The 57,671-nt window shown below is 29.7% G+C and carries 57 protein-coding genes and 1 rRNA gene (1 of these 58 running past the window's edge); 56 read left to right on the top strand and 2 right to left on the bottom strand.

The window, feature by feature from the left end:
• Positions 1–836: the 3' portion of a M20/M25/M40 family metallo-hydrolase gene (locus I4U66_RS11600; RefSeq protein WP_092921473.1), read on the top strand. 280 nt of this gene lie to the left of the window's left edge; only the last 836 of its 1,116 coding nucleotides appear in the window; its start codon lies off the left edge, out of view; the stop codon is at positions 834–836.
• A gap of 230 nt (positions 837–1,066) precedes the next feature.
• Complete coding sequence (locus I4U66_RS11595) at positions 1,067–1,867, top strand: hypothetical protein (RefSeq protein ID WP_092921471.1); 801 nt, start codon at positions 1,067–1,069, stop codon at positions 1,865–1,867.
• Positions 1,868–1,918: 51 nt separating this feature from the next.
• On the opposite strand, the gene murC is transcribed toward I4U66_RS11595, so the two are convergent.
• Entirely contained in the window at positions 1,919–3,271 is a 1,353-nt protein-coding gene (gene murC, locus I4U66_RS11590) for a UDP-N-acetylmuramate--L-alanine ligase (RefSeq protein ID WP_195929001.1), read from the bottom strand.
• A gap of 221 nt (positions 3,272–3,492) precedes the next feature.
• Between murC and purR the strand changes: the two genes are divergently transcribed.
• The 52 genes from purR to I4U66_RS11330 all read left to right on the top strand — a co-directional run bounded on the left by purR (position 3,493) and on the right by I4U66_RS11330 (position 54,250).
• Positions 3,493–4,362, top strand: coding sequence for a pur operon repressor (purR, locus tag I4U66_RS11585; protein ID WP_092921467.1), 870 nt, complete (start codon positions 3,493–3,495; stop codon positions 4,360–4,362).
• Positions 4,363–4,510: 148 nt separating this feature from the next.
• Positions 4,511–4,789, top strand: coding sequence for a septation regulator SpoVG (gene spoVG, locus I4U66_RS11580; protein ID WP_092921465.1), 279 nt, complete (start codon positions 4,511–4,513; stop codon positions 4,787–4,789).
• A 201-nt stretch (positions 4,790–4,990) separates the two neighbouring features.
• Positions 4,991–6,364 carry a bifunctional UDP-N-acetylglucosamine diphosphorylase/glucosamine-1-phosphate N-acetyltransferase GlmU gene (glmU, locus tag I4U66_RS11575; protein WP_092921463.1) on the top strand — a complete coding sequence of 458 codons (1,374 nt, stop codon included), beginning with the start codon at positions 4,991–4,993 and terminating at the stop codon, positions 6,362–6,364.
• Between the two features lie 86 nt (positions 6,365–6,450).
• Entirely contained in the window at positions 6,451–7,401 is a 951-nt protein-coding gene (locus tag I4U66_RS11570) for a ribose-phosphate diphosphokinase (RefSeq protein ID WP_092921462.1), read from the top strand.
• A 541-nt stretch (positions 7,402–7,942) separates the two neighbouring features.
• Positions 7,943–9,007, top strand: coding sequence for a type IV pilus twitching motility protein PilT (locus I4U66_RS11565; RefSeq protein WP_092921460.1), 1,065 nt, complete (start codon positions 7,943–7,945; stop codon positions 9,005–9,007).
• A gap of 181 nt (positions 9,008–9,188) precedes the next feature.
• Positions 9,189–9,965, top strand: coding sequence for a prepilin peptidase (locus I4U66_RS11560; protein WP_092921458.1), 777 nt, complete (start codon positions 9,189–9,191; stop codon positions 9,963–9,965).
• Between the two features lie 56 nt (positions 9,966–10,021).
• Positions 10,022–10,651, top strand: a complete 630-nt coding sequence (locus I4U66_RS11555) for a prepilin peptidase (RefSeq protein WP_092921456.1) — start codon at positions 10,022–10,024, stop codon at positions 10,649–10,651.
• A 13-nt stretch (positions 10,652–10,664) separates the two neighbouring features.
• Positions 10,665–11,225 carry an aminoacyl-tRNA hydrolase gene (pth, locus tag I4U66_RS11550; RefSeq protein ID WP_092921454.1) on the top strand — a complete coding sequence of 187 codons (561 nt, stop codon included), beginning with the start codon at positions 10,665–10,667 and terminating at the stop codon, positions 11,223–11,225.
• Between the two features lie 15 nt (positions 11,226–11,240).
• Positions 11,241–14,627 (top strand): transcription-repair coupling factor, encoded by a 3,387-nt coding sequence (gene mfd / locus I4U66_RS11545; RefSeq protein ID WP_092921452.1) that lies wholly within the window; start codon positions 11,241–11,243, stop codon positions 14,625–14,627.
• A 19-nt stretch (positions 14,628–14,646) separates the two neighbouring features.
• Complete coding sequence (locus I4U66_RS11540) at positions 14,647–15,651, top strand: peptidylprolyl isomerase (protein ID WP_195928999.1); 1,005 nt, start codon at positions 14,647–14,649, stop codon at positions 15,649–15,651.
• Between the two features lie 99 nt (positions 15,652–15,750).
• Entirely contained in the window at positions 15,751–16,290 is a 540-nt protein-coding gene (locus tag I4U66_RS11535) for a stage V sporulation T C-terminal domain-containing protein (protein ID WP_092921448.1), read from the top strand.
• A gap of 260 nt (positions 16,291–16,550) precedes the next feature.
• Complete coding sequence (locus I4U66_RS11530; protein ID WP_092921446.1) at positions 16,551–18,164, top strand: putative polysaccharide biosynthesis protein; 1,614 nt, start codon at positions 16,551–16,553, stop codon at positions 18,162–18,164.
• A gap of 209 nt (positions 18,165–18,373) precedes the next feature.
• The gene (gene mazG / locus I4U66_RS11525) at positions 18,374–19,828 is read left to right on the top strand and encodes a nucleoside triphosphate pyrophosphohydrolase (protein ID WP_092921444.1); all 1,455 of its coding nucleotides are present in this window, start codon (positions 18,374–18,376) and stop codon (positions 19,826–19,828) included.
• 70 nt (positions 19,829–19,898) lie between these two features.
• Positions 19,899–20,177 (top strand): HU family DNA-binding protein, encoded by a 279-nt coding sequence (locus I4U66_RS11520; RefSeq protein ID WP_092921443.1) that lies wholly within the window; start codon positions 19,899–19,901, stop codon positions 20,175–20,177.
• Positions 20,178–20,265: 88 nt separating this feature from the next.
• Positions 20,266–20,508 (top strand): RNA-binding S4 domain-containing protein, encoded by a 243-nt coding sequence (locus I4U66_RS11515; protein ID WP_092921441.1) that lies wholly within the window; start codon positions 20,266–20,268, stop codon positions 20,506–20,508.
• A gap of 61 nt (positions 20,509–20,569) precedes the next feature.
• A complete protein-coding gene (locus I4U66_RS11510) occupies positions 20,570–20,824 on the top strand; it encodes a YabP/YqfC family sporulation protein (protein WP_092921439.1) in 255 nt (84 codons plus the stop codon).
• Positions 20,825–21,319, top strand: coding sequence for a spore cortex biosynthesis protein YabQ (yabQ, locus tag I4U66_RS11505; protein WP_092921437.1), 495 nt, complete (start codon positions 20,825–20,827; stop codon positions 21,317–21,319). It begins immediately after the preceding gene.
• A gap of 6 nt (positions 21,320–21,325) precedes the next feature.
• The gene (locus I4U66_RS11500) at positions 21,326–21,610 is read left to right on the top strand and encodes an FtsB family cell division protein (RefSeq protein WP_092921435.1); all 285 of its coding nucleotides are present in this window, start codon (positions 21,326–21,328) and stop codon (positions 21,608–21,610) included.
• Between the two features lie 129 nt (positions 21,611–21,739).
• The gene (locus I4U66_RS11495; RefSeq protein WP_092921433.1) at positions 21,740–22,660 is read left to right on the top strand and encodes a Ppx/GppA phosphatase family protein; all 921 of its coding nucleotides are present in this window, start codon (positions 21,740–21,742) and stop codon (positions 22,658–22,660) included.
• 89 nt (positions 22,661–22,749) lie between these two features.
• Positions 22,750–25,119 carry a stage II sporulation protein E gene (spoIIE, locus tag I4U66_RS11490; protein ID WP_092921431.1) on the top strand — a complete coding sequence of 790 codons (2,370 nt, stop codon included), beginning with the start codon at positions 22,750–22,752 and terminating at the stop codon, positions 25,117–25,119.
• A gap of 616 nt (positions 25,120–25,735) precedes the next feature.
• Complete coding sequence (pepF, locus tag I4U66_RS11485; RefSeq protein ID WP_442970812.1) at positions 25,736–27,454, top strand: oligoendopeptidase F; 1,719 nt, start codon at positions 25,736–25,738, stop codon at positions 27,452–27,454.
• A 707-nt stretch (positions 27,455–28,161) separates the two neighbouring features.
• Positions 28,162–29,163, top strand: a complete 1,002-nt coding sequence (glpX, locus tag I4U66_RS11480) for a class II fructose-bisphosphatase (RefSeq protein WP_195928997.1) — start codon at positions 28,162–28,164, stop codon at positions 29,161–29,163.
• A 259-nt stretch (positions 29,164–29,422) separates the two neighbouring features.
• A complete protein-coding gene (gene rho, locus I4U66_RS11475; RefSeq protein ID WP_092921427.1) occupies positions 29,423–30,928 on the top strand; it encodes a transcription termination factor Rho in 1,506 nt (501 codons plus the stop codon).
• 116 nt (positions 30,929–31,044) lie between these two features.
• Positions 31,045–31,245, top strand: a complete 201-nt coding sequence (gene rpmE, locus I4U66_RS11470) for a 50S ribosomal protein L31 (RefSeq protein WP_092727659.1) — start codon at positions 31,045–31,047, stop codon at positions 31,243–31,245.
• 72 nt (positions 31,246–31,317) lie between these two features.
• Positions 31,318–31,902 (top strand): thymidine kinase, encoded by a 585-nt coding sequence (locus I4U66_RS11465; protein ID WP_092921425.1) that lies wholly within the window; start codon positions 31,318–31,320, stop codon positions 31,900–31,902.
• A gap of 139 nt (positions 31,903–32,041) precedes the next feature.
• The gene (locus I4U66_RS11460) at positions 32,042–32,941 is read left to right on the top strand and encodes a DUF1385 domain-containing protein (RefSeq protein ID WP_092921423.1); all 900 of its coding nucleotides are present in this window, start codon (positions 32,042–32,044) and stop codon (positions 32,939–32,941) included.
• A 10-nt stretch (positions 32,942–32,951) separates the two neighbouring features.
• Positions 32,952–33,800 carry a peptide chain release factor N(5)-glutamine methyltransferase gene (gene prmC / locus I4U66_RS11455; protein WP_195928995.1) on the top strand — a complete coding sequence of 283 codons (849 nt, stop codon included), beginning with the start codon at positions 32,952–32,954 and terminating at the stop codon, positions 33,798–33,800.
• A 44-nt stretch (positions 33,801–33,844) separates the two neighbouring features.
• Positions 33,845–34,909, top strand: coding sequence for a peptide chain release factor 1 (gene prfA / locus I4U66_RS11450; protein WP_092921419.1), 1,065 nt, complete (start codon positions 33,845–33,847; stop codon positions 34,907–34,909).
• 118 nt (positions 34,910–35,027) lie between these two features.
• Entirely contained in the window at positions 35,028–35,708 is a 681-nt protein-coding gene (locus tag I4U66_RS11445; RefSeq protein WP_092921417.1) for a ZIP family metal transporter, read from the top strand.
• A gap of 28 nt (positions 35,709–35,736) precedes the next feature.
• Positions 35,737–36,777 carry an L-threonylcarbamoyladenylate synthase gene (locus I4U66_RS11440; RefSeq protein ID WP_166504673.1) on the top strand — a complete coding sequence of 347 codons (1,041 nt, stop codon included), beginning with the start codon at positions 35,737–35,739 and terminating at the stop codon, positions 36,775–36,777.
• A gap of 59 nt (positions 36,778–36,836) precedes the next feature.
• The gene (rpiB, locus tag I4U66_RS11435) at positions 36,837–37,289 is read left to right on the top strand and encodes a ribose 5-phosphate isomerase B (protein ID WP_166504674.1); all 453 of its coding nucleotides are present in this window, start codon (positions 36,837–36,839) and stop codon (positions 37,287–37,289) included.
• Positions 37,290–37,301: 12 nt separating this feature from the next.
• Positions 37,302–37,931, top strand: coding sequence for a uracil phosphoribosyltransferase (gene upp, locus I4U66_RS11430; protein WP_166504675.1), 630 nt, complete (start codon positions 37,302–37,304; stop codon positions 37,929–37,931).
• 544 nt (positions 37,932–38,475) lie between these two features.
• Complete coding sequence (locus I4U66_RS11425) at positions 38,476–38,703, top strand: AtpZ/AtpI family protein (RefSeq protein ID WP_092921409.1); 228 nt, start codon at positions 38,476–38,478, stop codon at positions 38,701–38,703.
• A gap of 4 nt (positions 38,704–38,707) precedes the next feature.
• Positions 38,708–39,097, top strand: coding sequence for an ATP synthase subunit I (locus I4U66_RS11420; RefSeq protein ID WP_092921407.1), 390 nt, complete (start codon positions 38,708–38,710; stop codon positions 39,095–39,097).
• Between the two features lie 2 nt (positions 39,098–39,099).
• Entirely contained in the window at positions 39,100–39,804 is a 705-nt protein-coding gene (atpB, locus tag I4U66_RS11415) for a F0F1 ATP synthase subunit A (RefSeq protein ID WP_166504676.1), read from the top strand.
• A 57-nt stretch (positions 39,805–39,861) separates the two neighbouring features.
• On the top strand, positions 39,862–40,107 hold the full coding sequence (gene atpE, locus I4U66_RS11410; protein WP_092921403.1) for an ATP synthase F0 subunit C: 246 nt from the start codon (positions 39,862–39,864) through the stop codon (positions 40,105–40,107).
• A 97-nt stretch (positions 40,108–40,204) separates the two neighbouring features.
• Positions 40,205–40,705 (top strand): F0F1 ATP synthase subunit B, encoded by a 501-nt coding sequence (gene atpF, locus I4U66_RS11405; protein WP_092921401.1) that lies wholly within the window; start codon positions 40,205–40,207, stop codon positions 40,703–40,705.
• On the top strand, positions 40,702–41,244 hold the full coding sequence (locus tag I4U66_RS11400; protein WP_166504677.1) for a F0F1 ATP synthase subunit delta: 543 nt from the start codon (positions 40,702–40,704) through the stop codon (positions 41,242–41,244). Before atpF ends, I4U66_RS11400 begins: the two co-directional genes overlap by 4 nt.
• Positions 41,245–41,259: 15 nt before the next feature.
• Positions 41,260–42,762: a F0F1 ATP synthase subunit alpha gene (gene atpA, locus I4U66_RS11395; RefSeq protein ID WP_166504678.1), complete on the top strand. Its 1,503-nt coding sequence runs from the start codon at positions 41,260–41,262 to the stop codon at positions 42,760–42,762.
• A 27-nt stretch (positions 42,763–42,789) separates the two neighbouring features.
• A complete protein-coding gene (gene atpG / locus I4U66_RS11390) occupies positions 42,790–43,647 on the top strand; it encodes an ATP synthase F1 subunit gamma (RefSeq protein WP_092921398.1) in 858 nt (285 codons plus the stop codon).
• Positions 43,648–43,662: 15 nt separating this feature from the next.
• Positions 43,663–45,057, top strand: a complete 1,395-nt coding sequence (gene atpD, locus I4U66_RS11385) for a F0F1 ATP synthase subunit beta (RefSeq protein ID WP_092921397.1) — start codon at positions 43,663–43,665, stop codon at positions 45,055–45,057.
• A gap of 2 nt (positions 45,058–45,059) precedes the next feature.
• On the top strand, positions 45,060–45,320 hold the full coding sequence (gene atpC, locus I4U66_RS11380; protein ID WP_092921396.1) for an ATP synthase F1 subunit epsilon: 261 nt from the start codon (positions 45,060–45,062) through the stop codon (positions 45,318–45,320).
• Positions 45,321–45,513: 193 nt separating this feature from the next.
• Positions 45,514–45,894 carry a holo-ACP synthase gene (gene acpS, locus I4U66_RS11375; protein ID WP_092921394.1) on the top strand — a complete coding sequence of 127 codons (381 nt, stop codon included), beginning with the start codon at positions 45,514–45,516 and terminating at the stop codon, positions 45,892–45,894.
• A 4-nt stretch (positions 45,895–45,898) separates the two neighbouring features.
• Positions 45,899–46,360, top strand: a complete 462-nt coding sequence (locus I4U66_RS11370; RefSeq protein ID WP_092921392.1) for a CBS domain-containing protein — start codon at positions 45,899–45,901, stop codon at positions 46,358–46,360.
• 21 nt (positions 46,361–46,381) lie between these two features.
• Positions 46,382–46,972, top strand: a complete 591-nt coding sequence (gene gerS, locus I4U66_RS11365; RefSeq protein WP_195928993.1) for a germination lipoprotein GerS — start codon at positions 46,382–46,384, stop codon at positions 46,970–46,972.
• Between the two features lie 15 nt (positions 46,973–46,987).
• Positions 46,988–48,145, top strand: a complete 1,158-nt coding sequence (gene alr / locus I4U66_RS11360) for an alanine racemase (protein WP_166504680.1) — start codon at positions 46,988–46,990, stop codon at positions 48,143–48,145.
• 30 nt (positions 48,146–48,175) lie between these two features.
• Positions 48,176–48,460, top strand: coding sequence for a ribbon-helix-helix protein, CopG family (locus I4U66_RS11355; RefSeq protein ID WP_092921386.1), 285 nt, complete (start codon positions 48,176–48,178; stop codon positions 48,458–48,460).
• Entirely contained in the window at positions 48,450–48,812 is a 363-nt protein-coding gene (locus tag I4U66_RS11350; RefSeq protein WP_092921385.1) for a type II toxin-antitoxin system PemK/MazF family toxin, read from the top strand. Before I4U66_RS11355 ends, I4U66_RS11350 begins: the two co-directional genes overlap by 11 nt.
• A 286-nt stretch (positions 48,813–49,098) precedes the next feature.
• Positions 49,099–49,926: a transketolase gene (locus I4U66_RS11345; protein ID WP_195928991.1), complete on the top strand. Its 828-nt coding sequence runs from the start codon at positions 49,099–49,101 to the stop codon at positions 49,924–49,926.
• Complete coding sequence (locus I4U66_RS11340; RefSeq protein ID WP_092921381.1) at positions 49,919–50,854, top strand: transketolase family protein; 936 nt, start codon at positions 49,919–49,921, stop codon at positions 50,852–50,854. The genes I4U66_RS11345 and I4U66_RS11340 overlap by 8 nt, the downstream gene beginning before the upstream one ends.
• Positions 50,855–51,194: 340 nt before the next feature.
• On the top strand, positions 51,195–51,617 hold the full coding sequence (locus tag I4U66_RS11335; RefSeq protein ID WP_092921379.1) for a hypothetical protein: 423 nt from the start codon (positions 51,195–51,197) through the stop codon (positions 51,615–51,617).
• Positions 51,618–51,856: 239 nt separating this feature from the next.
• Complete coding sequence (locus I4U66_RS11330; RefSeq protein ID WP_092921377.1) at positions 51,857–54,250, top strand: Lon protease family protein; 2,394 nt, start codon at positions 51,857–51,859, stop codon at positions 54,248–54,250.
• Positions 54,251–54,312: 62 nt separating this feature from the next.
• Here the strand turns inward: I4U66_RS11330 and I4U66_RS11325 are convergent, their stop codons facing one another.
• The gene (locus tag I4U66_RS11325) at positions 54,313–54,888 is read right to left on the bottom strand and encodes a 5-formyltetrahydrofolate cyclo-ligase (RefSeq protein WP_166504681.1); all 576 of its coding nucleotides are present in this window, start codon (positions 54,886–54,888) and stop codon (positions 54,313–54,315) included.
• 155 nt (positions 54,889–55,043) lie between these two features.
• Here I4U66_RS11325 and I4U66_RS11320 point away from each other — a divergent pair, with 155 nt between their 5' ends.
• A complete protein-coding gene (locus I4U66_RS11320; protein WP_195928989.1) occupies positions 55,044–56,195 on the top strand; it encodes a S41 family peptidase in 1,152 nt (383 codons plus the stop codon).
• Between the two features lie 1,072 nt (positions 56,196–57,267).
• Positions 57,268–57,671, top strand: a 16S ribosomal RNA gene (locus I4U66_RS11310); the annotation flags it as partial.

The following is a 57,671-nucleotide window of genomic DNA, read 5'->3' as shown; positions in this document are numbered from 1 at the left end:
ATGGTATAATAAAAAGTGATGGAACAACAGTACTAGGGTCTGATGATAAAGCTGGTATAGCTGCTATATTAGAAGCATTAAGAACAGTTAAGGAAAATGATATCCAACATGCGGATATACAAGTTGTATTCTCAATATGGGAAGAAGGCGGATTATATGGTGCTAAGTACTTAGATTATTCTAAAGTAAATGCAGATTATGCATTTGTTTTAGATAGTGGTGGAGCTCCAGGAGAAATAATAATTCAAGCGCCAGCACAAGATGCTATAAAGGTCAAAATAATAGGAAAACCAGCTCATGCAGGTCTTGAACCAGAAAATGGAGTAAGTTCAGTAATGGTTGCAGCAAGAGCTATAGAAAATATGAATTTATTAAGAATAGATGAAGAAACTACTGCTAATATAGGTATAATAAATGGTGGAATAGCAACAAATATAGTTATGCCAGAATTAGAAATAGCAGCAGAAGCTAGAAGCTTAAGCGAAGAAAAGTTAGATGCTCAAACAAACCATATGGTAGATGTATTTAAAAAAGCAGCTAAAGAATTTGGAGCTAAAATAGAAATAGAAACTACAAGAGCTTATGCACCATTTAATATATCTGAAGATGATGAAATAGTAGTGCTAGCTAAAAAAGCTTTTGCTAATATGAATGTAGAAGGTCACACAACATCTACAGGTGGAGGTAGTGACACTAATATATTAAATAAAAATGGAATAAAAGCAGTTAACCTAGGTATAGGTATGAAAAATGCTCATACATTAGAAGAATATATAGCTATAAAGGATATAGAAAATTCTGCTAAAATGGTAACTGAGTTAATAAAAGAAGCATAAATTAAAAATTAAAAACTAATTAGAAAATAGTATCTAAATTGCTTTTAGATACTATTTTTATGTTAAAAGATAAGAGAAAAATGTATAAAATTTAAAAAATGTACAAGTATTTGTGTAGAAGGGTGTAGTAATTTCCCTGGAAATAAGTATAATAAGTAATTATGTCTTACAAAAACTACATAAAAGTAATATAATTATCTTATGATTATATGGATAAAGGAGGCGTGAAGATGGCTAAGAAGAAAAAAATCAAAAAAAAGGTTTTAGTAGCTCTTACTGTAGTGTTATTCTTTGTATGCTATTTCTTAGGATTTACCTTGTTCAAAGATACAAAAGACAAAGAACCAGGACAACAAACGACAGAGGCATTAGAAGATGACACAAGATCATTAATAAAACAATTGAGCTCTAAAAGTAAAATATACTTATCAGATTCAAAAGTAGAAAGTGTTAGAATAGAAAAGGATTATTGGGATAATATAACTGTGTTATTTACAGAATTTACAAAAATAAGAAAGCCACAATCATACACTCCTATATACAATGGTAACTCAGATGATGGAATTAGATTTTCAACAGACTTGAATTACTTTAGGGTATACACTGTCAGCAAAGAAGAGTACTATAAAGTTCCGGTTGCTACAAAAAAAGAACTTAGTAAGCTTTTAAGTGAGAGTATATATTTGTCATTTGACTTTATAAAGCAGTATAAGAGTTGGGATACTGTAAAAATAACTTATAAAGATGAAACTAAGAAAATATTTGGCTGGAATTTTAAAGACCTAGCACTTAAAATGGTTCAAAAGAGAATGGTTGGCAAAGTTCAGCCAGAAAAGAGTAAAGAAAGAAGTAAGTACAACTTTACTATAAACATTCAAGGCGAGAACTATGATGCGAAAGTAGAAACAATGGGTAAAGATTATGTAAAAATAACACAGGGTGAAGGAAAGAATAAAATTCAAGCATATTATGAAGTCCACACTGGATTATATGATTATCTTGTAAAAGACATATTTAAATTAGAGGAATAAGTATTTTAATAAACAAAAAGGATATACTAGCTAGTATATCCTTTTTGTTTATTAATTTTCAACTAATTCTTCAGCTACCTTGTATATAGGTCCTGCACCAGCAGTTATTACTAAATCATTAGAAGAGACATTATCACGAAGATAGTCAACTATATCTTCAAACTTACTTATATAAGCAACATCAACATGGTTTTGATATAACTTTTCAACTAAATCTTTAGAATGAATATCTCCTGGATCATTTTCTCTGGCAGCGTATATGTCAGTTATAATAACTTTATCAGCAGAATAAAATGCTTCAGCAAATTCATTTAAAAGAGACTTAGTTCTAGTGTAAGTATGAGGTTGGAATATACACCATAACTTAGACTTCTTCATCTTTTTAGCAGCAGATAAAGTAGCCTTTAATTCAGTAGGGTGATGAGCATAATCATCAATTATTAATGCATCATTATATTTACCCTTAACCTCAAATCTTCTTCCAACACCAGAATAAGATTTTATATTTTCTCTTATAAGCTCTAATTCTATATTAGAAACATAAGCAACTAATATAGCAGCAGTAGCATTGTAGATGTTATGAAGTCCTGGAACAGAAAGTTCAAATACACCTAAATTTTTACCATTCAATTCTATCTCGAATATACCATGACCTTTTTCATTGAAGCTTATATTTTTAATTAAAGCATCATTATCTAAATTTGTACCGTATTTTATAACAGTAGCTTTTACGTCGTGTAATATATCATTTGTATTTTCGTCATCTCCATTTATTATGAAATAACCATCTTTAGGAAGTAATTTACCAAATTTATTAAAAGATGCTTTTATTTCATCTAAGCCTGAGAAGTAATCTAAATGGTCTTCCTCTATATTTAAAACTGTTGATATCTTAGGGTTAAAGTTTAGGAAACTATCAACATATTCACATGCCTCTGTTATGAAATGATCAGAGTTACCTATTTTAACATTACCACCTATACTACTTAAATTTCCACCAACTAATATAGTTGGATCTAAATCCGCATATTGGAATATAGTAGATAACATAGAAGTAGTTGAAGTTTTACCATGAGTACCAGAAATTGCTATAGAATTTTTGTACTCTCTCATTATTTGACCTAAGAAAGTAGCTCTGTTTACAACAAGTTTATTCTTTTCTCTAGCTGCAATAAGCTCAGCATTATCATCATGAACTGCCGCAGTGTAAACAACCATATCTACATCATCTGTCAAATGTTCTTTTTCATGTCCTATAAATATATTAGCGCCTTGAGATCTAAGTTTATCTAATAAGTAAGATTCGTTTGAATCTGAACCAGAAACTTTATATCCTTTATTAAGGCATATTTCAGCTAAAGCACTCATGCTTATGCCACCGATTCCAATGAAATGTATCTTCATAAGAAAACCACCTTTCTTTTAATTAAGCCCTACAATATGAACTATGTTTGTGGTATAATAGTATAATGTTCAATATTTAATGATTAATATACATATACTATATTACATATACAATATATTAAAAAATTGCTTAAAACATAACCATTATTATATCATAATAAACATGGTTATGCATTATTTAGTTTATATAGAAGAAGCTGCAATCGTAGGAGGTTAAATGCATGAAATTTAAAAGAACGGAAAGAATTGGTGCCATAGTAAAGATATTATCGGACAATCCAAATAAGATATTTACATTAGGCTATTTTACAAATAAATTTAATGCTGCTAAATCTACAATAAGTGAAGATTTAATAGTAGTAAAAAATGTCTTTGAAAAATTAGAACTAGGGAAAGTAATAACAATATCAGGAGCAGCTGGTGGAGTAAAATATATACCAAAGACATCAAAAGCAGAAAATGAAGAATTTTTAATGGAATTATGTCAAAAAATAAGTGACGAATCTAGAGTATTATCAGGAGGATTTTTATATTTAATAGACTTAATATATGATCCTACTATAGCATCAAAAATAGGTAAAATATTTGCATCAAATATAGATTATGCAGAAGCTGATTGCGTAGTGACAATGGAAACTAAAGGAATTCCAATGGCTCTTATGACAGCTAAAGCAATGAATTTACCACTTGTTATAATAAGAAAAGATATAAAAGTATCAGAAGGACCTACACTAAGTATGACTTATGTTAGTGGAAATACTTCTAAAGTGGAAAGTATGAGTTTACCAAGAAGAGCAGTTAAGCCGAATAGCAAAGTTATATTAATAGATGACTTCATGAGAGGTGGAGGTACAATCAAAGGTATGACAGATCTTATGAGGGAGTTTGGAGCGGAAGTTATAGGAACGGGAGTATTTATATCTACAATGAAGCCAGAAGACAAAATGGTAAAAGATTATATATCTTTAATTCAATTAGATGTAAATGGAGATAATATAATAGTAGAACCAAATTTAAAGACATTTAAAGATGAATATCAGAAAGAATTTGTCGAAGGGGATTGTGACATAGAAGAAATAATAGAAGATTAGGTAAAAAATAAATTTACAAAAACCATAAATTTTCAAAAAATAAAAAAGGATATTCAAATATTTAATAGAATACTAAACTATAAGTAAATATATATATAAAATTTATAAATACATTAATTTGTCAAATTCAAAAGGGGGATATAAAAGGATGAAGATAACTGACGTAAGAATAAGAAAAATAACTGACGAAGGAAAAATGAAGTGTATAGTGTCTATAACTTTTAACAACTTATTTGTTGTACATGATATAAAGGTTATAGAAGGACATAATGGTTTATTCATCGCTATGCCAAGTAGAAAAATAGGGGAAGGTAATTTTAGAGATATAGCTCATCCAATAAACGCAGAGATGAGACAAGTATTAGAAGATGCAGTACTAAATGCATATCATGAAGCAGTTGCTCAATTAGAAGTTGCAGCTGAATAATTAAATAGAATTTTTTTATTGTTTATTATAAAGAGTCGAACTATTCGACTCTTTTTTATATTTAAAATTTTTGTTTAAATGTATACTTTTTTGACAAAAGGTGTTATATTAATTAGTAGTAACAAAGTATTGTATACAAACTATATTATATACATAATATAATAACATAGATAAAATAGTTATAAAGAATGGAGTGGAGAAATGAACTTTAAATCTATAATCCTTGCAGCAGGAAAAGGAACGAGAATGAAGTCTAAATTCCCAAAAGTAATTCATAAAGTATGTGGAAAAGAAATGGTTAACCACGTAATAGATGTATGTAAAAATTCAGGGGTTAACGATATAGTAGCAATATTAGGCCACGAAAGTGAAGTAGTAAAATCAAAACTACCAGAACATACAATGATAGCAATGCAAACGGAGCAATTAGGTACTGGTCATGCTGTCATGATGGCTAAAGAATACATAAATGATGAAGATATAATCGTAGTATTATGCGGAGACACACCTTTAGTAAAAGAAGAAACACTTAAAAAACTATTCGATTATCACATAGAAAATGAGTATCACACAACAGTGCTTACAACAGTAGTAGACAATCCAACGGGGTATGGAAGAATAATCAGAGATGAAAATTCAGATTTACTAAAAATAGTAGAGCAAAAAGATGCTTCAGAAGAAGAAAAGTTAGCTAAAGAGATAAACTCAGGAATATACTGCTTCAATGGAAAGAGTTTAAGAGAATCTTTAGATTTATTAGATAACAACAATGCACAAGGAGAGTACTACCTAACAGATACTATACAAATAATGAGAAATAAGGGTCTTAAAGTAGGAGCTTTCAACGGTTCTACAATAGAAGAACTAATGGGTGTAAACTCAAGAGTAGAGTTATCTAGAGCAGAACAAATAATGAGACAAAGAATAAATGAATCTCACATGGTAAATGGAGTAACAATCATAGATACTAATTCAACATATATAGAAGCTGGAGTTGAAATAGGAAATGATACAGTAATATATCCAGGAACTATGTTAATGGGAAGTACAAAAATAGGTTCAAGTTGTATAATTGGAATGAATTGTAGTATAACAAATTCAGAAATTGGCGATTATACAGAGGTGAAAAATTCAACTATAGTTGATAGTGTAGTAGGAGAAAACACTACAGTAGGACCATATGCATATTTAAGACCTAAGAGTAACATAGGGAACAATGTAAAGATAGGAGACTTCGTAGAAGTTAAGAATGCTACAATAGAAGATAATTCTAAAGCATCTCACCTAGCATATATTGGAGACGCTTATGTTGGAAAAGGTGTAAACATAGGATGTGGAGTAGTATTTGTAAACTATGATGGTAAAAATAAAGCAAAATCTATAGTAAAAGATGGAGCATTCATAGGTTCTAACTCTAATCTAGTAGCACCAGTAACTGTAGAAGAAAAAGGGTATATAGCAACAGGTTCAACTATAACAGACAATGTTCCACAAGGGGCGCTTGCAGTAGCGAGACAAAGACAAGTGAACAAAGAAGGTTGGGTAGAGAAGAAAGATCAAAAGGATAAAAAATAGCAACTAAACAGCTTATTATTTTTTTAGGCAAAAGCCTAGATTTTAAATAAATTAAACAAAGTTTCAAAAATTTTGGGAGGATTTACATGAACACTAGCGGAAGCGAAATAAAAATAATAGCAGGAAATGCATCTAATGAATTAGCTAAGAAAATAGCAGATCATATAGGTGTAGAATTATGTGACTGCCAAGTAAGTACATTCAGTGATGGTGAAATAAGCGTAAACATAAATGAAACAGTAAGAGGTTGTGATGTTTTCGTAGTTCAATCAACTAATAGTCCAGTTAATGACAACTTAATGGAATTATTAATAATAATAGATGCATTAAGAAGAGCATCAGCAGGAAGAATAACTGCAGTTATACCTTACTATGGATATGCAAGACAAGACAGAAAAGCTAAGGCAAGAGATCCAATCACAGCTAAATTAGTTGCAAACTTAATAACAGCAGCAGGTGCAGACAGAGTATTAACTATGGACTTACATGCTGCACAAATACAAGGTTACTTCGATATACCACTAGATCATTTACAAGGAGGAAGCATATTAGCTGATTACTTCAACAAAAAGAATATAGAAGATTTAGTAGTAGTTTCACCTGATTTAGGAAGTGTAACAAGATCAAGAAACTTTGCTAACAATTTAAACGGAGATGTTCCAATAGCTATAATAGACAAGAGAAGACCTAAAGCTAACGTATGTGAAGTAATGAACATAATAGGTGATGTGCAAGGTAAGAATGTTATATTATTAGATGATATGATAGATACAGCGGGAACTATAACAAATGCAGCAAATGCTTTAAAAGAATTTGGTGTTAAAGATGTATATGCTTGCTGTACTCATGGAGTATTATCAGGACCAGCTATGGAAAGAATAGAAAACTCTGCAATAAAAGAATTAATAGTTTTAGATACTATACAACTTCCAGAAGAAAAGAAAATAGATAAAGTACAAATAGAAACAGTTGCTCCATTATTTGGAGATGCTATAAAGAAAATATTTGCTAACGAGTCAGTTAGTAAGTTATTCTAGTCAAATAGATAAAGGATACCTATATAGGTATCCTTTTATTTTGTCGCAATTAAAATGGATAAAAGAATATTTGATAAAGTTTAATATGGAATTTAAGGTAAAATAAGTGATTCAGGTAAAATTAAGCTAAAAAAAGATTTAGGACATTGACTATATATATTAGCTTAAATAATTTCTGAAGTAATGAGAGAAGTTGAAGATCAAGGTCAGGAGTTACTAGACCTTGTATTAACAGATACAGAAATAACGAAGTTAAAGAAGCCTTAAAAGTTTTTGAAGAATTTAATCTAAAGCTAGAGGAGATATTTCAGCTAATATCCAATTTATAGTCTATAGATCAGAAAAAGATATCCTTAGGTTAGACACAGATAACCCTCAATACTAAAAAGCCAGAAAAGTATAATCTATTTCAAGATACACTAAAATTAAAAATTTAATATACAACATTCAAATTGCATCTTAAATTTTATAAGATGCAATTTAATTATATAAGTTTACTATAGCAGTATATTTAAAAACTATAATATATGAGGAGAAAATTATGAATATATTTAATTTATTAGAAATGGCAGTAGAGTTAGGAGCATCAGATGTACATATAACAGTAGATACTCCTCCGATAGCTAGGATAAAAGGAAGCTTCGTAAAGTTAAATGAAGAAAGTTTAACTGAAAAAGACACTGAAATTATGGCCAGGGAAATAGCAGGAAATAAAAAATTTAAAATTCTAGAAGAACACGGAGAAGTGGATCTATCCGTATCTTTTAAAAGTGGGGATAGATTTAGAATAAATGCATATAAGCAAAAAGGTAAATATGCAATAGCTGTAAGGACTATAACATCTAAAATACCGTCATTTAAAACCTTAGGATTACCTGATATTATAGCTAGTTTTACAGAAAAGAGTAAAGGGTTAGTACTCGTAACGGGACCAACAGGAAGCGGTAAAAGCACAACTTTAGCTAGTTTAATAGACACAATAAACTCAACTCAAGAGAGACATATAATAACGCTAGAAGATCCTATAGAATATGTTCATCATCATAAAAAAGGAATAGTAAATCAAAGAGAAATAGGTAGCGATACAGAAAACTTTAATTCAGCACTTAGATCAGCGCTTAGACAAGACCCAGATGTTATTTTAGTGGGAGAAATGAGAGATCCTGAAACTGTTTCAATAGCTTTAACTGCTGCAGAAACAGGACATCTAGTTTTCTCAACTTTACATACAGTAGGCTCGGCTAAGACAATAGATAGAATAGTTGATATGTTCCCACCGGAACAGCAACAGCAAATTAGAACTCAATTATCAACAGTATGTGAAGGGATTATATCACAGCAATTAATAAAAACTATAGATGGAACAAATAGAGTCGCAGCATTAGAAGTTATGGTAGCCACACCAGCAATAAGAAACTTAGTAAGAGAAAATAAAACATATCAAATACAAAATATTATACAAACAAGCTCTAAGTTAGGTATGCAATCTATGGATCAAGGGTTGGTGAATTTATACAGAGAAGGAAAAATATCAAGAGATAGTGTATTAAGTAAGTGCTCTGACTACGAATACACATCTAGATTAGTTGGAGGGATTAATTATTAATCAAGCAACTAAATATAAACAGTTTAATACAAAAATATATAGATAAAATTGGAAAATATAATGAGAAAAAGTAAAATTTTTTATAGATGATATAAACTTGATACTAAAATTTAAATGTGACTCAGGATATGTAAACTATTTATAATATGATAAAAAATTAAACAAGGAGATAAATTGACAGATGGGAATGTATTATATATATTTTTTTATATTTGGAATAATATTTGGCAGCTTCTTTAACGTATGTATATACAGAATACCAAATAAACAATCAATATCAAATCCCCCATCACATTGCTACAATTGCAAAACACGACTAAGGCCATTAGATTTAGTCCCTGTACTTAGCTGGACTTTTCTAGGAGGAAAATGCAGATACTGCAAACAAAAGATACCGCCAAGATATGCATTAGTAGAACTTCTAACAGGTATATTGTTTGTATTAGTATATAAAGTATACGGACTAAACACTATAACACTATACTACTTGTTATTAGTATCACTATTAGTAATAATAACCTTCATAGATATAGATCACTATATAATACCCGATGGATTAATAATTTTCGGTAGTATAGGAGCTCTAGCTTTTAATATCCTAGGACAAGGAATCGGGTTAAAAGAAAGTTTACTAGGAGGGCTAATCTGTGGAGGAGGTACACTAGTACTAATATACCTGATAGAGCTATTAGTAAAAAAAGAAGTAATGGGTGGGGGAGACATCAAACTTTTTGGTATGGTAGGACTATTTTTAGGAATGAAATATGGACTACTAACAGTATTATTAAGTGTATATGTAGGAGCAATTTACGGAGTTTGTACTATAATATATAGCAAGATAAAAAACAAAGAATATAATTCAATGATACCTTATGGACCATTTATATCCATAGGAACATTAATTAATGTTCTATGTGGAACATCTATAATAGATTGGTATATGAGTTTGTTTTTATGATTAGATAATATAAATAGGGTCAATAATTAAATTGACCCTATTACTATGTTTAGATTATGATATATATAGTATTAATTTCAATAATAACATCATATATATGCAATAAAAAAATATATAAAATATGTGATGAACTTAATCAAAATAAGCTAAATACAATAATAATTTACACATTAAATCTGTTATCAATGTCTTTAATCTACTACAAATATGGAGTAAACGCAGAGTCAATAAAGTACTTATCGCTAATACCATTTATAATAGTTATATCAATAATAGATTATCATACTACATATATATATGATATAACTGTACTTAGTGGTATAATAATTCAAGGTGGAATTTTTCTAATTACAATAAAGTATGATGTTAACACAATGAGCCATATCATTGCACTATTAATAGGACTTATTGTACCATATATATTAGCCACAACAACAAAATCATTAGGACAAGGAGACATAGGCGTATACTGCTTATGTTGTTTTGTATTAGGGCATAACTATTCAATGTATTTAATCGCCTTATCATTTATTTTAGCTTGTCCGTATTCGATATATATACTTTTGTATAAAAGTAATAAGGAGAGGAAAATACCATTTGCACCATTTATATCTTTAGCAACAATAACAATAATAATAACAAATTATGATATATTAAATTTATATTTTGGCATAATAAGTAAATAGAGGAGGACAAAATATGTACGTAGTAGTAGGGTTAGGTAATCCAGGCAAGAAATATGAAAAAACTAGACACAATGTTGGTTTTGATGTTATAGATATTCTTGCAAAGGAATATAACATATCAGTGACGAAAATAAAGCATAAGGCCTTAATAGGAGAAGGAAGAATAGGTTCTGAAAAAGTTCTATTAGTTAAGCCACAAACATACATGAATTTAAGTGGTGAAACTTTAATAGATATATATAAATACTATAAGGTAGATTTGAGCAATATAATAGTAATATATGATGATATTGACTTAGATGTGGGTAAACTAAGAATAAGAAAAAAAGGTAGTGGTGGAACTCATAATGGTATGAGATCGATCGTTAAGTGTTTAGGTTCAACAGAATTTCCAAGGGTTAGAGTTGGAGTATCTAAGCCTATGCCAGGCCAAGATTTAGCAGATTTCGTTCTTTCAAGATTTAGAAAAGAAGAAGTTGATGATTTAGAAAGAGGTCTTGAAAAAGCATATCATGCTGTTGAGACTATAATAAAGGAAGATATAGATTTATCTATGAACAAATATAATGGATAGTGAGGGGGAATTAATATGAATGATGTATTTGTATACCCTTTGCAAAATTCCAAAGAATATAAAGAAGTTATAAACTCTATACAGAAAAACAAAGGCTCATTACTTATTAATGGGCTTTTACCTGTACAAAAACCTCATATTGCATATTCACTATACAAGGACTTATCTAGACAAATGATAATTATAACAAGTAGTGATTTAGAGGCTAAAAAAGTATATGATGATTTAAACTTTTATATTAAGGATAAGGTGGAGTATTTAGGTTTTCAAGATATTTACTTCTACCATTTAGATGCAAAGGATAGAAATGAAGAAGCTAGAAAATTAAAGGTGTTGCTAAAATTGGCTAAAGGTGAGGAAATAATTTTGGTAACATCTATTGAAGCTGCTTTAAAAAAATATATACCTAAAGATGTTCTTTTAGAGAATATATCAACGCATAAGATAGGTGATACTCTAAATGTAGAATTACTAAGTGAGAGATTAGTTGAGTTAGGATATGAAAGAGTTTCTAAGATAGAAGGTTTTGGTCAGTTTAGTATAAGGGGAGGAATAATAGATATATTCTCTCTAGAATACACAAATCCAATTCGTATTGAACTATTTGATGATGAAATAGAATCTATACGAACTTTTGATGTTTTTACGCAAAAATCTATTGAAAAGATACAAGAATTTTCTATAACTCCGTCTAGAGAGTTTATATACCCTAAAAATATAGATGAATCTGTGGCTAGAATGAAAAAAGACGTTAGTAAGCATACAGATGATGATGTTTTACAGAATATAGATAAGATATTTAATAAGACTTACTTTGAAGGAATAGAAAATTATATAGATTATATATATACAGATGAAAATAAGAGTATTTTTAATTATTTAAGTGAAGATGCAATAGTATTTATAAGTGATATAAGCAGACTTAAGGAAAGATGTGAAAATTATATACATACTTTCAAAGAAAATTATAAGGTAAATCTTGAAAGAGGATTGGCACTTAAAAATCAAGGGAAACTTTTATATCATTATTCAGATTTAGAATTTATTGCATCTAATAAAAAGTTTGTAATAAACACTTTACTACCAAGGCCTATAAATGATTTTAATATAAAATCAATTGTAAACTTTGAGGCTAGGGAAATACCAACTTTTAATGCTAAGGTAGATATATTAGTAGAAGAATTAAATAGATTAAAATACAATGGATATAAAATAATTTTAGCTACGAATACTCTTGATAGAGCTAAGAAATTAAATTCAGATTTATTGGATTTAGGGCTTGAATCAACTATCTCAGAAAGTAGGGATATAGAGATAAAATCGTCTCAAATAATAATAATACCAGCTCGTATAAGTAGTGGATTTGAGTATAAATCTATAAAGTATGCAGTTATAACTGATAATGAAATGATAGGTGTACATAAAAGAACATCGTCATCTAAGTCTAAAAAATCTAAAAAAGGTAAAAAAATAGAATCTTTCTTAGAGTTAAGTGTAGGAGATTATGTTGTACACGAGAATAATGGAGTTGGTAGATACACAGGAATAGAGCAAATAACTGTGAATGCCGTAAAAAAAGACTATATGAAGATAGTCTATCAAGGTGGAGACAATTTATATGTACCAATAGACCAAATGGACAAAGTCCAAAAGTATATTGGGGTAGAGGAAGAGAAGGTAAAGCTTAATAAATTAGGAACAAATGAGTGGACTAAGGCAAAAGCTAAGGTTAAAAAAGAAATAGAGGATATGACAAAAGACCTTATAGAGCTATATGCTAAACGTGAAAAAGTAAAAGGTTACAAATTCTCTGAAGACACTCCTTGGCAGCTAGAGTTTGAATCATTATTCCCACATCAAGAAACAGATGACCAACTAAAAGCCATAGAAGATACTAAAAAAGATATGGAATCAGATAAAGTTATGGATAGACTTGTTTGTGGAGACGTTGGGTATGGTAAAACTGAGGTAGCTATAAGAGCTATTTTTAAAGCTTGTATGGAGCAAAAGCAGGTTGCAGTATTAGTTCCAACGACAATACTAGCTCAACAGCATTATAATACTTTTAGGGAGCGTTTTGATAATTACCCAATAAGAGTAGAAGTATTAAGTAGATTTAAAACTCCTAAGCAACAAAAACAAATAATTGAAGATGCTAAAAAAGGTTTGGTGGATGTACTTATAGGTACTCATAGAATAGTTTCTAAGGACATAAACTTACCTAACTTAGGATTAGTTGTTATAGATGAAGAGCAGAGATTTGGAGTAAGACATAAAGAGGCTCTTAAAAAGATAAAATCAACAGTGGATGTATTAACTTTATCAGCAACACCTATACCTAGAACACTACACATGTCGCTAAGTGGAATAAGAGATATGAGTGTTATAGAAGAGCCTCCTCAAGAAAGACATCCTGTAATAACTTATGTTACAGAAGCAAAAGAAAGTGTTATACAAGATGAAATAGAGAGAGAACTAGCAAGAGGAGGTCAAGTATTCTTTGTATATAATAGAGTAGAAAGAATTGAAGAAATGGCTAGTATGATACAACGTTTAGTACCAGATGCTCAAGTAGCCGTAGCTCATGGTAGAATGACTTCTAAAGCTTTAGAAGATATAATATTAGGTTTCTTAAATAAAGATTATAATGTATTGGTTTGTACAACTATAATAGAAACTGGTATGGACATATCTAATGCTAACACTATGATAGTATATGATGCAGATAAGATGGGCCTTGCACAACTTTATCAGTTAAGAGGTAGGGTAGGAAGAAGTTCAAGACAAGGCTATGCTTATCTAATGTATGAAAAGGATAAAGTATTAAGTGAAGTAGCAGAGAAAAGACTTAAAGCTATAAGGGAGTTTACAGAATTTGGTTCTGGGTTTAAAATAGCTATGAGGGACCTTGAAATAAGAGGTGCAGGAAATATACTTGGATCTCAGCAACATGGGCATATGGCTGTAATAGGATATGATTTATACGTCAAGATGTTAAATGAAGCTATTAAAAAGGTTAAAGGTGAGGCTATTATCGAAGAAATAGATGTAGAAATAGATTTAAGTGTAAATGCTTATATACCAGATAGTTATATAAGTGATGAGTTAATGAAAATAGAAATGTATAAAAAAATTGCATCTATAGAAGATAAAGAAGATATGAAGGAAGTAGAAGAGGAATTAGAGGATCGATTCTCTGATATACCTAAATCTGTTAAATGTTTATTAAGAATAGCATATATAAAAACATTGTGTAAAAAGCTAAAGATAGAAAAAGTTAGACAGTTAAAAGATGAAATAATACTTGCTCCAATAACAAGATACAAAACAAGTGAAAAAATAGGGTATAATATAGTGATTGAGTTGGAAGAACTATTAGAAAAGATGTGTAGTATAAAATAAAATTAAATGAGGTGTTCAAATGAAAAAACTAATGTCAGTTGCAGTAGCTATGATGGTAGGGTTATCTGTCACAGCTTGCTCAAACTCGCCTAAAGGTGATGGTACGGTAGCTACAGTTAATGGTCAAAAGATAACTGTTAGTGAATACGAAACAACTCTAGCGTTATACAAGCAATCAGTAGAGGCTATGTATGGAAAAAATGTATGGGACACAGAAGTTGAAAAAGGCGTTAAATATAGAGATAAGTTTAAAGAAAATATCTTAGACCAAATGATAAATGTAGAAGTAGTATATGAACAAGCAAAAAAAGATAATTTACTACCTACTAAAGAAGAAGTAGACAAAAAATATAATGAATTAAAGAAAAATATAGATTCAGATAAAGAGTACAAGAAAGATATGGAAAAAATAGGAGCTAATGATGAGTTCCTAAGAACTCAACAAGAACAAGATTTAGCTGTTCAAAATTATAAAGAACATTTTGATAAGACTATTAAAATATCTGATGAAGAAATGAAAAAGTATTATGAAGACCATAAAAAAGACTACTACAAAGATGAAGTTAAAGCATCACATATATTAGTTTCAACACAAGATAAAAATGGAAAGCCACTTTCTGATGAAAAGAAAAAAGAAGCTAAGAAAAAAGCAGAAGATCTACTTAAGAGAGCTAAATTAGGAGAAGAGTTCTCAGAACTTGCAAAAGAAAATTCTGACGATCCAGGTTCAGCAGCACAAGGTGGAGATTTAGGGTACTTTAGCAAAGGAATGATGGTTCCTGAATTTGAAAAAGCAGCATTTAATCTTAAGCAAGGTGAAATATCAGACATAGTAGAAAGTAGCTTTGGGTACCATATAATAAAAGTTACAGATAAAGTAAATGAACAAACTCCATATAATGATGTAAAAGATTCAATAAAAACTATATTACTTAATGAAAAATTCACTGAACAAGTAACTAAACTTACAAAAGAAGCTAAAATAGAGAAAAATAAAGATGTATTAGACAAAATAAAAATATAAATATAAAGGCTATGCAAATTATGCATAGTCTTTTTTGTATATTTTTCTTATCATTGGTAAAAATAAGCTTAAAGTAATTTATGGAGGGATAAACTAAACATGAGAGCGACAGGAATTGTTAGAAGAATAGATGATTTAGGAAGGGTTGTTATTCCTAAAGAAATAAGAAAAACTTTAAGAATAAGAGAAGGAGATCCTCTAGAAATATTCACAGCTAAAGATGGAGAAGTAATCCTAAAAAAATACTCACCAATTGGAGAGTTAAATGAATTTTCTCAAGAATACACAGAAACTTTAGGAGAAACACTTGGTTTAGGTGTTGTTGTTACAGACTTAGATTCTATAATAGCTGTTTCTAAATTACCTAAAAAAGAATATAAAGAAAAAAGTATAAGTGATGAATTAGAACAATTAATAGAAAATAGAGAAACAAAAACTAGTAAGGATACTAAGCTGATACCTTTACATAAAGATGACAGCATGGATTATAAAAAACAAATTATAATACCTATAATAAGCTCATCAGGTGACTGTATAGGATCAATAGCACTAGTAGCAAAAGAATCAGATGATATGTCAGAAGCTGAAGAAAAAATATTAAAAATAGCAGCAAACTTCTTAGGAAAGCAAGTACAGTAAAAGATATAAAGTCAAAGACCCAAATAAATTTGGGTCTTTTTTATAGGGAATATTAAATTAAATTTTTAAAATGTTGAAAAACTGTAAGTATAAGTAATATCAATTGATTTACATATATAAAAAAGTGATTTAGATTAAGATACAAAGTCGTTTGGTTCATCAATAAAGCTAATTATTTAAAGTTATAGTAATATATTGAACATACTATTGAATATATGATATATTAAAGTTTGTTATACAAAAAATATGGAGGTCGTGTTATGAGTAATAACAAGAACAAAGACTCGTTCTTAAAAGGTGCCCTTATACTTGGATTAGCAGGTATAATTGTAAAGATAATGGGGGCATTCTTCAGAATACCTCTTGGAAACCTAATTGGGGCAGAGGGGATGGGATATTATCAAGCTGCATATCCTGTTTACACTTTATTTTTAACACTAGCAACAGCAGGATTTCCAACTGCACTTGCAAAGTTAGTATCAGAAAAGAACGCAATTGGAGACCATAAGGGTGCTCATAAAATATTTAAAGTGTCATATACAGTTTTATTTATAACTGGTTTAGTGGCATTCTGTATATTCTTCTTTGGAGCAGATTACATAGTAAATGACATAATGGAAAACCCAGGCGCATACTACGCTATGATGGCTATATCACCAGCGCTTTTATTCGTACCAATGATGTCATCTTATAGAGGATATTTCCAAGGTAAAAGAGAAATGACAAAGATAGCTATATCTCAAATCCTTGAGCAGTTCTTCAGAGTTATATTAGGGTTAGGATTAGCTTACTATCTAATGAATAATTACGGTCCAAAACTAGGAGCTGCAGGGGCTATAATGGGGGCTACAATAGGTGCAGTAGCATCTATAGGTTATTTAATACTAGTTTATTTAGGACAAAGAAAACAACGTAAATATGAGAATGAAGCTAGCGCTCATTTCAAAGACGAATCAGTAGCTAGGATAATGAAAAATCTTCTAGTAGTAGCTATACCTATAACAATAGGTGCATCTGTTATGCCTTTAGTAAATATGATAGATAATGTAATAGTTATTAGAAGACTTACAGAAGCAGGATATACTCCTGGTCAAGCATTAGCGTTATTTGGGCAATTAACAGGATTAGCTATGTCTATAATCAACTTACCATCAGTTGTTACGATATCTATGAGTATGAGTTTAGTTCCATCTATATCAGAATCATATGCTGTTAACAACAAAATTAAGGCAAGAAAAGATACAAAGACAGCTATAAAAGTAACTTTACTAATAGTTTTACCAGCAGCATTTGGTATTGCATCATTAGCAGGTCCAATAATGCATTTATTATATCCTAAAGAGCCAGCATATGTAGGAACTATATTATTAGTACTTACACCATGTATAATATTCTTAGGATTAATACAAACAATGAATGGTATACTTCAAGGTATGGGTAAACCAATGGTACCTGTAATAGCTTTATTAATGGGTATGCTATTTAAGGTAGTAATAAGTTATACATTAACAGGTATATATGAAATAAATGTATTAGGTTCAGCTCTAGGTACAGTTACTGCATATCTAGTAGCAGCGCTAATCGAAATCATTTACATAAGAAAAGTGATGAAAGTAAAATTCTCACCAAGTGAATTTATTATAAAACCACTAATAACAGTTATAAGTATGTTTATAGTTGTTAAGTTAAGTTATGGATTCTTATTTGGAATATTAGGTAATACATTATCTACTGTAATCTCAATATGTATAGGTGCTGTCATCTATGGATTAGTACTTATATTTATAGGTGGAATTAAGAAAGAAGAATTATTAACTATTCCAAAAGGTGATAAACTTTATAGAATACTTAAAAAATTTAATCTTATGAAATAGAAAAACACTACTATAGAACATCATATGTTAAAATAATTATAGTTGTTGTTAAATATAGTCAAAAAATTATGCCTAATACTAATAAGAATTAGGCATAATTTCCTTAAAATTAAATAAAAAGGCAGATTCATGAACATAATATTTATGAATTAGATAGTACATATTTATAAGATAACTAACAATTGAAATAAATTAAGAGGAGTGGTATTATGGGTAAGATAAGTATTGTAGGACTTGGCCCTGGAGATTATTCTTTAATTAGTCAGGGAGCATTAGAAGCCTTACAGTCAGCTCAAAAGATATTCTTACGAACAGAGAAACATCCAACAGTGGACAAGCTAAAAGAATCTATAAAATATACTTCTCTAGATTATTTTTATGAAAAAGAAGAAAACTTTGAAGACGTATATACAAAGATTTCAGAATTTATAATAGAAACATCTAAAGAAGGGGACTTAGTATATGCTGTCCCAGGGCATCCAAGAGTTGCAGAAAAGTCTGTAGGTATAATAGAATCTATGGCAAGAGAAAAGGGCATAGAAGTAGAAACAATTGCATCTATGAGTTTTGTAGACGCTATGTTTAACTACTTAGCAGTAGACCCTGCAGATGGATTTAAGTTGATAGATGCATTTGAGATACAAAATTCCTATATAGATACAAATACTGCAATGATAATAACTCAAATATATGATAGCTTTATAGCTTCAAATATTAAGTTACAATTAATGGAGTATTATGATTATGATCAAGAAGTATGTATAGTAAGTGGTGCAGGTGTCAAAAATCTAGAAAGTAAGAAATATGTACCTTTATTCGAGCTAGATAGAATGGAAAATAAATTCGATTATTTAACGAGTTTATATATACCAAAAAGCTCTAAAAAAGTGTATAATACAGTAAATGACTTATATCAAATAATGGAAACTTTAAGAGGTCCAGGTGGTTGTGACTGGGATAAAAAGCAGACTCATGAATCATTAAAAAAATATGTCATAGAAGAAGCGTACGAGCTTTGTCAAGCTATAGATAACGATGATATAGATGAAATGATAGAAGAGCTAGGAGATATCCTTTTACAAGTTATATTCCACTGTCAAATAGGACAAGAAGAAGGATTATTTGATTTAAAAGAAGTTGTAGCTGGTATATGCGAAAAACTTATACATAGACATCCTCATGTTTTCAAAAATGAAGATATTGATATGAATACATTTGATAAAACATGGGAAGAGTTAAAAAAAGAAGAAAAAGGTGAAGACACCGTAACAGAAGGATTAAAAAGAATACCTAAATATTTACCTGCTCTTACAAAGGCTGAAAAAATACAATATAAAGCAGCTTTAGTAGGATTTGACTGGGATAATATTGATGATGTATTAAAAAAAGTTGAGGAAGAATATAAAGAATTACTTGACGAACACAAACAAGGAAATATAAAATACATAAAGGAAGAACTAGGAGATTTATTATTCTCAATAGTAAATTTATCCAGATTTTTAGGTATAAATCCAGAAGAAGCATTAAACCTTACAAGTCAAAAATTTATAAATAGATTTGAATTTGTTGAGGAAGGCTCAAGAAAATTAAACAAAAAATTAGAAGATATGAGCCTTGAAGAAATGGACAACCTTTGGAATGAAGCAAAAGCTAATAAGTTATAATTTTAGCTAAAAACTAGAATTTAAAAATAAGAATTCTATTATTATATAAATTTTTTAGGAGGTAAGTATCGTGAATAAAGCTGAATTAGTTGCAAAAATGGCAGAAAAGAGTGAATTAACTAAGAAGGAAGCAGAAGCAGCATTAAACGCTTTTATGAAATCAGTAGAAGAAGCATTAGTAGGTGGAGAAAAAGTTCAATTAGTAGGATTTGGAACATTCGAAACTAGAGAGAGAGCTGCTAGACAAGGAAGAAACCCAAGAAACCCAGAAGAAGTTATAGAAATACCAGCTTCTAAAGCTCCAGTATTCAAGGCTGGAAAAGGTCTTAAAGATATAATAAATGGATAATTATTAAATTAAAAAGTGTGGAATTTTATACCACACTTTTTCTATATACTAATATAAATATAATTTTTTAAGGAAGTGAACTTAGATAATGAGATTAGATAAATTTTTAAAAGTGTCTAGAATAATAAAGAGAAGAACAGTAGCTAAAGAGGCTTGTGATAAGGGGATAGTTACTATAAATGGGAAAGTTGCAAAATCTTCATCAGAAGTAAATGTAGGGGATTTATTAGAAATAACTTTTGGAGAAAAAGTTATGAAGGTAAAGATAAATGAAATAAGAGAGCATGTATTAAAAAATGATGCAAAAGAAATGTATGAAATAGTAGAATAAAAATAGGATATCCTCAGTATATTTATAGTAGTATTAATTGAAAATTTACTGGGGGGATACTATGGAACATAATATAACCTTAAAGGATAGGAGCAATTTAATTGTTTCTGGTGTAGAGCACATCTACTCCTTTAGCGATAAAAAGGTAGAAGTTAAAACAAGCGCAGGTGAAATGGTAATAGAAGGTGAAAACCTAGATATGAGTAAGCTGAGCATAGACGAGAAAGTTATAAATGTAGATGGAACCATAAATGCTATAATTTACTCCAAGGAAAGAAAAACACAAGAAAGCTTTTTTAAGAAGGTGTTTAAGTAGATGACTCCGTTTACTCAAGATGCTAGTTATTTTTTTGCAACTATTTACGGTGGGATAGTTGTAGGCGTATTATTTGATATTTATAGAGTTATAAAATCAAATTTTAAATTTATAAAATACTGCTCTTTAGTTTTTGATGCATTATTTTGGATTTTAACTACAATAACAGTTTTTATAACCGTAAATGCAATAGAATCTTTTGAACTGAGATATTATCATTTTTTAGCCTTATTTATTGGTTTTATTTTATATTACAACACCATAAGCAAATTTGTTTTAGCAATAATGAATAAAGTATTATATATTTTAACAGCATTAATCAAAAATACCACAAAGTACATAGTCAGTATTTTGAAGAATTTGTATTACGTTATGATATACACACTACACTTTTTATTTGATATGATATTTTATATACCTAATATGATTGTACTTATAAATAGGGGAGTAAAGAGAAAAACATTAGGTAAGATAAAAATAAGAAAAAAGGTGTAGGTTAATATGAACTTAAGAAAAAAATTTTCGAGCCAGTTTATAGTATTAACATTATTTTTAGGTGTCATAATAGTAGGCATGATGAGTGGATTTATATTTCAACTAAAAAAGTATAATGAATATAAAGAAGAAATTTATAGTCTCAATGAGCAAATAAAAGAGACTAGGCTAGAAATAAAAGAGGCTGAAAAAGCAAAGAGTAATAACGACCTAGAGACTATGGCTAGAGAACGCTTAAATATGGTTAAGCCAGGGGAAATCATATATATTGATATAAAAGAAGGTAACTAAGTTACCTTCTTTTTAGATGATAAATATTTAAGGTATATGAATGCATGTAAATATGAGATAATTAACATATATAGTTAAAAAATTAGTTGTACCTTATTATTGAACAAAAAAGAAAAAGGAGATATACCAATGAAGATAGGAGCAATTGATATTGGAACAAACTCAATGAGACTTTTAGTGGCTGATTATATAAATGGCAAGATAGAAAATAGAAAAAAATTTATAAATACTACACGAATAGGACAAGGTGTAGATAAAGAAGGATATATAAATAAAGAAGCGATAGATAGAAATATAAAAGCACTAGAAACATTCTCTGATATATGTAAAGAAGAAGGTTGTGAAAAAATATATGCAATGGGAACTTCTGCATTAAGAGATAGCAAGAATAAAAATGAATTTATAGACTTAGCCAAAGAAAAAACAGGCATAGATATAGAAATAATAAGTGGCGTAGAAGAGTCAAATTTAGGATTTAAGGGTGTGTTAGAAGGTCTAAATGAAAAAGATAATATATTAGTAATAGATATTGGTGGAGGATCAACAGAGTTTATAATTGGAAACCGAAAAGGAATAAGTTTTGCTAAAAGTGAAAATGTAGGAGCCTTAAGGATGACAGAAAAATTTTTAAAAAAAGATCCAATAGATAACAAAGAATTTGAAGATATGGAATTTTTCATAGAAAATACATTAAAAGATACATTAGAGTATATAAAAAGTTGCAATATAAGTTATCTTGTAGGCATAGGCGGAACTATAACATCTTTATCAGCAATTAACCAGGAATTAGAAGTCTATTCTATGGAAAAAATACACAATAGTGAAATATGCAAAAAAGATATAGATATAGTTCTACAAAGTTTAAAGAATATGACACTAAATGATAAAAAAAGATTAAAAGGATTACAGCCTAAAAGAGCAGATATTATAACTGCTGGTGTAAAAATACTAGATAAAATAATGGAAAAACTAGAAAGTCAAAAAATAATTGTAAGTGAATACGATAATTTGGAAGGATTAATCTGTCAAAAATCAAAAAATATGTCTTAATGTTTTTATTATAGAGAACTCATTATGACAAAAACATTACCCCCCTCTTTGTTACAATCTCATTATAAACAAAAGAGGGGGATTTTTTTATGGAGAAGAGTTCAGTAAAATTAAAAGATAAAACTATTAAAATTAATTATAGAAAATTTAATAGATATATGGAATTAAATACAATTGTATTTATATCAATGGCATTTTTGCTAAGTAGGACTATTTTGATGGATACTATAGCACCTCTGGGATTAGCATTTTTCATATATGTATCTAAGATAGAAAAATATAGACTTCCTGCTTTTATGGCAACGTTGTTGGGAATAATCTTATCCGGAAACACTATGCCTTATATTTTGAAGTATATCCTATGCTTAATTATATATATGTCAATAAACAAGAAAATTAAAGGTGTTAATTCAACCTGGAAGATAGCTCTTTTGGGAACTTTTATTATATTACCTATATCTATTGGACAAGCTCTTTTATCTAATAGATATGTATATGATATTTTTATAGCAATTATGGAATCGTCTATAGTATTTATCGGAATATATATATTTTCTTATGGTATTGATTTGCTGAGTAACTCTAATAAGAAAATAACTATGAATGTAGAAGAAATTATATCTTTAAGTATAATAGTTACTTTAAGTATTATGGGAATAGGAGATATGTATATCTTAGGGGTGTCTTTAAAAACAGTCTTGTCTACAATACTTATTCTTATGGCATCTATTATTGGAGGTGCAGCTATGGGAGCTACTTCTGGGGTTATAGTTGGAATAGCATTTATGATAAGTGATATAACTAGTGCTATATATATGGGAGTGTTCTCTGTATCGGGACTAATAAGTGGGGCTTTTAACAAATTAAACAAATATATTTGTATAATAGGGTATATATTATCTTGGTTTATGATATATGGCTATAGTCTAGGTGTTGGATTGGATATTCAACAAATGAGGGATATGTTAATAGGGTGCTTAATAGTATTATTATTACCAAAGAAAGCTTTTGATAGAATAGAAAATAGGATAAGAGTTAATGTGAACTCTAATGAAGTAGTTAATGACTATATAGATAGAATGAAAAGCTTAACTAATAATAGACTATTAAATATGAGCAAAGCTTATGATAGTATAGCAGATACTTTTGATAAGATTAGAGAAAAAGAAAAAGTTGTAGATCAAAAGGACATAGCAAGTATAATAGATATGATTTATATTGATCAGTGTAAAAACTGTGGAATGAAAAGAAGATGCTGGGACTTAAAATTTAATTATACATATACTCTTATGAATGAAATATTACAAAGCATAGAGGAAGAAGGAGAACTTAAAATAGACAGTGTACCAGAGGATTTTATAAAAGAATGTATAACTCCAGAGGGAGTAATTAAAACAATAAATAATTATTATAAGTTATTTTTAGTAGATTATAATTGGACAGTAAGATTTTCAGAAAGTAGAAAATTAATAGCAAACCAAATAAGAAGTATATCAAAATCTATGAAGTCTATATCCTATGATTTAGAAAATAATATTGTGCTAGACTTAGAGAAAGAAAATGATTTAAAAGATGAATTAGAAAGAAACTGCATTTCAGTAAACAAGATAAATTATATAACAAAGAGTGATGATGACTTTGAAATAGTAATAAATAAAGATAACTGCATAGATGGATGTCTATGCGATAAAAAGCTAACAAATATTATATCTGATTATATGGGAACTAGTGTATCTGCTCAAAAGGTTGGATGTAGATCTTTAGGTCAAGAATGTAAAATAACTTTTAGTAGAAGTCAAAAATATAAAGCTATAACTGAAGTGATATCAATGTCAAAAGATGGACATATATTATGTGGGGATAATTATACACATATGGAGATAAGAGATAGTAAATATATGATGGCCATAAGCGATGGAATGGGTAAAGGTCGAAAAGCATATGAAGAATCATCTATAACTATAGATATATTAGAAAAAATGATGGATGCGAAAATTGAAGATGAAATAGTTATCAACACAATTAATAACATGTTATTATTAAAATCGTCAGATGAGATGTTCTCTACATTAGATTTAGGAATAGTTGATTTAAAAAGAGGAATACTAGAAACTATAAAGATGGGGGCATGCCCTACATATATAATGAGAGATAATAAAGATATAGATTTAATATCCTCATCATCATTACCAGTGGGGATTTTATGTGATATAAACTTAGATAGAAAGACAACAAAGGTTAAAGATGGTGATTATATAATTATGGTATCTGATGGAATATTAGATGCTGGTAAGAATAACAATATGGGTGATAACTGGTTAATATACTTCATAAAAGATATGCAAACTACCAATCCAAAAGAGATAGCTAATTTAATACTAGACAAATCTCTTGAAATGCAAGGTGAAACTATAGAGGATGATATGACAGTATTAGTTACTAAGATATATAAAAATTAACTTATCAACATATTGTTAATAACATGTTATTAAAATGTGGATAAGTTTAGAGTTGAGTAATATTAGCCTATATATATTGAAAACACAAAGTTCGACAAAGTAAAACAATAAATAAAAAAATATTTTTTTGATGCAATGAAATTGTATACAAATAAACTAAAAGTATTTATTAACAATATAAGTGAATAACCTACAAAAACTTGTTGATAAGTATTAAATAATTGTTAATAAGTATGTTAAAAGTCAAAATTAAAAAAATTCCAATAGAATAAGAATATTGGAAAAACTAAATATTTGTCGTAATATAGATTGTTAATATGTTGATAAGTATGTGGATAAAGTGTTTATGTATAAATATTTAAAATGGTAATAGTTGAATAATAAGGAACAAAAAAGCCATCCTATAAGTAAGTAGATTTTATTGAAAGGATGGCTTTTTATGAGCAATAAAATATATTATAAAGCAATTATGATTTTGTCTATATCTGTTTTTTGTATAGGAGCTATGCCAGAAATATCTTATGGTAATGATTTTTTGCATAATAAAAGTATTATAGCAATAGACAATCAAGAAGAGACTAAACAAGAAAATAAGAAACCTATTGACTATAATAAGATGTGTTGGAATCTACAAGCATTATATAAAAATGATGCTGAATGGGAAAAAGATTTAAAAAAATTTACAAAAGATATAAAGGAATTAAAAAATTATACAGGTAAAATTACCAAGTCTAAGACTCATTTGGATTTTGCACTAGAAATAAAAGAAAGATTAGATATAAAATTAAATAAGCTTGGAGGATATGTAAAATTAAAAAAGGATATAAGTAAAAATTCGTATAAATACTTAGCAATGGATGAAAAATTAGATAATGTATATAGAGACTATAGAATGGTATGTTCAGGTTTAGAATTAGAGGTTCTGAAATTATCAGATAAAGAATTTAAAGAAATCTCATCTAGTAAGAAAATAAAAAGTAAATATAATAGATATTTGTCAAGCATAAGAAGTTCTAAAGATTATTATCTAGATCAAACTTCAGAAAACATACTTGCAGATGTATCGAAAATAACATCATTACCAGGATATATATATGAACTCTTTAGAAATATGGATAAAAAAACAAATTTAAATCCATCTGAGTATAGTCAAGCTTTAGAATCTTTTGATAGAAATGAAAGAAAATCAGCTTACCAAAATGAATTTGTATCTTATAATGACAATATAAATACTTTAGCAGGGCTATTAGTAGGACAAGTAAATAAGAATATATTTTATTCCACTCAAAGAGGATATGAGTCTTCTTTAGATATGTACTTAAAAAGTGATGGGGTAAACACCAAAGTATATGATAGATTAATCGAAACTGTGAGTGATAATACATCTAGCTTGCATAAATATATATCCTTAAGAAAAAAGGCTCTTAATTTAGATAAAGTATATTATTATGATATGTTTGTTCCGATAGTAGATAGTGTTGATAATAGTATAGGATATGAAAAAGCACAAGGAATTATATATTCAGCATTAGCACCTTTAGGTAAAGAATATAGTGATATAGTATATAAAGCTTTTAATGAAAGATGGATTGATGTATATTCGAAAGATGAAAAAGTAAGTGGTGCATATTGTTTATCTGTTTATGATGCTCATCCATATATATTATTAAATTATGGAAGCAATTTAAGTTCAGTATCTACATTAGCTCATGAACTTGGGCATGGAGTATACTCTTATATGAGTGCCAAAAATCAAAATTATTATAATTCAAATCCATCTATATTCACTCATGAGGTAGCATCAACAACTAATGAAGCTTTATTGTATGAAGTGTTAATAAAGAATGCTACAAATGATAAAGAAAAGGCATATTATATAACTCAATACTTAGACTTAATAAAAGATACAGTATTTATTCAGACTATGTATGCTGAGTTTGAAAAAATTATACATGAGATGATGGAAAATGGAGAAGTTGTAAATACACTAGTATTAGATGATACTTGGGGAAAATTACTTCAAAAATATTATGGTAAAGATTATGAATTAGATCAATTAGCAAAAGTAGGATGGTCTAGAATACCGCACTTCTATAATAGTTTTTATGTATATAAGTATGCTACAGGATGTAGTGCAGGTGTTGCATTTGCACAAGATATCTTAAAAAATGGTTCAGATAATTATATTAGTTTTCTAAAAAAAGGAAGTTCAGATTCCCCTACAAATCTTCTGAAAAAAGCAGGAGTAGATTTAACGAGTACACAACCTATAGAAAATACAATAAATAAATTTGATGAATTAGTTAAAGAGTTAGAAACGATTATAGTTAAATAATATAGGTTATTAGTAATATAACTATATAAAAAGTCCTATTTTTGCTAAGTAGGACTTTTTATATAGGATTGATTATTAATGGAAGGAAAGTCATATATAAGAATATAAAATGATTTTTTAAGCTATCAAAAGCATATTTAATATGATTAATACAATATGGATATAATTGAAGCAAAAAAGTAATTTTAAAAGATACTTATAAATATGGTATAATAGCAGCTAAGTATATAGAAGAGAGATTTTAAAGAATAATTTGTGGAGTACATTAACTCAATTATAGAGAGTATAATAAATAATTTATTTGAGGTGGAATAAATGGCGAAAAAAGATCAAAAGAAAAAAAATAAAATTATAGCAATATCAGTAGTAGTGGTACTTGTTGCTACTAGCATGACGACACTATTTGGATTATTAGCAGCTATGATGTAAGAAACTAACCTTTTGGTTAGTTTTTTATTTTAAAGAAATTTAATTAGATTTTTATATAGAATATTAATTTATAAAATTTTTTTAGATATTAAAAATACATGATTATATTGATTTATTATCTGATAAATTAAGAAAAATATATTTAAAATATAACATACTAATGTGTATAGGATTATTATAATACACTATATAATAAAAAGTGATACACATGTTTACTAATTAACGAATATAATATATAATTTTTCTTAGTAAAACTAACTAAGGAGATGGAGTATATTATGGATAGAAATTTGGCACTAGAACTTGTTAGGGTAACGGAATCAGCTGCATTAGTATCTTCTAAATTCATGGGTAAAGGAGATAAAAATGGAGCAGATGGAGCAGCAGTAGAAGCTATGAGAAGAGCTTTTGAATCAATAAAAATAGATGGTGAGGTTGTTATAGGTGAAGGTGAGCTAGATGAAGCACCAATGCTTTATATTGGTGAAAAAGTTGGTATGAGAACTAAGGGGAGTATGGAAGTTGATATAGCAGTTGACCCATTAGATGGGACTACATTAATAGCTAAAGGACTTCCAAATGCTATATCGGTAATAGCCATGGGAGCTAAGGGAAGCTTATTAAATGCACCAGATACTTATATGAAAAAAATAATAGTAGGACCAAAGGCAAAGGGAAGTATAGACCTAAATAAATCTCATGAAGAGAATATAAAAAATGTTGCTAAAGCTTTAGGTAAAAAAACAACTCAAATGACGATAATAGTTCAAGATAGAGAAAGACATAATGATATAATAGAAGCTGCAAGAAAACTAGGAGCTAGAATAAAAATGTTTGGAGATGGGGATGTAGCAGCTGCTATAGCTACTTGCTTCGAAGAAACAGGAATAGATATGCTTATGGGAATAGGTGGAGGACCAGAAGGTGTAATAACTGCTGCTGCCATAAAATGTATGGGAGGAGATATGGAAGGTCAAATATATCCTTTAAGTGAACAAGAGAGAGAAAGATGCCATGAAATGGGATTCTCTGATGAGGACTTACAAAAAGTTTTAACTATTGATGACTTAGCAAAAGGAGATGAATTATTCTTTGCTGCTACAGGAATTACAGAAGGTGATTTATTAAAGGGAGTAATACAAATAGGCAACAATAAGGCTAAGACGCAATCTGTAGTTATGAGAGCAAAAACAGGGACTATAAGGTTTGTTGATGCAATACATAATTTAGATAAAAATGATATATTAATAGATTTAATGAAAAAATATAATATGGAATAGAAGTATAATAAATATAGGTTTTATTGTCCAAATAAGCCTATATTTTTTTATCGAGGAAATATAAATATGCATAGATAGTTTAAAGTTTTAAAAAATAGTATAATATATAATATATAGAATAATTATTATATAGCCATGTTTGTATGTTGACCAGTATAGAAGATAAGTGATATTATAAAAATTAATTATAAGTAAATCTTTTCTTTTTCACACCTTTAAATCCCATAGATTAAATGGAAGATATAATAAAGAGATATAGATGAGGAGGATTCTTTTGAATATAGATAACATAAAAGTATCTGAATTAGACGACAAGACTCTACTTCAGTTAAAAGAGATAGCAAAAGAAATAGGCATAAAGTCTATAAGTAAGTATAAAAAGAATGAATTAATAGATATAATAAAAGAAAGTTTAGAAAAAGACAGTGTAGAGAAAGAACAGAAAGTTAAACAAATAGAAGTTAAAGAAGAGAGAAATAGTCAACAAAGAAACGAAGAAAATAGAAATAATCGTAATACAGAAAACAGAAATCATAGAAATAATACGGAAAATAATCATAGAAATCATATAGAAAATAACAATACTAGAAATAATAAAGGATACTATACTCAAAAGGTAGTAGATGAATCTAAAATAATAGATGAATTTAATACATCAAAAGATGATGAGGTAGTAGGAGTTCTTGAAATACTTCCAGATGGGTTTGGATTCTTAAGAGGGTCAAATTACCTATCTACAGAAGGAGATGTTTATGTATCGCCTTCTCAAATAAGAAGATTTAATATGAAAACTGGAGATAAGATAAAAGGAATAACTAGACACCCTAAAACAGGAGAAAAGTTCAGGGCTCTTTTATATGTTCAAAAAATAAATGACGAGAAGCCTGAAACAGCGATACAAAGAAAGGCCTTTGAATTATTAACTCCAATATACCCAGAAGAAAGACTTACATTAGAAAGACATCAACATGATATAGCTACCAGATTAATAGATTTAATATCTCCGATAGGAAAGGGTCAAAGAGGATTAATAGTTGCACCTCCTAAAGCAGGTAAGACAAGCTTATTAAAAAATGTAGCAAATAGTATAGCTAAAAATCATCCTAATGTAGAACTTATAGTACTTCTTATAGATGAAAGACCAGAAGAAGTTACTGATATGAGAGAATCTATTAATGGAGATGTTATATACTCAACATTTGACCAAGTATCTAGCCACCATGTTAAAGTCGCTGAAATGGTATTAAATAGAGCACAAAGACTAGTTGAACATGGAAAGGATGTAGTTATATTATTAGATAGTATAACTAGACTTGCGAGAGCTTATAATTTAACAATATCTCCAACAGGAAGAACTTTATCTGGAGGACTTGATCCAGGAGCATTACATGGGCCTAAGAAATTCTTTGGTGCAGCTAGAAATATAAGACAAGGTGGTTCGTTAACTATACTTGCGACTGCTTTAGTAGAAACAGGTTCTAGAATGGATGATGTAATATTTGAAGAATTCAAAGGAACTGGAAATATGGAGCTTAACTTAGACAGAAAGTTAGCTGAAAAGAGAATATTCCCAGCTGTAGATATATACAAGTCAGGAACAAGAAGAGAAGATCTATTACTTACAGAAGAAGAGAAGTCAGCTTTATATAAATTAAGAAGAGAAATGAGTAATAATTCTGTATTAGAGGTTACAGATAAAGTTATAGAATTATTAAAAAGAACAAAGAATAATGAAGAGTTTATCAAATCGATAAAAGGAATTTAATCTAAAGAAAAACTGCTTGTACCAATAAAAAACTTATGTTATAATGGTGTAGTTGATAATGCAAAACGAAAAAATTAATATAGTTAATTTATAAAATTTGAGAAGAGGTGAATATGATGCAAAAAGATATACAACCAAAATACGAAGCTGTAGAAGTACGTTGTGCTTGTGGGAACACTTTCAAAGCTGGTTCTGTTAAGGACGAGATAAAAATAGAAATATGTTCTGAGTGCCATCCTTTCTATACTGGAAAGCAAAAGAATATAGAAGCAGGTGGAAGAATAGACAAGTTCAAGAAGAGATTCAAAATGGACTAATCTTTACAAAAATGGAGTTGGGCAGCCAACTCCTATTTTAATGTAATCTAACAATCATAGGGGGTACGAAATATGTATAGACCTGTAAATCACGGGTATATAGAGGTTGTCATAGGACCTATGTACAGTGGTAAAAGTGAAGAGCTTATAAGAAGATTGAGAAGAGCTAAAATAGCAAAACAAAATGTAGTAGTATTTAAGCCTCAAATAGATAATAGATATAGTAAAGAGGATGTTGTTTCACATAATGGAGACAGTATAAATGCAATACCTATAAGTAATGCAAGAGAGATATATAATCATATAGATAATAAGACTCAGGTGGTAGGAATTGATGAAGTTCAGTTCTTTGATGAAGAAATAGTTGAAATAGCTATGAACTTAGCAGATAAAGGTATAAGAGTTATTGCTGCTGGTCTTGATATGGACTTTAAAGGAGAGCCTTTTGGACCAACACCAAAGTTATTAGCTGTTGCAGAATTTGTTGATAAGATACAAGCTATATGTTCAGTATGTGGACAGCCAGCTAATAGATCTCAAAGATTAATAAATGGAGAACCTGCAAGATATGATGACCCTATAATACAAGTAGGGGCTGTTGAAACTTATGAAGCTAGATGCAGAAAATGTCATGTGGTTTATAAAGATAAAAAATAATTGAAAGTAAAGGGAGTTTCTTAAAATGATGTTAATCACCAAGGAATGCTCCCTTTTATAATATAAAAAGTCTATTTTAATACATACTCTTATATTATAATAAAGAAATAAGTAAAGTATAAAATAAAGAGGTGAATTAATGAAGAAGCAATCCGTAGGTGGTCAGGCTGTAATCGAAGGGGTTATGATGCAGTCTAAAGAAAAAAGAGCCGTTGCAGTGAGGAAAAGCAATGGGGAGATTGTTGTAAAGAAAAATAGAGTAAAAAGTTGGATAAAAGATAAGAATATAGATAAAATACCATTTTTAAGAGGTTCATTTGTATTAATCGAGACAATGGTAGAAGGTATTAAAAGTTTAAACTTCTCATCAGAATTTTTTTTAGATGAAGAAGAAGAGGATGCTTTTGACAGGTTTTTCAAGAGTATATTTAAAGATAAAGCTAATGATGTGATGATAGGTTTGACTATGATAATATCTATTATTTTATCAATAGGATTATTTGTACTAATTCCTACTGTAGTAGGAGGTTTGTTTTCAAAATATATACAAAGCGATTTCGTATTAAACCTAATAGAAGGCTTTGCTAGAATAGCTATTTTATTTATATACATAGTAGGAATATCTAAGAGTAAAGATATAGAAAGGGTATTTCAATATCATGGTGCCGAGCATAAATCTATATACTGCTATGAAAGTGGAGAAGAGCTTACAGTAGAAAATGCTAGAAAATTTACTAGACTACACCCGAGGTGTGGGACTAACTTTTTATTTATAGTTATGTTTACGTCTATTATACTATTCTCTTTCTTTGGATGGCCTAATCCCATATTAAGAGTGGTTATGAGAATAATATGTATTCCTGTGGTTGCTGGAATATCTTATGAAATAATAAGATTTCTTGGGAAATATAATAATAGTCTTACTAAAATTGTCGCATATCCAGGAATGTTTTTACAAAACTTTACAACTAAAGAACCTGATGATGAGCAATTAGAAGTAGCACTAACAGCATTAAAAGCTGTAATAGAAGAAAAATAAAGGTGATAATATGACAATAAGAGACATACTTATAAAGTATATGGAGGAATTAAAAGAAATAAGTGACACTCCAAGATTAGACACGGAAATTATTTTACAAAAAGTACTTGGAGATGTGGATAGAATTTATATCCATTTAAACTTAAATAAAGAATTAACTAAAGAACAATATAAAATGTTTTTAAGTTTAATATCAGAAAGGATAAATGGAAGACCGATAGCTTATATAGTAGGTAATAGAGAATTTATGGGACTTGATTTCTTTGTAAAAGAAGGTGTTTTAATACCTAGACCTGATACAGAACCTTTAGTGGAAGAAATTATTGAACTTTGTAAGGATAAAGAAGTTAATATAGTGGATATAGGAACAGGTTCAGGGGCTATAACTGTAAGTCTAGCTAAGTATATAGAAAAATCTAAAGTTGTATCTTTAGATATATCGGATATACCTTTAGAAGTGGGAAAAATAAATGCAATAAACAATGGTGTAGATGATAAGGTCGTATTTAAGAAATCAGATTTATTTTCAGCTATTGAAAATATAGAAACTAAATTTGATGTTATAGTTTCAAATCCACCATATATACCTAAAAGGTACATAGAAACACTTCATACGCAAGTTAAAGATTATGAGCCATACAATGCCTTAGAAGGTGGAGAAGATGGACTTGATTTCTATAGAGATATAACCAAACAATCAGTAAGATATATTAAAGAAAATGGAATATTGGCATATGAAGTTGGGCATGATCAAGCAGAAGATGTAAAGCGAATTATGGAAGCTAATGGATACACAAATATATATACAAAGAAGGATATACAAGGTATTGATAGAGTTGTTATAGGCTATAAACTATGATATAATGAAAAATTGATATGTTACAATAAACGAGGTGAAAAAGGATGCTAAAAAAATTAGATGTATTAGAAGATAAATACAAAGATTTAACAGAAAAAATAAGTGATCCGGAAATAATAAATGATCAAAAAACTTGGCAAAAGTACATGAAAGAACATTCTGACTTAGAGCCAATAGTAATGAAGTATAGAGAATATAAAAATGTTTTAACTAGTATAGCTGATTCAAAGGAAATACTACAAGAAGAATCAGATGAAGAGTTAAGAGACCTAGCTAAGATGGAATTATCTGAGTTAGAAGAGCAAGTAGAACCTCTAGAAGCGGAATTAAAGATATTATTATTACCAAAGGACCCTAACGATGAAAAGAACGTAATCGTTGAGATAAGAGGAGGAGCTGGTGGAGATGAAGCAGCTCTATTCGCAGGGGACCTATTCAGAATGTATTCAAGATACGCTGAAAGAAGAAGATGGAAAATGGAATTATTAAGTGCAAGTGATACTGGTGTTGGTGGATATAAAGAGGTATCATTCTTAATAAAAGGTAAGGGAGCTTACTCAAGACTTAAATATGAGTCAGGAGTTCATAGAGTTCAAAGAATACCATCTACTGAATCAGGAGGAAGAATCCATACATCTACTGCAACAGTTGCAGTTTTACCAGAAGTTGAAACAGTAGAAGTAAACATAAACCCAAATGACTTAAGAATAGATGTTTTCCGTTCTTCAGGAAATGGTGGGCAAAGTGTTAACACTACTGACTCTGCGGTAAGAATAACTCACATACCTACAGGAGAGGTAGTATCTTGTCAGGATGGTAAATCACAGTTAAAAAATAAAGAACAAGCATTAAAAATACTAGTAGCAAGACTTAATGATAAAGCTATAGCTGAGCAAAACAAAGATATAGCAGCGGAAAGAAAGAGTCAGGTTGGTACTGGAGATAGATCTGAAAGAATAAGAACTTACAACTTCCCTCAAGGAAGAGTTAGTGATCATAGAATAAACTTAACATTATATAAGTTAGATTCATTCTTAGATGGAGATATAGATGAAATGATAGATGCTTTAATAACTGTAGATCAAACTGAGAAAATGGCATCACTATAATTTGATTAAATCTAATCCTTCTATTAATCCCTATTAATTTAGGGATTTTTATATAACATGAATAAATATGTTCCTTCTTTAAGTATACATTAGTATATAAAATTTAAAGGAGGAGCATATGATACTTAAAATAACATTAATAGGACTTTTAGCAGGTGTAATAGGAACTGGTATGGGTGGTGTTATATCCGCAGTTTTCAAGAAAAATGTGGACAAATATCTTAGTTTTTTTATGGGGATATCTGGAGGCATAATGTTAGCTGTAGTAGTTTTCGATTTGATGAATGAGTCAATGGAGGAAATGGGAATAGCATATACTTCCTTATTTGTATTAATTGGTGTACTTATCACCATGTATATAAAAAATAAGCTCGATATACCTAGTGACTTAAAATCTGGATATCTTGTTTTTATTAGTATATTACTTCACAATCTACCGGAGGGGTTAGCGATTGGATCGTCTTTTATATCGGAGGAATCCTTTGGTATAACTTTAGCAATAATAATTGGAATTCACAATATTCCAGAAGGATTAGCTATGGCACTTAGTTTAGTGGGGTCTAAAATTAAAATACCAAAAGTGATTGGATTTACACTGTTAGCAGGAGTTCCTATGGGTGTGGGTAGTTTTTTAGGTGGTTGTTTTGGGATAGTATTTAATTCTTTAATGGGTATTTTTCTTTCTTTAGCTGCAGGAACTATGATATATGTAGTTTTAGAAGAAATATTTCCAAAGTCAACGACATTACATTGTATAATTGGTTTTTTAGTAGGTACAATAATTGTAAAGTGTATTTAAGCTAAAAATGAAAGTAGGCATACAAAAGATGAAAACAATAATAAGTAAAATAGATGTTAATAACATAAATGTAGAAGAATTAAAAAAACAAGCAGAATTATTAAAAGAAGGGAAGACTGTAATATTCCCGACTGAAACAGTATATGGTCTAGGAGCAAATGCTCTAGATGAAAATGCCGTAAAGAAAATATATGAAGCTAAAGGCAGACCTAGCGATAATCCACTTATAGTACATATATATGATAGAGAAGAAGTTAGAGATCTGGCTAAAGATATAAGTAATAAAGCCGAGATTGTTATGGATAAGTTTTGGCCAGGACCAATAACTATAATACTTAATAAAAAGGACATAGTTCCTAACACGACTAGTGGAGGATTAGATACGGTAGCTATAAGGATGCCGTCTCATAAAATAGCAAGAGAACTTATAAAACAATCAGGACTACCTATTGCAGCACCATCTGCTAATATATCAGGTAGACCATCTCCAACTAAAGGTAACCATGTAAAAGAAGAAATGGATGGAAGAGTTAGTGGTATTGTTTTAGGTGGAAATTGTGATTTTGGACTGGAATCTACAGTGTTAGACCTTACAGGTGAGGTACCTATGATACTTAGACCTGGAAGTATAACAAAAGAAGATCTAGAAGAAGTTTTAGGAGAAGTTTTGGTCGATCCTTCTCTATTAAAAAAAGAAGATAATAAAAAAGCAAAAGCACCTGGGATGAAGTATACACATTATTCTCCTGATGCAGACGTATACATAGTGTCAGGGAATGATAAAGATGTTATCAATAAAATAAATCAAATCATACGTGAAAACTCTGAAAATGGTATTAAATCTGGAGTGATGTGTGTAGAAAAAAATAAAGAAGTATATGAAGGAGAAGTTATTTCTTTGGGGAATACTTTAGAAGAAGTAGGAAGCAATTTATTTGATGTACTAAGAGAAATGGATAAAAGAAATGTAGATATAGTTTATTCTGAATCCTTTGAAATGACTGGTGTAGGTCAAGCTATAATGAATAGATTACTTAAATCGGCAGGATATAAAGTAATAAAAGCATAAATTTATGGCAAAAGTAGGTTAAAATATATTATAATAATATAAATTGGAGGACTAGGCAGATGAAAATAGGACTAGGTAGTGATCATGGAGGATATAATCTTAAGGAAGAAATAAAAAAGCACTTAGAAGCTAAAGGCATAGAGTGTGTAGATTTTGGACCAAAAAATGACTTAGAATCAGTGGACTATCCTATATATGGGGAGACAGTTGCCAATTCAGTAGTAAATAAAGAGATTGATTATGGAATAATTTGCTGTGGAACAGGAATAGGTATATCTTTAGCAGCTAATAAAGTTAAAGGAATTAGATGTGCTGTAGTATCTGATGTTTTCTCAGCTAAGATGTCTAAAGCTCATAATGATGCAAACATGTTATCTTTAGGCGAGAGAGTTTTAGGAAGAGGATTAGCTTTAGAAATAGTAGATGCATGGATAAATACAGAATTTGAAGGCGGTAGACACTCAAAAAGAGTTGATATGATAAAAGAAATAGAAAAAAAGCACAGCAAATAGGAGGTAGTCATAATGGGTAAAGTAATAATCACAGATCATCCATTAATACAACACAAGTTAACATTAATGAGAGATAAGAACACTGGGTCAAAGGATTTCAGACAACTTTTAACAGAAATAAGTATGTTAATGGGATATGAAATAACAAGAGACTTACAATTAGAAGAGGTGGAGATAGAAACACCAGTAGTAAAAACTGCATCTAAGGTTATAGCAGGTAAAAAGTTAGGAATAGTACCAATACTAAGAGCAGGTTTAGGTATGGTAGATGGACTTATAAGTTTAACACCAGCTGCAAAAGTTGGTCATGTAGGCTTATACAGAGATCCAGAAACATTACAACCAGTAGAATACTACTGTAAATTACCACAAGATATAGAAGAAAGAGAAATGATAGTTGTAGATCCAATGCTTGCTACGGGTGGATCTGCAGTTGCAGCTATAGATGTACTTAAAGCAAGAGGGGCTAAGTTTATAAGATTAGTTAACTTAGTTGCTGCTCCAGAAGGTATAGCAGAAGTTCAAAAATATCATCCAGATGTAGATATATATGTTGCATCAGTAGATGAAAAATTAAATGAGCATGGTTATATAGTTCCAGGTTTAGGAGATGCAGGAGACAGACTATACGGTACAAAGTAATAAGACAACATGGAAAAGGTATCTATAAAATTTATAGATGCCTTTTTAATAACGAGTAAGGAAAAGGATATCTGTTAAAGAGGTGAAGTTAAAAAAAATAACAAAACTTTAAATGAAGAAATTTCTATATTATGCTAGTCGGTTTAAATTGTTATTGAGAATCAGAATATTTAATTATTAATCTTAAAACATGCATAAATGAGTGAATAGGTAGAATAATATACAAAAACCATTAAAATTTTATAAATATATATTAAATATTATTTAAATGGGATAGAAATTGTATAGTTTGAATAATATATTTATGAAAACATTTTATTCAAGTTATATACCTATAATGGCTTAAATTGGTGCTTTCACAAAACTTCAAATGAATTCAAAAAAAATCAAATTTAATAAAAAAATGTTTAAAAATTGCTGAAAAAGTGGTAATATAGGATATATGGTTTTTTATATAAAGGGCTCAAAGTGGGTCTTATAAATCATGTACATAAGTAAATTTAATGAATATATAAGAAACTATTCATAGAGAGGTATCTAATGTATGAGTAAACACAAGATATACATGGAAATAGCTAAGATGCTTTCTTTGATAAGTCAAGTAGGGTTGATGATATTAATTCCTATATTTGGGTGTACCTTTTTAGGAAAGTTTTTTGATTCCAAATTTAATACAGAACCAATATTTATGATAGTATTTTTATTATTAGGAGTTGGTGGAGCATTTATGGGAGTTTATAAAACTTTAATAGTATACACAAAAAGGAAGTGATTATATGCATACAAAACTACAAGATGAAATAAACTACGTAACAAAGGGAGTTATAGTTTACGATCTTATAGCTATTATATTATTGTTGATAACTTCAACATTTAGCAAAGAAATGCTTTTAGGGTTGATATTTGGTACGATAATAGCTGTACTTAATTTTAGATTGTTAGCTATAACAATAGAAAAATCGGTAACTATGCCTGTTTCTAAGGCTCAAATATACTCAGCTGGTCAATATTTGCTGAGGATGACTGTGACAGGAGTAGTGCTATTTGTCTCTGTAAAAGCCCCATACATACATGTATTAGGGGTTGCAATAGGGTTATTAAGTCCTAAGTTTGTTATATTAACAAAAACATTCTTAATAGACAAACTCAAAAGAAAGGAGGCGTAAGTATGAGCCAAGCAAAATGGGTTATATTTTTCGGTAACTTTAAATTAAGTGAAACCGTAGTAACAAGTTGGTTAATACTTGCAGGGCTTGCTTTAGCTTCTTACTTAATGACAAGAAACCTAAAGAAAGTTCCAACAAGTAAATTGCAAATATTCTTAGAATTTGCTATAGGTGGGCTTGCTAAATTAGTAGAAGATACTATGGGTAAGGAAACTGTAAAAAGAATGCCAAATGTGGTTCCGTACATAGGAAGTTTATTTTTATTCTTTGCGGTTTCTAACTTAATAGGATTATTAGGATTTAGATCACCTACAACAGATTTAGATACTACATTAGCATGGTCATTAATAACATTCGTTATGATTTATTATGCAGGTGTTAAATTTAATGGTCCAGTATACTTCAAAGGATTATTAGAGCCAAACCCACTGTTATTACCACTTAACTTAATAGGAGAATTAGCGAAACCAGTTTCACTAAGTTTCCGTCCATTTGGTAATATACTTGGTGGAGCCGTTATAATGGCTTTACTATATGACTTCTTGGGATATCTATCAACATTAATCCCAGGTGTTACAATACCTTTTGGTCAGTTAATAATACCAGTACCACTGCACTTATATTTTGATATATTTGCTGGATTATTACAGTCATTTATATTCATAATGTTAACGATGGTATTCGTAGGAAGTGCAGCAACAGAATAAAAAAATATTAAATAATCAAAATTTTAAAAAATTAGAATTTCTAAGGAGGAAGTAATTATGGAAACAGCTATAATAGCAGCAGCTTCAGCTATAGGAGCAGGTATCGCAGTTGCAACAGGTATAGGAGCAGGAATAGGACAAGGATTCGCAGCAGGTAAAGGTGCAGAAGCAGTTGGAAACCAACCAGAAGCACAAGGTGATATAATAAAAACAATGTTACTTGGAGCAGCAGTAGCAGAGTCTTCAGCAATATACGGACTAGTTATAGCAATAATCCTTCTATTTGCTAATCCATTAATGTAAGGAAATTATGAATGAATATTAAGAAATTTTGTAAATAGGAGATGGGGAGAGCCATCTCCTACTTACGAATTGTGATTAGTAGGAAGGAGGATAACATATGGAATTCAAGCCACTTATAGGCATATCATATGAATTAATATTCCAGCTTATAAATACATTCCTAGTATTTGTAATATTAAAGAAACTTTTATTCAAACCAGTATTAGGAATAATCGAAGCTAGAGAAAAAGACATCAGAGAAAACTTAGCACAAGGAGAAGTTGCTAAGACAGAAGGTTTATCTTTAAAGAAAGAATATGAAGAAAAGATAATCTCAGCTAAAAACGAAGGTCAAGAAATAATAAAACAAGCTACATTAAGAGCAGAGCAAAAAGAATCTGAAATGATAGCTAATGCTAAAAATGAAGCACAAAATATAAGAGAAAAAGCTAATAAAGATATAGAACAAGAAAGACAAAAAGCTATGAATGAAATCAAAAACGATATATCTGATATAGCATTATTAGCAGCATCTAAAGTTATTGAGAAAGATATAGATAAATCTAAGCACAAGGATTTAATAGATAACTTTATAAAAGAGGTAGGCGAAGCTAAATGATGAATGTAGTCGCGAGTAGATATGCTGAAGCCTTATTTCAAGTAGGAGAAGAAACTAACACAACTGCTAGCTTAAATGAAGAATTAGTAGCAGTTGTAAACATACTAAAATCTAACGAAGATTTTTTCAATGTTTTAAAATCTCCTCTTGTAGGAAAAGGAGAAAAGAAAGACTTATTAAAGAAGGTTTTTCAAAATCAGTTGAGTGAAAATTTAAGCAATTTCTTAAAAATAATGATAGATAAAGATAGAGTTTCAGTTATAGAAGCTGTTCAAAACTCATTTAAAGCATTATTAAATGAAAAAGAAAATGTGTTAGAAGGAACTGCAATAACTGCAGTACCTATGTCTCAAGAAGAAATTAAAGAACTTGAGTTAAAACTTTCAAAAAAATACAACAAAAATGTTACTTTAGAAAACAACGTTGATGAATCTATACTAGGAGGAGTTCTAGTTAGACTTGGAAACGAAGAGATAGACGGAACTGTTAAAACTCGTTTAGCAGGAATGAAAAATATACTATCTCAAGTAATATCTTAGAATGGTGGTGAACCCATGAACTTAAGACCTGAAGAAATAAGTTCTATAATTAAAGAGCAAATAAAAAATTATGAGAATAAAGTTGAATTAACAGATACAGGTAGTGTTTTAAAAGTTGGGGACGGTATAGCTAGTGTTTACGGATTAGATAAAGCTATGGCTGGTGAATTATTAGAGTTCCCAGGAGAAGTATACGGAATGGCTCTTAACCTTGAAGAAGACATGGTTGGGGCAGTTATATTAGGTAACGACTCTGGAATAAAAGAAGGAGATATCGTTAAGAGAACTGGTAATATAGTTCAAGTTCCAGTTGGTGATGCTATGATAGGTAGAGTTGTAAACTCACTAGGGCAACCAGTTGATGGAAAAGGACCTATAAACACTAATAAATTTAGACCAGTTGAATCAGAAGCTACAGGAATAATGGCTAGAAAGTCAGTTCATGAGCCTCTACAAACAGGAATAAAAGCTATCGATGCCATGATACCAATAGGTAAAGGACAAAGAGAGCTTGTAATAGGTGATAGACAAACAGGTAAAACATCTATATGTATAGATACAATACTTAACCAAAAAGGTAAAGATGTTATATGTATATACGTTGCAATAGGACAAAAGCGTTCGACAGTTGCACAAGTTGTTAGTACATTAGAAAAAGGCGGAGCTATGGACTACACAATAGTAGTGTCTGCTACAGCATCTGAATCTGCACCACTTCAATTCTTAGCACCATATGCAGGAGTTGCTATGGGTGAAGAATTTATGTTCAACGGAAAACATGTATTAATAGTATATGATGATTTAACTAAGCACGCGGTTGCATACAGAGAAATGTCATTATTACTTAAGAGACCACCAGGACGTGAAGCTTACCCTGGGGATGTATTCTACTTACACTCAAGATTACTTGAGAGAGCAGCTAAATTATCTGATGAGTTAGGTGCAGGATCTATAACTGCATTACCTATAATAGAAACTCAAGGTGGAGACGTTTCTGCTTATATACCAACTAACGTTATATCAATAACAGACGGACAAATATACCTTGTGCCAGAATTATTCTACTCAGGAATAAGACCAGCAGTTGACCCTGGTATATCAGTATCAAGAGTTGGTGGATCTGCTCAAATAAAATCAATGAAAAAAGTTGCAGGACCATTAAAACTTCTTTACTCTCAATATAAAGAACTTGCAGCATTCTCTCAATTCGGATCAGACTTAGATGAAGATACTAAGAAGAGACTTGCTCAAGGGGAAAGAATAGTTGAGGTTCTAAAACAAGGTGAACATCAACCTATGGATGTTAAAGATCAAGTAATAGCTATATTTGCAGTTGTTAACAACTTATTAGCAGATATACCTGTAAATAATATAAAGAGATTTGAAGCAGAATTAATTGAATTCATAGATGCTAATTATCCACAAATAGGAGAAAAAATTCTTGCGAATGGAGATTTCACTCAAGAATTAACAAACGCTATAAACGATTTCAAGAAGAAATTTGTTATAGAAGCGTAATCCTTTTTAAAAAAGGAGGTAACCCAATTGGCAGGAGCTGGAATGAAAGAAATTAAAACTCGTATTGCCAGTGTTGAAAATACTAAGCAAATAACTAAAGCTATGGAATTAGTTGCTTCTTCAAAGTTTAGAAAAGCTAAGGAAAGAGCAGAAAGTTCTAAGCCATATTTTAATACTTTACAAGAAGCTGTTCAAAATATAGCTAAGAATACGAGTGGAGTTAAAAGTGAATTTCTCAAAGAAAGAGAAGTTAAAAATAAATGTTATATAGTTATAGCAGGAGATAGAGGACTTGCAGGAGGATACAACTCGAATGTATTTAAAACATTAGTTGCAGAGACTCAAGGTTCTAATAATGTTAAGGTTGTAGCTATAGGAAAAAAAGCAAAAGAGTTTGTTAGCAAAAGATCTTTTGACTTAATTGGAACAATAGATTCTGTTGAAGACGTTAAGTATGAAGATATAATCGAGATATCTAATAATATAATGGATTCTTATCAAAACGGAGATATAGATGAAGTTAAGTTAATATATACAGAGTTTGTTTCAGCATTAAGTCAAGAGCCAAGAGTAACTAGATTGTTACCAATAGCAGTAGACAAAGATAAAGAAGAGAAGAATAGTAGAGCTTCTGTTCAATACTTACCTTCTCCAGATGCTGTACTTGGTTTTATCGTACCTAAGTATGTTTCAGGAAGAATATACGGAGGTATAGCTGAAGCTTATGCTTCAGAACAAGCAGCGAGAAGAACAGCTATGGAATCAGCTACAGACAATGCTAATGAAATGATATCTAATTTAGAGTTACAATACAATAGAGCAAGACAAGCAGCAGTTACTCAGGAAATATCTGAGATAGTTGCGGGGGCTTCTTCAGCTCAATAATAAGGAGGTTAGGACATGGCAAATGTAGGTAAAATAGTTCAGGTTATCGGTCCAGTTGTTGACGTAAAGTTCGATGATGAAAAAAGCTTACCTAATCTATTAAATGCATTAGAGATAAAGCACGGAGATAAAAAAATAGTTATAGAAGTTGCACAACATGTTGGTGATGACACAGTTAGATGTATATCGATGAGTTCTACTGATGGACTTGTAAGAGGTATGGAAGTTGTTGATACAGGAGCTGCAATAAGTGTACCTGTAGGAGACGAAACTTTAGGAAGAATATTCAATGTATTAGGTGAGCCAGTTGATGGTAAGGAAGCACCAAAAAATGCTCCTAAGAGTCCTATACATAGAGAAGCTCCAGCATTTGACGAATTAAAGCCAGGTGTTGAAATACTAGAAACAGGAATAAAAGTTGTTGACTTACTAGCACCATACTTAAAAGGTGGTAAAATCGGTCTATTCGGTGGAGCCGGAGTTGGTAAGACAGTTCTTATACAAGAGCTTATAAACAATATAGCTACTCAACACGGTGGTATATCAGTATTCGCAGGTGTTGGGGAAAGAACAAGAGAAGGTAATGACCTTTACGGTGAGATGAGTGAGTCTGGAGTTATCAAAAAGACTGCTCTAGTATTCGGACAAATGAACGAGCCACCTGGAGCAAGAATGAGAGTTGCTTTAACTGGTCTTACAATGGCTGAGCACTTCAGAGATCAAGAAGGACAAGACGTTTTATTATTCGTAGATAATATATTCCGTTTCACTCAAGCAGGATCTGAGGTTTCAGCATTACTTGGACGTACTCCATCAGCAGTTGGATACCAACCAACACTAGCTACGGAGATGGGTAAATTACAAGAGAGAATAACATCTACAAATAAAGGGTCTATAACATCAGTTCAGGCTGTATACGTACCTGCCGATGACTTAACTGACCCAGCACCAGCTACAACATTCACACACTTAGATGCTAAAACAGTTTTATCTAGACAAAAAGCGTCTCTAGGTATATTCCCAGCTGTTGACCCATTAGAGTCTACATCTAGAGTACTTGACCCAGCTGTAGTTGGAAAAGAACATTATGAAGTTGCAGTAGCTGTTCAATCTATACTTCAAAAGTATAAAGAACTTCAAGATATAATAGCTATACTTGGTATGGACGAATTATCTGATGAAGATAAGGTAACAGTACAAAGAGCTAGAAAGATAGAGAGATTCTTATCTCAACCTTTCACAGTTGCTGAGCAATTCACAGGATTTGAAGGTAAATATGTACCTGTTAAAGAAACTGTAAGAAGTTTCAAAGAAATATTAGAAGGTAAGCATGATGACTTACCAGAATCAGCATTCTTATTCGTAGGAAGTATAGAAGAGGCAGTTGCAAAAGCGAAGGAGAGTAGATAATAATGGCAAGCGAATTTGCGGTTAAAATTGTTACTCCTGATAAAATCTTCTATGAAGATAAAACAGAGATGATAATAGTTAGAACTACTGAAGGAGACAGAGGTATATTAAAAAACCATAGACCTTTAGTTGCAGGATTATCTGATGGAACTCTACGTCTAAAAAAAGAAGGTAAATTTAAAGAAGCAAAAATATCTGGGGGATTCATGCAAGTTGAAAAAGAACAAGCTGTTATTTTAACTGAATCTGCAGAGTGGTTATAAAAAAAGACTAGAGTTAAACTCTAGTCTTTTTATTTTAAAAAAACATCAGTACTAATAGAAAATTCTAATTATCTATTAAAAATAATTCTACTGTAGTATTATAATAGGCATATGACAGGATTTTATAATGTCGAGTTGAATATATTTATATATATGCAACAAAATAATACTATAATAGGAACCGGAGGCATCTATGAATATATTAGATATTGGTATAGATATAGTGGAGATAGGAAGAATAAAAGAAGCTATAAATAAAAATAATAGATTTTTAGAAAAGATATTTACAGAAAATGAAATAGAATATTTTAAATCTAACAATTTTAGAGTTGAAAGTATAGCAGGGAATTTTTCAGCCAAAGAAGCTATAAGCAAGTCTTTAGGGACAGGTATAAGAAATTTTAATTTTAAAGATATAGAAATATTAAGGAATGAAATAGGAAAACCTATAGTTAAAACCTATAATAATTTGGAGAAGATATGCATAGACTATAATGTTTTAGAAATAAAAGTATCTATATCTCATTGTAAAGAATATGCGGTAGCTAATGCTATAACTATAATTAAGGAGTGATATTATGAACAATAAAATAGCTAAGGACATAATGACAACGGATGTAATAGTGGCAAATAGAGAAGAAAGTATAGTTAATGTTGCAAGGTTACTAATTAAAGAAAGAATAGGAGGGGTACCTGTAGTAGATGAAGATAATAAGGTAGTAGGTATTATTTCTGAGACAGACATAATGAAGAAAGAACAGCATGTAGAAGCTCCTCATATAATTAACTTTTTCCAAGGGTTAATATTTTTAGATGATTACAAGAAGATGGAAGAAGAGTTTAAAGAAATAGCAGCATACAAAGTAAAAGACTTAATGTCAACTGATATAGTAACTGTAAATGAAGAAGATAATTTTGATGATGTAGCTAATATTATGATAAAAAAATCAGTAAATAGAGTTCCAGTAGTAGATAAAGAACATAAATTAAAAGGAATTATATGTAGATACGATATAATTAGAGCTATGTATAATGAATAAGAATTAATATAGGAGGATTTTGTGAGAAGTAAGCTAACGCTACTAGCAGTGATTATTATAAGTATGCTAGTTATTATTGTAGGTTGCCAAAAAAGGCAATTAACTAAAGAAGAGGCCTATGAAGAATTTCAAAAGGTAATATCTGAAATTGATTCATATACATGTAAGGCTGAAGTAGAAGTAGTTGGCAATAAGAGTTCACATAATTACGTATTTATTCATAATTATAATAAGCCAGATAATTATAAATTAGAGTTAGTATCACCAGAGCATTTAAAAGGTAAAACTATTGAATACAAATCAGATAAAATAATAGTAAAAAACCCAGGAATAAAAGATGAAATTGAACTACCTAATGTAGGTGAAAATGATCAAAATATGTTTATTGGGGATTTTATAAAAAATTACCTGCAAAGTGAAGAGGTTGATATAAAATTATCTGATGGTAGTCTTGCCTTAGAAACGTACATACCAGGTGAAGATGAATATTTTAACAAACAAATATTGTATATTAATATTAAGACTAAACAACCAGAAAAAATGGAAATAATAGATTCTAAAGGAATGATTAGATTCACTATTACTTACAAAGATTTTCAATATGAAAAGTAAGGGGGAACTAAAGAAATGAACAAAATAACAGCTCCGACATGGGCAGAGATAAATCTAGACAATATCAAATTTAACCTTGATAATATAAAAAAATCCTTAAATGAAAATACAAAAATTTGTGGTGTGCTAAAGGCTAATGCCTATGGGCACGGTTCAGTACCGATTGCAAAATTATTAGAAAAAGAAAATGTTGATTATATAGCAGTAGCTAGATTAGAAGAAGGAATAGAATTAAGACAAAATAAAATAATGCTTCCTATACTTTGTTTAGGTTATATTCCGGAAGAAGCATTAGCAACTGCTATAGACAATGATATAACTATTACTATTTACTCAGTAGAAATGGCTCAAAAACTTAATGATATCGCCAAGCATATAGGTAAACATGCTAAAATCCATATTAAAATTGACACAGGTATGTCAAGGATAGGGTTTATACCTAATTCTCAATCAATAAATGATATAAAGTCGATAAATGATTTAGAGTTTGTAGACATTGAGGGTATCTTTACACATTTTGCTACAGCAGATGAAAAAAGTAAAGAATTCACTAAGCTTCAAGTACAAAGATTTAAATATATGGTTGAAGGGTTAGAAGCTATAGATATAAACATACCTATAAAACATGTATCAAATAGTGCTGCAATTATAGATTTACAAGATTTGAATCTTAATATGGTAAGATGTGGAATAATACTATACGGTCATTATCCATCAGAAGAAGTAGATAGAGACATTATTCAATTAAAGCCTGCAATGACTTTAAAAACGAGAGTAGCTCATATAAAAGATGTGGATAAAGGTACTGGGATAAGTTATGGATTAAAGTATAGAAGTGATGAAACAGAAAAAATCGCAACTATACCTATAGGATATGCAGATGGATTTTCTAGAATACAAAAAAATCCTAAGGTGATGATTAAAGGAAATATATTTGATGTCATAGGTAGGATATGTATGGATCAGTGTATGGTCAAAATTAACAAGAATATAGACATAAAAATTGGCGATGAGGTTATAATATTTGGGGAAGAGAAATTGACAGCAGAAGATGTAGCAAAAAGCCTAGAGACTATAAACTATGAAGTGTTATGTATGGTATCAAGAAGAGTAGATAGAATCTATATGGAAAGAAATGCAATTTTACAATCAGATAGTTATTTGATAAAATAATAATGATAGTATACCCCGGGAGGCGATTTTGTGCACAAAAAAAGTAAGGAAAAGATAGTATTTACTTTACCGGATTCCCTCGTTTCTGAGGTAGACCATATCGTTGAGATGGAGAATAGTAATAGAGAAGATTTTGCAAAGGCTGCCTTTCAATTTTATATAACTCAAAAGAGAAAAATAGACATAAAAGAGTCTATGATCAAAGGTTATAAAGAAATGGGGCAAATTAATCTATCGCTGGCTGAACTAGGTATGACAAATGAAGTATCTTCTGAGGATTGTATTGAAGGGAAGATAGCCCAGGGTGAGTATTAACCTAGACATAAAGCGAGGAGATTTATACTACGCTGATTTAAGCCCTGTTGTCGGATCGGAACAAGGTGGAGTTCGTCCTGTTTTAATTATACAGAATGATATAGGAAATAAATATAGTCCAACGGTAATAATAGCTGCTATAACATCACAGATTAACAAGGCGAAATTACCAACACATATAGAAATTAGTGCGAACGAATATGGGCTTAATAAAGATTCTGTTATTCTCTTAGAACAGATACGGACTATAGACAAAAAAAGGTTAAGAGAAAAAATTGGTTGTCTAGATGATAATATGATGGTAAAAGTTGACAGTAGTCTTCAGATAAGTCTAGGACTATTTGCGTTATAAAATTATTGGTATTATTTTTAATATCAATAATTTTTTTTATTAAAAATGAAATATGATATATTAAAGATAAAAAAGTGTATCATAAATAATGTCTAATATATATTTTGATATATAAAAATCATAATTGTTAAAAATTATATATCAAAATATATAAAAAGTATACATAATATATCTAAATTAAAAAAATAAAGTAAAAAAAATCTATAAAAGTGATATAATAATATGAGATTACAAAAATATATTACATAAGTAATATTTACTTTATGAAAAACAGGGAGGTAATTACATGAGAGACCATAAGGGATTAAATGAGATTGCACGTATTATCAGAAAAGATATAGTCTCTATAATACATGAATCTAAATCTGGACATCCAGGAGGATCATTATCAGCTGTAGAAATACTAACAGCTCTTTATTTTAATGAAATGAATATAGATCCTAACAATAGCAAAATGGAAGATAGAGATAGATTTGTTTTATCTAAAGGACATGCAGCACCAGTACTTTATGCAACTTTAGCTCAAAAGGGTTACTTTGCTAGAGAAGAATTAATGAAGCTAAGAAAAATAAATAGTATGTTACAAGGTCATCCTGATATGAAGGGAATACCTGGAGTTGATATGTCAACGGGTTCATTAGGACAAGGTTTTTCAGCAGCTTGTGGTATGGCTATGGCATCTAAATTAGATAATGCACCATGGAGAGTGTATACTATACTTGGGGATGGAGAAGTTCAAGAAGGGATAGTTTGGGAAGCTGCTATGAGTGCAGCTCACTACAAACTTGATAATATGGTAGCATTCTTAGATTATAATGGTCTTCAAATAGATGGAGCAGTAGAGAAAGTTATGAACATAGGTCCTATAGTAGATAAGTTTAAAGCTTTCGGATGGAATGTAATAGAAATAGATGGACATGATTTCGATCAAATTTTTGCAGCTTTAGATATGGCTAAAGAAACAGTAGGAAAGCCAACAATGATAATTGCAAAGACTATAAAAGGTAAAGGTGTATCTTTCATGGAAAATGAAGCTGGATGGCATGGAACAGCTCCAAGTGATAGCGATTTAGAAAGAGCCTTAGAAGAATTAGGGGGTGCAGACAATGAGTAAGATAGCAACTAGAGAAGCATACGGAAAAGCATTAGTTAAATTAGGACAAATAAACGATAATGTTGTAGTATTAGATGCAGATTTATCAAAATCAACTAAGACAAATGATTTTTATAAAACATTCCCAGATAGATTCTTCAATATGGGTATAGCTGAACAAAACTTAATAGGTGCAGCTTGTGGATTTGCTGCAGCTGGTAAAATACCTTTTGCAAGTAGCTTTGCTATGTTTGCAACAGGAAGAGCTTTTGAAGTTATCAGAAACTCTGCTTGTTATCCAAAGTTAAACGTAAAAGTTTGTGCTACTCATGCGGGTATAACAGTTGGAGAAGATGGAGCAACACATCAAAGTGTAGAAGATATAGCTATAATGAGAAGTATACCTAATATGACAGTTATGGTTCCTGCTGACGGTGTAGAAGCAGAACAAATGATATTTGAAGCAGCTAAAGTTTACGGACCTATGTATGTTCGCTTAGGAAGAAGTGCAGTTCCTACAATATTTGATGAAAATTATAAATTTGAAATAGGAAAAGGTACAGTAGTTAGAGAAGGAAATGATTTAACAATAATAGCCTGTGGAATAATGGTTAACGAAGCTATAATAGCATCAGAAGTTTTAAAATCAGAAGGTATAAATGCTAGAGTTATAAATATGTCTACTATAAAGCCTATAGATAAAGAGTTAATAATAACTGCCGCTAAAGAAACTGGTGCAATAGTAACTGCTGAAGAACATAGTATATTAGGTGGTCTAGGTTCAGCAGTAAGTGAAGTTGTTACTGAAGAATGTCCAGTTGTAGTTAAAAAAGTAGGTATAAATGATACTTTCGGAGAATCAGGTACACCTGCTGAATTAGTAAAAAAATATGGATTAACATCTAACGATATAGTTAAAGCTGCTAAGGAAGCAATAGCTAAGAAATAATATAAAAAGGATATAGCGTAAGCTATATCCTTTTTAATTATCAAATTTATTTACTATAAAAGATTTTATATTTTCGTTATATTTCACTAAATACATATCATATAATAACATTCCTCAAATAATAGAAGGTAAAATCCAACTAGTTTTGTATCTTAAATAATTCAATAAATTTTAAAATATCGTATTTTAGCAATGAATATAGTCTTTTGATATATGAAGATGTTTGTTAGCACGTAGATTAATCAAGTAAATTTTTTATGAGGTTTTGGAAATATACTAATAAATAATATTCTAAGGCTCGTATAAATTTCATATATTAAAATATATGGGGGTGAAATAAATGAATATAAAATTTAATGTAAAGGGAGTTATATATGGAGTACTTCTATTAATACTAGTAATAGGTGGGTTTATAGTAATCCCAAATATGTTTATGGAAAAGTCAAATCCAGTAGATTACACTATAGTACAAAGAGAATCTATACCAGAAAAGATACTTGATATGATGGACAAATATACAGATGAAGAAAGAGCTTTAGCTGTGAAGTTAAACGAAAAGATATATGTTATTGTAACCAGAGGTAAAGATAATGAAAAGGGAATAGAGATGAATAAAATAGAAATGGTTCAAGAAAATGATAGAAGTTTAATGAAAGTAAAAATTTCATATAAAGAAAAAGAAAAATCATATCCGTACATAGTTGTAGAAACCAATTTAACTGATCTTCCTGAAAATATAGAATTAAATGTGACAGAGGAATAACAGACTACATATTATATTAATAAGAATTTAGAAAAATAAACATGTACATAAGCTAATAAAAATCGCCTTAAAATATTTTAAGGTGTTTTTTTATGTCTAAAAGATATTTTTAAATTTTAAATAAAATAATTAAATTAGATGAATTTATTAAAAAAATATTATTATTGCATATTAACTAATTATTTATCAATAAGCGGGGAAAAATAAAACTTAACATAATATGAAGAGGTGAATGATTGTTGAATATAGATAAATATAAAGTTAGAGTAGAAGACTTAAAACCGAGCTCATTGATAGAGAATCTATCATTTAGTACTACAGAAGAGATAGATTCTAAAAGAGAAATAATAGGCCAAGATAGAGCTGTGAAGGCTATTGAGTTTGGACTTAAGATGAAAAAAAGTGGATATAACATATATGTTGCAGGTACAAATGGATTGGGAAGAGTTAGTTACACTAGTGAACTTATAAAAAAGTATACCAGCAATAATAAACAAAATAATAATAGAGATTGGGTATATGTAAATAATTTTAAAAACATTAATGAACCTACAGCTTTATCTTTCAAATCAGGGGTAGGAAAAATATTTAAAGAAGATATAGAAGAAATAATTCAAAAATTAAAGTGCGAGGTACCTAAATTATTTAATTCAAAAGAATATGAATACCATAGCAGAATACTTATGAGTGAACTTGAAAATAGTATTCAAGGAATAATATCAGAGTTAAATGAATTTGCTAAGCCTAGAGGATTTAAGTTTGAAGTTACAGAAAGAGGACTTGTTAGTATCCCAATAAAAGAAGATGAAACATTAATGCAAGAACAAGAGTTAGGTCAACTAACTCCTACACAAATCAATAAATTAAGAGAAGAGGGTCTTAAGCTAAATCAAGATAGCAAGGAATATATAGATAAGATAAAAAATTGTGAAGATGATTATAAAAATAAAACTATTGATTTAGATAAAAATGTAGGAAGAAGTTTAGTTGGGTTTTATGATAAATACTTACTAGATAAGTATGGAAAAGAAGAAAAAATACAAAGATATATAAATGATTTATGCAATGATATAGTTAATAACATTGATAAATTTAAGGATAAAAATGAAGGTAATCAACAAAACCCTATGGCGCTATTTGGTATGATGGGTCAAAAAAATGATGATAAGTTTTTTAATAGATACAAAGTAAATTTATTTATAGATAATAGTGAGTGTGAAGATTGTAAGATAATAGTAGAAAGCAATCCTACATACTATAATTTGATAGGGTGTATAGAGTATAAAAATGAGATAGGAGCTTTAACAACAAGTTTTACGGAAATAAAGCCAGGAGCCTTACATAAGGCGAATGGAGGATACTTAATCATAAATGTAAAAGATTTATTATCGAATCCTTTTTCTTGGGATTGTCTAAAGAGAAGTTTAAAAACAGGAAAGATATCAATAGAATCTCTTAATAAACAATATGGATATTTAGTAACATCTACATTAAAGCCAGAACCAATAGATTTAGATGTGAAAGTCATATTAATAGGAGACAGTCGTTATTATGGACTTTTATACTCATATGAAGAAGATTTTAGAAATCTATTTAAAGTGATGGCTGACTTTGATATAGAAATAGATAAAAATGATGAAAATATATATAAGACAATTCAGCTAATAGCTGATACTTGCAACAATGAAAAATTAAAACACTTTGAAAGAGATGCAGTTGAAAAGGTAATAGAATATAGTATTAAGTTAAGTGACAATAAAGATAAATTAACAGCAAGAGTTAGTAATATAATAGATTTAGTATATGAGTCAGAGGCTATAAGTGATGATAGTGAGTTATATGTCACTGCAAAAGATGTTCAAAATGCAATAGAACAAAAAGTATATAGAAATAATAAATATGAAGAAAAATTAAATGAGATGTTTGAAGACAAAACTCTGTTAATTGATATAGAAGGAGAGAAAGTAGGTCAAATTAATGGATTAGCTGTTATGGGTACAGGTGAATATTCATTTGGTAAGCCATCAAAAATAACAGCATCTACTTATAGGGGAAGACATGGTGTAATAAATATTGAAAGAGAAATAAAGCAAAGTGGAAGTATTCATGATAAAGGAGTTTTAATATTAAGTGGATATTTAGGAGAAAGGTATGGAAAAGAGAGACCATTATCTATAACTACATCAATAACTTTTGAACAAAACTATAGTGGTGTAGATGGAGATAGTGCATCTAGTACTGAATTGTACGCTATAATATCTAGTATAGCTGATATACCTATAAAACAAAGTATTGCAGTAACTGGTTCTGTTAGTCAAAAAGGAGAAATACAACCTATAGGCGGAGTGAATCAAAAGATTGAAGGATTTTTTGATGTATGTAAGCTAAAAGGTTTCTCTCAAAAACAAGGTGTTATGATTCCGATACAAAATGTTAAGAATTTAATACTAAAAGATGAGATAGTGGAAGCTGTAAAAGCTGGAACTTTTAGTATATATGCAATAAGTAGTATAGAAGAAGGTTTAGAGATACTTACAGGTAAGACTATAGATGAAATAGATAATTTAGTTAAGGATAAGCTTGAGAGTTTAAGACAAATAGATAAAAAAGATAGAGATGATAAAAAGGAATAAAAAATACTAAGGGTTAAAATACTAAGTTTTAACCCTTAGTATCATTTTTAAATTAATATTATCTAAAATTTATTAGGTGTAAGTATTTGGCTTTCTGTAATTATATAGTCAAGTTGAGCATCGTGATCTTCTTTAGGTACAGAATCAAAAATTTGTAAATCAAAAGCAATTCCTACTGTGATAGCATCTTCTCTTAACCTTTCTATGAATCTATCATAAAAGCCACCACCGTAACCGAGTCTATAGCAATCTTTATCATAAGCAACGGCTGGAACTATTACTACATCTATATCTTTAACCTCTACCTCTGGAGAGCATTCAGGTTTTGGTTCCCTTATTCCATAAGCACCGATTTTTACTCCATCTTTTAAATCAATTATTTGAGATGGTATTAATTTTTTTTCTTCTTTAATCGTTATAGGAGATGAGACAGTTTTACCCAAAGAAAGAAGCTTAACTATAAGTTCATCTGTTTTAACTTCATTATTAAAATCAAGATAAAGCATAATATTTTTAGCTTTTTTTATACAATCTAAAGCTAATATTTTTTGAGTTATTATTGATGAGTTTTTACATAAAGATTCATAATTTTGGTTATTTCTATCAGAAATAACTTTTTTTCTAAATTCCTTTTTCATAAAATCTACCCCTTTTACTATGGTATAATATGGATATGTATCCATTATAAATTTTAGTACATAAGTTAAAAACTAAGCAACAAAAATAGAAATGGTAATAAAAAGAATAGCTAGTCATATAATATATACTAGATTAGATAAAGGAGATGCCTAGAATGATATCAAAGAAAAGAGCTATCGTGTATGGAATAGTTTTAGTAATAGTAACAGCTTTGTTTACCTCTACTTTGCAAATAGGATTAGGTAATAAGGTTGTAGTGTCGAAAGATTTATATGAAAAATATAGTAAGTACAATAAGATGATAGGTCTAGAAGGAGCTATAAAAGAAGATTTCTATCAAAAAACAAAAGATGATAATTTGGTTAATGGAGCTATAAAAGGAATGTTTTCAGGATTAGATGATCCATATTCTCAGTATTATACAGAAGATGAGTTTAAAAGATTGAAGGAACAAACGAGTGGGTCTTTTGTTGGTATAGGTGTGATAATAAGTCCTTCTCCAGATGATGATTACTTAACAGTAGTATCTCCTATACAAGGTTCTCCGGCAGAAAAAAGTGGAATAGAAGCGGGAGACAAGATAGTAAAGGTAGATGGAAAGAATGTATTTGCTAAAAATTCAGATGAAGCAATTAGCATGATAAAAGGTAAAGAGGGGACAACTGTAGAATTAACTTTAAAAAGAGATGGCAATGAATTTGATGTTAAAGTTAAAAGAGAAGAGATTGTTTCAAAAAGCGTAGAAGGTAAGATGCTAGAAGATAAAATAGGATATTTAAGAATAACTTCTTTTAGCGAAAATACATATAAAGAATTTAAAACTGTACTAGATAAATTGAAATCAGAGGGAATGAAGGGGTTAATATTAGATGTAAGAGATAATGGTGGAGGACTATTAAATATATGCAAAGATATAGCCGATGATTTAATAGGAGAAGGAACTATAGTTTACACTAAAGACAATAAAGGAAATACAGAATACTTAAAATCAGATAAAGATAAGCTAGGATTGCCAATAGCTATTTTAACTAATGAGAATAGTGCATCAGCATCAGAAATATTAACAGGAGCTATTGTAGATAATAAAGCTGGTATCTCAATAGGAACTACAACTTTTGGTAAAGGTTTAGTACAAAGTGTAAGAGAGCTTAAAGATGGTACAGGTTTTAAATTAACCACTGCTCAATATTTTACTCCTAATGGAGATTATATAAATGGAAAAGGAATAAAACCAAATATAGAGGAAAAAAATCCTGAAAAGCAATTAGATAAAGCTATTGATTGGATGAAAAAGGAAATAAAATAGAATATATCAATAAAAACAGGCATAAAATATAAAAAGTGCCTGTTTTTTAATGAAAAATATAATTAAAATTTATAAAAAAATAGAATGTAAAAATATAACATATTATAAAGAATTAAAATATAAAATATGAATATATTTAAGAAATTTTGTATATTTTATAGAAGGGAATATTAATTAAGTATAGAATTAATATATTAAGTTTATAATTAAAATAGGAAGTGGTTATTATGAAGAAGAACAGAGGAAAAGTTGTTAACTTCAATGAATATAAAGAGCATAAAAAACAAATGGAAGTAGATAGAGTGGAATTATTAAACCTTATAAAGAAGCTAGTTACTACAAAATAGAGAGTGTGAAAACTCTCTATTTTTGTAGTTTAATATCTAATTTTAAAATTTAAAATGAAAAATAAAATTAGTTATGACATCTTTAAATCATTAATATATCCTTGAAATTGATTAAATTCATTTTCATCTGATATCTCAATAGTTTGAGAATCTTCAGAATCAAAATTCTTAAGATATATAGTGTAATTATTATCTGTACAGTTATGGTAAATACATCTGTAGCCATCCTCATATAAATCTTTGATTTTGTTGAAAGTAGACATAGAATTTGTTAGCTATAATTATATATAGCATCTCCTTTCTTAGAGTTTATACAAGTATATAAAGTTGTATTTATTTAATATTTTATGAAGTTTAAGAATTAATATTCAATATCGTGGGTAATATATATGTAAACATTAGTATATATAGTAATTTAAATGAAAAGATAAATAAAATTAGAAAAAAACAAAAAAAGTGTTGACGAAATGGATTTGAGATGGTATAGTTATACTTGTCCTTAAGAAAAGGGCAAACACAAAAGAAAAGCAACAGAAAAAAGTTGACAAAGTAAAATTACTTTGGTAAACTAAAGAAGTTGTAAAAAAGTAGCGCCGACACGGTCGCTTAAAATGAACTTTGAAAATTAAACAGTAGGTTAATTTAAATAACTAATGATTCTTTAAAGAATCGAATACAACCAAGCCAGATATTCAGATAATGATAGTCTGAGCGGGTAACAACTTTTATTTGAGAGTTTGATCCTGGCTCAGGATGAACGCTGGCGGCGTGCCTAACACATGCAAGTCGAGCGATTTACTTCGGTAAAGAGCGGCGGACGGGTGAGTAACGCGTGGGTAACCTGCCCTGTACACACGGATAACATACCGAAAGGTATGCTAATACGAGATAACATGAGAGAGTCGCATGGCTTTCTTATCAAAGCTTTTGCGGTACAGGATGGACCCGCGTCTGATTAGCTAGTTGGTAAGGTAACGGCTTACCAAGGCGACGATCAGTAGCCGACCTGAGAGGGTGATCGGCCACATTGGAACTGAGACACGGTCCAAACTCCTACGGGAGGCAGCAGTGGGGAATATTGCACAATGGGCGAAAGCCTGATGCAGCAACGCCGCGTGAGCGATGAAGG

It is taken from the genome of Romboutsia sp. D33t1_170424_H2 (assembly GCF_015669105.1).
GTDB lineage: Bacteria > Bacillota > Clostridia > Peptostreptococcales > Peptostreptococcaceae > Romboutsia_C > Romboutsia_C hominis.
The sequence above is the reverse complement of the archived record's forward strand: the minus strand, read 5'-3'. Positions and strand labels throughout refer to the sequence as shown.

What these genes read in the sequence shown, in the direction of transcription:
- I4U66_RS11595 (WP_092921471.1), top strand. Translation starts at nt 1,067, where the DNA reads ATGGCTAAGAAGAAAAAAATCAAAAAAAAGGTTTTAGTAGCTCTTACT.
- murC (WP_195929001.1), bottom strand. Translation starts at nt 3,271, where the DNA reads ATGAAGATACATTTCATTGGAATCGGTGGCATAAGCATGAGTGCTTTA.
- purR (WP_092921467.1), top strand. Translation starts at nt 3,493, where the DNA reads ATGAAATTTAAAAGAACGGAAAGAATTGGTGCCATAGTAAAGATATTA.
- spoVG (WP_092921465.1), top strand. Translation starts at nt 4,511, where the DNA reads ATGAAGATAACTGACGTAAGAATAAGAAAAATAACTGACGAAGGAAAA.
- glmU (WP_092921463.1), top strand. Translation starts at nt 4,991, where the DNA reads ATGAACTTTAAATCTATAATCCTTGCAGCAGGAAAAGGAACGAGAATG.
- I4U66_RS11570 (WP_092921462.1), top strand. Translation starts at nt 6,451, where the DNA reads ATGAACACTAGCGGAAGCGAAATAAAAATAATAGCAGGAAATGCATCT.
- I4U66_RS11565 (WP_092921460.1), top strand. Translation starts at nt 7,943, where the DNA reads ATGAATATATTTAATTTATTAGAAATGGCAGTAGAGTTAGGAGCATCA.
- I4U66_RS11560 (WP_092921458.1), top strand. Translation starts at nt 9,189, where the DNA reads ATGGGAATGTATTATATATATTTTTTTATATTTGGAATAATATTTGGC.
- I4U66_RS11555 (WP_092921456.1), top strand. Translation starts at nt 10,022, where the DNA reads ATGATATATATAGTATTAATTTCAATAATAACATCATATATATGCAAT.
- pth (WP_092921454.1), top strand. Translation starts at nt 10,665, where the DNA reads ATGTACGTAGTAGTAGGGTTAGGTAATCCAGGCAAGAAATATGAAAAA.
- mfd (WP_092921452.1), top strand. Translation starts at nt 11,241, where the DNA reads ATGAATGATGTATTTGTATACCCTTTGCAAAATTCCAAAGAATATAAA.
- I4U66_RS11540 (WP_195928999.1), top strand. Translation starts at nt 14,647, where the DNA reads ATGAAAAAACTAATGTCAGTTGCAGTAGCTATGATGGTAGGGTTATCT.
- I4U66_RS11535 (WP_092921448.1), top strand. Translation starts at nt 15,751, where the DNA reads ATGAGAGCGACAGGAATTGTTAGAAGAATAGATGATTTAGGAAGGGTT.
- I4U66_RS11530 (WP_092921446.1), top strand. Translation starts at nt 16,551, where the DNA reads ATGAGTAATAACAAGAACAAAGACTCGTTCTTAAAAGGTGCCCTTATA.
- mazG (WP_092921444.1), top strand. Translation starts at nt 18,374, where the DNA reads ATGGGTAAGATAAGTATTGTAGGACTTGGCCCTGGAGATTATTCTTTA.
- I4U66_RS11515 (WP_092921441.1), top strand. Translation starts at nt 20,266, where the DNA reads ATGAGATTAGATAAATTTTTAAAAGTGTCTAGAATAATAAAGAGAAGA.
- I4U66_RS11510 (WP_092921439.1), top strand. Translation starts at nt 20,570, where the DNA reads ATGGAACATAATATAACCTTAAAGGATAGGAGCAATTTAATTGTTTCT.
- yabQ (WP_092921437.1), top strand. Translation starts at nt 20,825, where the DNA reads ATGACTCCGTTTACTCAAGATGCTAGTTATTTTTTTGCAACTATTTAC.
- I4U66_RS11500 (WP_092921435.1), top strand. Translation starts at nt 21,326, where the DNA reads ATGAACTTAAGAAAAAAATTTTCGAGCCAGTTTATAGTATTAACATTA.
- I4U66_RS11495 (WP_092921433.1), top strand. Translation starts at nt 21,740, where the DNA reads ATGAAGATAGGAGCAATTGATATTGGAACAAACTCAATGAGACTTTTA.
- spoIIE (WP_092921431.1), top strand. Translation starts at nt 22,750, where the DNA reads ATGGAGAAGAGTTCAGTAAAATTAAAAGATAAAACTATTAAAATTAAT.
- pepF (WP_442970812.1), top strand. Translation starts at nt 25,736, where the DNA reads ATGTGTTGGAATCTACAAGCATTATATAAAAATGATGCTGAATGGGAA.
- glpX (WP_195928997.1), top strand. Translation starts at nt 28,162, where the DNA reads ATGGATAGAAATTTGGCACTAGAACTTGTTAGGGTAACGGAATCAGCT.
- rho (WP_092921427.1), top strand. Translation starts at nt 29,423, where the DNA reads ATGAGGAGGATTCTTTTGAATATAGATAACATAAAAGTATCTGAATTA.
- rpmE (WP_092727659.1), top strand. Translation starts at nt 31,045, where the DNA reads ATGCAAAAAGATATACAACCAAAATACGAAGCTGTAGAAGTACGTTGT.
- I4U66_RS11465 (WP_092921425.1), top strand. Translation starts at nt 31,318, where the DNA reads ATGTATAGACCTGTAAATCACGGGTATATAGAGGTTGTCATAGGACCT.
- I4U66_RS11460 (WP_092921423.1), top strand. Translation starts at nt 32,042, where the DNA reads ATGAAGAAGCAATCCGTAGGTGGTCAGGCTGTAATCGAAGGGGTTATG.
- prmC (WP_195928995.1), top strand. Translation starts at nt 32,952, where the DNA reads ATGACAATAAGAGACATACTTATAAAGTATATGGAGGAATTAAAAGAA.
- prfA (WP_092921419.1), top strand. Translation starts at nt 33,845, where the DNA reads ATGCTAAAAAAATTAGATGTATTAGAAGATAAATACAAAGATTTAACA.
- I4U66_RS11445 (WP_092921417.1), top strand. Translation starts at nt 35,028, where the DNA reads ATGATACTTAAAATAACATTAATAGGACTTTTAGCAGGTGTAATAGGA.
- I4U66_RS11440 (WP_166504673.1), top strand. Translation starts at nt 35,737, where the DNA reads ATGAAAACAATAATAAGTAAAATAGATGTTAATAACATAAATGTAGAA.
- rpiB (WP_166504674.1), top strand. Translation starts at nt 36,837, where the DNA reads ATGAAAATAGGACTAGGTAGTGATCATGGAGGATATAATCTTAAGGAA.
- upp (WP_166504675.1), top strand. Translation starts at nt 37,302, where the DNA reads ATGGGTAAAGTAATAATCACAGATCATCCATTAATACAACACAAGTTA.
- I4U66_RS11425 (WP_092921409.1), top strand. Translation starts at nt 38,476, where the DNA reads ATGAGTAAACACAAGATATACATGGAAATAGCTAAGATGCTTTCTTTG.
- I4U66_RS11420 (WP_092921407.1), top strand. Translation starts at nt 38,708, where the DNA reads ATGCATACAAAACTACAAGATGAAATAAACTACGTAACAAAGGGAGTT.
- atpB (WP_166504676.1), top strand. Translation starts at nt 39,100, where the DNA reads ATGAGCCAAGCAAAATGGGTTATATTTTTCGGTAACTTTAAATTAAGT.
- atpE (WP_092921403.1), top strand. Translation starts at nt 39,862, where the DNA reads ATGGAAACAGCTATAATAGCAGCAGCTTCAGCTATAGGAGCAGGTATC.
- atpF (WP_092921401.1), top strand. Translation starts at nt 40,205, where the DNA reads ATGGAATTCAAGCCACTTATAGGCATATCATATGAATTAATATTCCAG.
- I4U66_RS11400 (WP_166504677.1), top strand. Translation starts at nt 40,702, where the DNA reads ATGATGAATGTAGTCGCGAGTAGATATGCTGAAGCCTTATTTCAAGTA.
- atpA (WP_166504678.1), top strand. Translation starts at nt 41,260, where the DNA reads ATGAACTTAAGACCTGAAGAAATAAGTTCTATAATTAAAGAGCAAATA.
- atpD (WP_092921397.1), top strand. Translation starts at nt 43,663, where the DNA reads ATGGCAAATGTAGGTAAAATAGTTCAGGTTATCGGTCCAGTTGTTGAC.
- atpC (WP_092921396.1), top strand. Translation starts at nt 45,060, where the DNA reads ATGGCAAGCGAATTTGCGGTTAAAATTGTTACTCCTGATAAAATCTTC.
- acpS (WP_092921394.1), top strand. Translation starts at nt 45,514, where the DNA reads ATGAATATATTAGATATTGGTATAGATATAGTGGAGATAGGAAGAATA.
- I4U66_RS11370 (WP_092921392.1), top strand. Translation starts at nt 45,899, where the DNA reads ATGAACAATAAAATAGCTAAGGACATAATGACAACGGATGTAATAGTG.
- alr (WP_166504680.1), top strand. Translation starts at nt 46,988, where the DNA reads ATGAACAAAATAACAGCTCCGACATGGGCAGAGATAAATCTAGACAAT.
- I4U66_RS11345 (WP_195928991.1), top strand. Translation starts at nt 49,099, where the DNA reads ATGAGAGACCATAAGGGATTAAATGAGATTGCACGTATTATCAGAAAA.
- I4U66_RS11340 (WP_092921381.1), top strand. Translation starts at nt 49,919, where the DNA reads ATGAGTAAGATAGCAACTAGAGAAGCATACGGAAAAGCATTAGTTAAA.
- I4U66_RS11335 (WP_092921379.1), top strand. Translation starts at nt 51,195, where the DNA reads ATGAATATAAAATTTAATGTAAAGGGAGTTATATATGGAGTACTTCTA.
- I4U66_RS11325 (WP_166504681.1), bottom strand. Translation starts at nt 54,888, where the DNA reads ATGAAAAAGGAATTTAGAAAAAAAGTTATTTCTGATAGAAATAACCAA.
- I4U66_RS11320 (WP_195928989.1), top strand. Translation starts at nt 55,044, where the DNA reads ATGATATCAAAGAAAAGAGCTATCGTGTATGGAATAGTTTTAGTAATA.